The organism is Citrobacter sp. HN-141, from assembly GCF_033341895.1.
In the GTDB taxonomy this organism is placed as follows: Bacteria; Pseudomonadota; Gammaproteobacteria; order Enterobacterales; family Enterobacteriaceae; genus Citrobacter.
Window position 1 is genome coordinate 1 of record NZ_JAWPBF010000002.1, and the last position, 56,491, is coordinate 56,491.

A 56,491-nucleotide genomic window follows, 5' to 3' on the forward strand; every position below is an offset into this window, starting at 1 on the left:
CGGTAGCTAAATGCGGAAGAGATAAGTGCTGAAAGCATCTAAGCACGAAACTTGCCCCGAGATGAGTTCTCCCTGAGGCTATAAGTCTCCTGAAGGAACGTTGAAGACGACGACGTTGATAGGTCGGGTGTGTAAGTGTAGCGATACATTGAGCTAACCGATACTAATGAACCGTGAGGCTTAACCTTACAACGCCGAAGATGTTTTGGCGAAGAGACGCAAAATTCAGCTTGATAACAGATTAAATTAACCGGCGAAAAGCGGGTTAATAACAGAATTTGCCTGGCGGCTGTAGCGCGGTGGTCCCACCTGACCCCATGCCGAACTCAGAAGTGAAACGCCGTAGCGCCGATGGTAGTGTGGGGTCTCCCCATGCGAGAGTAGGGAACTGCCAGGCATCAAATTAGAAGTATGGCACTGACTTTCGAGGCAGTTCACTACTCGATAGAGAGTAGGACAAAAGCGAAAGCTTTTGAACGTTGCGCAGCAACGGCCCGAAGGGTGAATCACGAAGTGATTCATAAACTGCCAGGCATCAAATTGCAGTAAACCGGGATGAATAATCCGGGTGGTGACAAAGAAATTCGGTGGAGCGGTAGTTCAGTTGGTTAGAATACCTGCCTGTCACGCAGGGGGTCGCGGGTTCGAGTCCCGTCCGTTCCGCCACTTATTAAGAGCCCTGAGCGTTTGCTCAGGGCTTTTTCTTTGCCTGTAATTTTATTATTGCTAAATTCGCAAAAATCCTCTGCATTTTTCGCTCTTTTTCTATAAAGAGCAGAAGGTCATAATCCCCTCAGTTAACGAACATTGTGATTAAAAAGAGGAATTCTATGACTATCCCTGCATTTGGTTTAGGTACTTTCCGTCTGAAAGACGACGTGGTTATCGCTTCTGTTAAAACAGCTCTTGAGCTGGGTTACCGCGCAGTCGACACTGCACAAATCTATGATAATGAAGCGGCTGTTGGCCAGGCGATTGCCGAAAGCGGCGTACCGCGTAATGAGTTGTACATCACAACCAAGATCTGGATTGAAAATCTTGGCAAAGACAAGCTGATCCCAAGCCTGAAAGAGAGCCTGAAAAAACTGCGCACAGATTATGTTGATCTGACGCTGATCCACTGGCCATCACCAAATGATGCCGTCTCTGTTGAAGAGTTTATGCAGGCATTGCTCGAAGCTAAAGCGCAAGGGCTGACTCGTGAAATTGGTATCTCTAACTTCACTATCCCATTGATGGAAAAAGCTATTGCTGCTGTGGGTGCAGAGAATATTGCGACTAACCAGATTGAGTTATCTCCGTATCTGCAAAGCCGTAAGGTTGTTGATTGGGCGAAAGCGCACGGTATCCACATCACCTCATACATGACGCTGGCTTACGGTAAGGCGCTGAAAGATGAAGTGATTGCTCGCATTGCCGCTAAACATAACGCGACGCCGGCCCAGGTGATTCTGGCATGGGCGATGGGAGAAGGTTACTCTGTGATCCCTTCTTCTACCAAGCGTGAAAACCTGGCAAGCAACCTGCTGGCACTGGAACTGCATCTTGATGCGGAAGACAAAGCGGCAATCGCTGCTCTGGATTGCAACGACCGCCTGGTTAGCCCGGAAGGTCTGGCGCCTGAGTGGGATTAATTGCCTGACCCTCTGTGCCTTTAACCCTCTTTTACAGCTCCTTCGGGAGCTGTTCTTATATATTCACTTAAAAAATCGATAAATGCCCGAATACGGGTACTGACGGCGCGATCGCTGTAATACACCGCGCTAAAAGGCATCTCGACTGGCAGCCGTTTATCCGCCATCAATTCGACCAGCTTACCCTGAGCGATCTCCTTATCAATCATATAATCTGAAAGACAAGCAATACCGTTGCCGCTCAGGCAAAGCTGCTTCAGCGTTTCGCCACTGTTCGAAGATAGACCGCACTCAACCTCATGTAATTGTCCGTCACTACAGGCAATGGGCCAGGTATTGAGCGAAATGGGTTCAGAAAACCCCAGACACAGGTGCTGCTTTAACTCTTCAACAGTCTCTGGCTTGCCGAAGCGGGCAATATAGTCAGGTGAAGCAATAATCTTGCGGTAGCTGGTAAAGAGTGGACGTGCGCGCAGACTTGAGTCAGTTAAGGCACCGGCACGTATCGCAACATCCACTTTTCGTTCAATAAGATTGATAAATGTCTCTGAGGAAACCAGCGACAACGTCATCTCGGGATAGCGCTCACGGAAAGGTTTGATCAGTGGCATCAGGAAATGCAACATCACCGGTGTTGCGGCATCGATACGCAGCAAACCGCGCGGCGTATTCCGCGACTCCATGATTTCTGTTTCCGCCGCAGCCATATCCTGCAGTATCTGTTGTACACGCCTGAAGTAGCGTTCACCTTCTTCTGTCAGACTGAGCTGCCGGGTTGTTCGATTGAGCAAACTAACGCCCAGCTTCATCTCCAGCTTCTTTACTGCCCGACTGACCGCGGAATTGGCCTGCCCAAGCTGCTCTGCGGCCCGGCTAAAGCTACCACTTTCCACGACCGCGACAAAAATTGCCAGTTCTTCGGAGGTTGCTTTCATTTTTGCACCTGAAGCAAAATTATATTGAGATTTTGAATATTTTTGTTATTAAAACATCCCGGCATACTGCCTGTCATCCGATTACTGATGATATGGAGCTATTTATGCCTCTCGCTTTATTTGCACTGACAATAAGTGCCTTCGCTATTGGCACGACTGAATTTGTGATTGTTGGCCTGGTGCCGACCATTGCTGAACAACTGGCGATCTCTTTACCTTCTGCCGGGATGCTGGTTTCAATCTATGCGCTGGGTGTCGCGATCGGGGCGCCAGTATTGACTGCCCTGACCGGACGCCTGCCACGTAAGCAACTGTTGGTTGCGCTGATGGTGCTGTTTACGGCCGGTAACTTGCTGGCATGGCAGGCACCTGGTTATACGACATTAATTGTCGCCCGCCTGCTGACTGGCCTGGCACACGGCGTCTTCTTCTCAATTGGTTCTACGATTGCGACAAGCCTGGTGCCAAAAGAGAAAGCCGCTTCTGCCATCGCTATCATGTTTGGTGGTTTAACGGTTGCACTGGTGACGGGAGTACCGCTGGGGACATTTATCGGACAACACTTTGGCTGGCGCGAAACTTTCCTTGCTGTATCACTATTGGGTGTGATTGCACTGATTAGCAGCCAACTGCTGATCCCTGCGAATATTCCGGGTCGGGCGGCCGCCAGCATTCGTGATCAGGTAAAAGTGTTAACCCATCCACGCCTGTTGCTTATCTACGCGGTTACGGCATTAGGTTACGGTGGTGTCTTCACTGCGTTCACCTTCCTGGCTCCTATGATGCAGGACCTGGCTGGCTTCTCGCCGGCAGCGGTAAGCTGGATCTTACTGGGCTATGGCGTATCGGTCGCTATTGGCAATATCTGGGGTGGTAAGCTGGCGGATAAACATGGTGCTGTCCCGGCGTTGAAATTTATCTTCGCGGCGCTGTTTGTCCTGCTGATGGTCTTTCAACTGACGGCCTCTACGCAATACGCTGCGTTAGTGACGATTCTGGTGATGGGGATCTTCGCCTTCGGCAATGTTCCAGGTTTGCAGGTTTACGTGGTACAGAAAGCAGAACAATTTACCCCCAATGCGGTGGATGTGGCATCCGGTCTGAATATTGCTGCGTTTAATATTGGCATTGCGCTTGGCTCTGTGATTGGCGGACAAACGGTAGAGCATTATGGTTTAGCACAGACTCCGTGGATTGGCGCGCTGATTGTTCTGGTCGCTTTTTTACTGATGGGTATCAGCGGTCGTCTGGATAAACCGGCGCGGGTAGTATTGGGATAAATCATTGATGTAAGTACCCACTTACAAAACAAACTGCAATTGTTCGTTGAAAGTGAGTGCTAAAGTCCCTATAACTGAAGAACCAGTCCGGCTGCGGGCTGGTTGACGTTATAGAGGTTTGAAAGTCTAAAGTGCGAAAAAACACCTATGCCATGCGCTATGTTGCCGGACAGCCCGTTGAGCGGATTTTACCGCCAGGGTCATTTGCGCATATCGGCCAGGCATTACCTGCAGGCGTGCCGTTAAGCAGTGAAGATCGCATTCGCGTGCTGGTGTGGAACATTTTTAAGCAACAACGGGCAGAATGGTTGTCGGTGCTGAAAAATTTTGGCAAAGATGCCCATCTGGTTTTATTGCAGGAGGCGCAAACGACGCCCGAGCTGGTGCAGTTCGCAACCGCTAACTATCTTGCCGCCGATCAGGTTCCCGCTTTTGTGCTGCCTCAGCATCCCTCTGGCGTCATGACGCTTTCTGCTGCGCATCCGGTCTACTGCTGTCCATTGCGCGAGCGTGAGCCGATTTTACGCCTGGCAAAATCGGCTCTGGTCACAGTGTACCCGCTGCCTGATACGCGTTTATTGATGGTGGTAAACATCCACGCGGTAAACTTCAGCCTCGGCGTCGATGTCTATAGTAAGCAGTTACTTCCTATTGGGGATCAAATCGCCCATCACAGCGGTCCGGTGATTATGGCCGGTGATTTCAATGCCTGGAGTCGTCGACGGATGAATGCGCTGTACCGCTTTGCGCGTGAAATGTCGCTGCGCCAGGTTCGCTTTACCGACGATCAACGCCGGCGTGCGTTTGGTCGCCCACTCGACTTTGTGTTTTATCGTGGTTTGAACGTGAGTGAGGCCTCTGTGCTGGTCACTCGCGCCTCCGATCACAATCCACTACTCGTTGAATTCAGTCCCGGCAAGCCTGAGCAATAACGGTGTGTCAGGTCTGCCGTAGGGCAGGCCTGTGATGGTTGCCCTTCCTATTTCACAACAACCGAAGGACAACACAATGACAACACGCTCCCACCATGACAACGTCGAAAAGCAGTTTGGCTCTCAGGCTAATGCCTATTTAACCAGCTCCGTACATGCTAAGGGTCGTGATTTACAACGACTGGCGGAAAGGCTGTCTGCTTTTCCACAGGCACGGGTACTGGATATGGGATGCGGAGCAGGGCACGCCAGCTTCGTGGCTGCGCAAAACGTACAACAGGTTGTGGCTTATGATTTATCGTCTCAGATGCTTGAGGTGGTCGCAGAGGCTGCAAAAGAGAAGGGCCTGGGCAATATTACCACGCAGCAGGGATACGCAGAGAGCCTGCCGTTCGGCGATTGTGCTTTTGATGTGGTGATTAGCCGCTATTCAGCGCATCACTGGCATGATGTCGGACGTGCGCTGCGTGAAGTCAATCGTGTACTGAAACCCGGCGGCGTGGCGATCGTAATGGATGTGATGTCGCCAGGGCACCCGGTCCGTGATATCTGGTTGCAAACTGTCGAAGCGTTACGCGACACCTCGCATGTCCGCAATTTTTCCAGCGGTGAATGGCTGTCTTTAATCAACGACGCCGGTTTGATTACCGATACCGTGTTGACCGATCGCCTGCCGCTGGCGTTCAGTTCGTGGGTGGCGCGGATGCGTACACCTGCCGCGTTGACAGAAGCGATTCGTTTATACCAGGAGAGTGCATCTGCTGAAGTGAAAGCCTACTTCGCGTTACAGGAGGATGGTTCATTCACCAGTGATACGATAATGGTTGAAGCACATAAAGCGGGATAAATAAAAAAGGCACTGGGGGGAAACCAGTGCCTTCATTTTTACAATGCTATCAGGAGTCAGGCATGCCGTTGTTTTTGACAAACAACGTGAGCTGATCGCCCGGCTGCAGATTGTCCGTATCGCTGTTCCAGCGCATTACATCCTTGATGTTAACCCCGTGGCGTTTGGCAATGCTCGACAGAGAGTCACCTTTACGCACACGATAGGTGATGCTATCGCTGTTGTTAGCCAGTCGCTGTGCGCTGGTGCCAGCACCTACGGTCAGGCTTTGGCCCACTTTCAGGGATGATCCACGCAGATTATTCCACTGCTTAAGGTCATTGATGCTCACGCCAAGACGTGCAGCGACGCCAGAAAGCGTATCGCCAGAGCGAACTTTGTAGCTACGGCTATTCAGCGGCGTGTTATCAGCCACCAATGTTGACTGTACGGCTGCAATTTCGCCGGAAGCCAAAGACTCACGCAGCTTCTCTGCATGCTTCTTTGGTACCATCACGTATTGCGGACCGCTGGCACCCAACGTGGAGCCTTTCACACCTGCATTGAAGGTCTTCAGTTTGCTGACGGAAATACCCGCCATATCGGCAACCTGAGCCATCTCAACCGGGCTGCTCAGGCGAACACGTGCCAACGCACGGCTTTCGTCTGTGGTAGGCAGACGCACGCCATAGCGTTTGCTGTTTTTGAGAATATCACTCAACGCCAGCATTTTGGGCACATACTGCTTCGTTTCCTGAGGCAAAGGGAGCGACCAGAAATCGGTGGATTTACCCCGAGATTTGTTCGCTTTGATTGCCTTCATCACGCGACCTTCACCGCTATTATACGCGGCAACGGTCAGCAGCCAGTCGCCATCAAACATCTTGTTCAGACGCTGCATCATGTCCAGCGCGGCAGTGGTGGAAGCCACAATGTCGCGACGAGCATCATAATTGCGGGTCTGTTTTAAACCATAATTGCGCCCCGTGCTCGGAATGATCTGCCAAATACCTGCGGCATTGGCGCCAGACGTTGCGTGAGGATCAAAAGCGCTCTCCACTATGGGTAGTAGTACCAGTTCCATCGGCATGTTACGTTTCTTAACCTGCCCGGCTATCCAGTACATATACGGCTCTGCCCGTAAAGTTACATCGTGGAGATAGCTCTTATTGCGTAAATACTTCTGTTTTTGTTCGCGAATCCGGTTGTTTTCCGGAATTCCCATCTTTAGCTCGTCACCAATGAAAGCCCACAAATCCTGATCAGCAGCGATAGATGTTCCATCGTCCATCCATCGCGCCTGACTTGTAAACTTTCCTGCTTCCCCTTGACCAGCTGCAGAAAGGCTCTGTGCGTGCTGTTGGACGTTACCAGTATTCTGGCACCCAACAAGCAGGACAGAGGCGAGTAATATCGCTTTTGCCTTCATGTGTGTGTCAATAGTTGCTTAAAAGACGACCGATCATAACGGCGAAGTTTTCAAAAGGCAACCCGGAATTGTCAGAACGTATCTTTCTTTGACCTTAACCAGGCAAAACGCTCTTCAGGTTGTTGCAATATTGTTTCTTTGTTTATTTCATTAATTAAATCAATATCTTCCGTTCTTAAAAAAAGATTATTTCGCCGCTCATTTTTCAGAATTACGGGGAGTGTCATTTGTTTTTTTACGCGTAACTCATTAACTTTACGATAATATTCATTTATGCACGAATCGTGCGGCAGAATGCTTAAGGAAAACTTCATGTTTGCTAATGTGTACTCATGGGCGCAGCAGATCAATGTATCATCAGGAAGCGCGTTTAATTTATTAAGTGATTGATACATTTGAGATGCAGTGCCTTCAAAGAGTCTGCCACAGCCGCCAGAAAAGAGCGTATCCCCACAAAATAGATAAGGTTGGCTAAAGTAACAGATATGTCCTAAAGTGTGACCCGGCGTGGCAATTACCGTAAATTCATGCCCTAAAACGAGTGCAATATCGCCATCTTTGACTATGTGGGTCGTTCCCTTATCTTGCGTTTCAGCCGGTCCGTAAACCACTAACTGTGGGAAATGTTGCAAAAGTTCTTTCACACCGCCAACGTGATCCTGATGGTGATGGGTCAGGAGAATGGCCTCCGGCACCCACTGATGTTCTGCAATCGCTTTCAGGACGGGAGCGGCTTCGCCCGGATCAACAATCAGGCAACGGTTTTCATTATTTGTCAGGACCCAGATGTAATTGTCCTGAAATGCGGGAATACTGTTAAGATTCATAAATTACCTCTCAATGCGTAACGGAAGGTTGTGATGAAACCGGCAAGGATCCCTCAAACTGTCGTAGCGCCCATTAGCTGGGATGATTTACCCTGGGGTGAGCACTATCGTGAGGCGCTGGAGCATCAGCTTAACCCGTGGTTCGCAAAAATGTACGGTTTTCATCTGCTTAAGATTGGTAATTTAAGCGCAGAAATCGATTCTGAAGCGTGCGCGGTTTCTCATCAGGTAAATGTTTCTTCGCAAGGCTCGCCCATGCAGGTTATGGCCGATCCTTTACATCTTCCTTTTGCCGATAAATCCGTGGATGTCTGTCTGCTGGCTCATACACTACCGTGGTGCGCCGATCCGCATCGCTTGTTGCGTGAAGCCGACCGGGTACTGATTGATGATGGCTGGTTAATACTGAGCGGGTTTAACCCGGTTAGCCTGATGGGATTGCGTAAGCTGGTGCCAGTGCTACGTAAAACACCGCCCTATAACAGTCGGATGTTTACCCTGATGCGCCAGTTGGATTGGCTCTCTTTGCTGAATTTTGAGGTGCTGCACTATAGCCGGTTCCACGTGCTGCCCTGGGCGAAGCAGGGCGGTAAAATGTTAAGTGCGCATATTCCTGCGCTGGGCTGTTTGCAGTTGGTTGTCGCGCGCAAGCGAACCATTCCGCTTACGCTCAATCCGATGAAACAAAGTAAAAGTAAGGCACGCATCCGCCAGGCTGTTGGGGCCACCCGACAATACCGCAAGCCAGACGCTTAAGACTCTGCCTGATACCCAACATCATCCTGGGTGGGACTCATTGCCGCAGCACGTGCAAGCTCATCACAGCGTTCGTTTTCCGGATGGCCCGCATGCCCTTTAACCCATTCCCATTTGATTTGGTGCGGGCCCAGCGCGGCATCCAGACGTTTCCACAGATCGACGTTCTTCACCGGTTTTTTATCCGCGGTTTTCCAGCCGCGTTTTTTCCAGTTGTGGATCCACTGTGTAATGCCCTGGCGCACGTACTGACTGTCGGTGCTGAGTACCACTTCACATGGCTCTTTAAGTGCTTCCAGCGCGACGATTGCCGCCATCAACTCCATACGGTTATTGGTGGTGAGGTTGTACCCTTCGGCAAAGGTTTTTTCGCGCCCGCGATAGCGTAAAATAGCCCCATAACCGCCAGGACCTGGGTTTCCCAGGCAAGAACCATCGGTGAAAATTTCTACCTGTTTAAGCATCTCTGGTAGACTTCCTGTTTTAGCAAATCGAAATCAAACGATAAGTCTGACATAAATGACCGCTATGAGCACTGGAATTACACGACAGATAGTCCTCGATACCGAAACCACCGGTATGAACCAGATTGGTGCCCACTACGAAGGCCATAAGATTATTGAGATCGGTGCGGTTGAAGTGGTGAACCGCCGTTTGACCGGAAATAACTTCCACGTCTACCTGAAACCGGATCGGCTGGTGGACCCGGAAGCGTTTGGCGTACACGGAATCGCCGATGAGTTCCTGCTTGATAAACCCACGTTCGCCGATGTCGCTGATGAGTTTCTCGACTATATCCGTGGCGCGGAGCTGGTCATCCATAACGCATCGTTTGATATCGGCTTTATGGACTACGAGTTCGCGAAACTCAATCGCGATATCCCGAAGACGAACACCTTCTGTAAAGTGACCGACAGCCTGGCGTTGGCGAGGAAAATGTTTCCTGGCAAGCGTAACAGCCTTGATGCGTTATGCTCGCGCTATGAGATAGACAACAGCAAACGTACTCTGCACGGCGCATTGCTCGATGCCCAGATTCTGGCCGACGTTTATCTGATGATGACCGGCGGGCAGACCACCATGGCGTTCTCTATGGAAGGTGATAGCCAGCAGCAGAATGATACGGGGATCCAGCGCATTGTGCGTCAGTCCAGTAAATTACGCGTTGTTTTCGCTACTGATGAAGAGCTGGCAGCCCATGAGTCGCGCCTTGACCTGGTACAGAAGAAGGGCGGAAGTTGCCTCTGGCGGGCCTAGTTCTGGTATTTACAGTACAGAAATGGTCATTCGGGTGATTTTTGCAGCAAACGATTAAAAAACGTGAGAAAAAGCGTTGACGAGGCGCGAGGCAATCCGTAATATTCGCTTCGTTCCCAAGCGGAACACAACGCGGAGTGGTAGTTCAGTTGGTTAGAATACCTGCCTGTCACGCAGGGGGTCGCGGGTTCGAGTCCCGTCCATTCCGCCACTATTCAGAAAGCCTGAATCAGAAATGATTCAGGCTTTCGTCGTTTTAACCCACCCAAAATAAAAGCCTGCAATAATGTTTTATTGCAGGCCGCAGTCGTTACTCGCTCAGCGTCTGGGCGATATCTTTTTGCACCTGCTGGCGCTGTTCTGGGGTCAGCACTTTGTTCAGGTCAAAATAGTATTTCACGCGATAATAACGCGCCTGCTGTTCGATATTGCTGAACGCGGAAAGCTGTTTTTTGACGGCAGCTTCATCCCATTTCCCTGACTTGATGACGTCAATCAACGCGCCGTCTTTTACATCTTTCACTGAAATCTGGCCGACGTTAGTTTCAAGCTGTTGGTGCAGTTTTTTAATCTGCGCAACCTGGTCAGTGCTCAACTTAAGATGTTGTACTATCGGATCCTGGGCTGGAGTCGGAACATTAGATGTCGTTGCTGCAAGCGTACTAAAAGAAGCGCCAGCCACGGTAACTGCCAGCAAAGTCATGCGTACGAAGTTCTTCATTATTGAAATCCTGATAAGGAAATTATCGACATTGTCTGCTACTCGTTGGTTACGAGTGATTATCCTTTGCAGAATACGATGACCATCGCATGTCGCCACGCGAATTTGTTTTGCGGTTGGTTACGGAGTGAAACAATCCCGCCACGGAAAACGTTGTGCAGCGGGAGGGAAGGCGATAGTTATAGCGTGAACGGGTCAGCGTCCTGCCAGGCGGGAAACTTCTCGCGATACTCGCGCAGCGCTGAGAGAGACAGCTCGGCGTCAATGCGTGTGGCCTGATGCGGCTCGGCGGTGGCAATAATCTCACCCTGCGGATTAATCACCCGGCTGTCACCGCGATAATGATGCCCGTTACCGTCAGTGCCCACGCGGTTACATCCTGCTACATAAGCCTGGTTTTCAATTGCCCGTGCGGCAAGCAGAAGCTGCCAGTGCAGCGAACGCGGCGCAGGCCAGTTGGCAACATACAAGGCGAGGTCGTAGTCGTTGCGGTTACGCGACCACACTGGAAAACGCAGGTCATAACAGACCAGCGGCAGAATACGCCAGCCACGCCATTCAAAGATGATGCGCTCTTCACCTGCCTGATAGTGCTGATGTTCGTCTGCCATGCGGAACAGATGACGTTTGTCATAGAGATGCACGGTGCCTTCGGGTTCAACCAGCAAAAAACGATTCACTGGCCCCCGTTCAGACTGAATCGCCGCGCTACCAGCTATCAGGGCATTCGTCTGCTGCGCTTTGCTACGCATCCAGCTTACAACTTCCTCTTGCGGCAACGATTGGTTTGCCGCTTCCATCGCAAATCCACTGGTAAACATCTCGGGCAACACAATAACGTCACGCCCGGTGACGGTTTCCAGTTGTCTGTCGAAATGGCGCAGGTTGGCTGGGCCATCCATCCAGATCAGCGGTTGTTGCAGCAGAGTAATTTTTAAACCTGGCACGATCGAGGCTCCTCGTTGAACAGCATTTTGACACTGTAGCATGAGCCTTAACGAAAATGTGGCAATAAAAAGCCCCGCATTTAGCGGGGCTGAACATTGTGCGTTAGCGTTATGCTGCTTCGACCTTACGCACTTTCTCTGGTAGCTTTACCGGCTGAGTCGCCAGCTCCTCGGGTTCAAAGTCATCCACGTTGATACTGCGCAGGCGGCTCGCTTCGGCTTTCACCAGAATTGCGGCTTCATCTTTATCAATCAGCCCTTTCGCCAGCGCATTGTGCGCCAGTTCGTCGAGACGGGTAAATGGCAGGTTTTTACCCAACTCTTTACAGATCCGCTGGTGGATAGGGTCGGCTGCAATCACGTCCAGCAGCGCCTCTTCCAGCAAACCAACCGGGTTATGCTCGCTTGGCGTCAGATATTGACCGCGACCAATACGAGAACGAGTCGCGCTCGGAACCTGCAAAATCTTCGCGACTTTATGGTCCAGCTTGTCAGACGGAGCGTCATAGTGGCGACCGGTCGGGAAGATAACTACGTTCAGCAAGCCCGCGACCAGACGGTTCGGGAAGTTTTTCAGCAGATCGTCCATCGCCTGTTCCGCTTTGTACAACGCATCCTGAACGCCCCAGTGAACCAGCGGCAGGTCGGCTTCATTGCGGCCTTCATCGTCATAACGCTTCAGTACCGCGGAAGCCAGATACAGCTGACTTAACACATCACCCAATCGAGCAGAGATACGTTCACGACGCTTCAGACTGCCACCCAGTACGGCCATGGACACATCTGAAAGCAGTGCCAGGTTGGCGCTCAAACGGTTCAGATGCTGGTAGTAACGCTTGGTGGCATCACCGGTTGGCGTGCTGCTGGTTAAGCCGCGAGTCAAACCAAGCCAGAAGCTGCGCACTTTGTTACTGCCAACGTGACCGATGTGTTTGAACAGCAGCTTGTCGAACGCATTCACATCGTTACTCTGTGCTGCAGCCATCTCTTCCAGAACATACGGGTGGCAGCGAATCGCACCCTGACCGAAGATCATCATGCTACGGGTCAGAATGTTGGCACCTTCAACGGTAATGGCGATTGGCGCACCTTGATAAGCGCGGGCGAGGAAGTTGCTTTCGCCAAGCATAATGCCTTTACCGCCAGTGATATCCATCGCATCAATGATTGACTGCTGCCCGCGGTGGGTACAGTGATATTTCACGATAGCCGACAGCACCGCCGGTTTTTCACCCAGCATAATGCCGTAGGTAATCAGTGATGCCGCAGCATCCATCACGTAGGCGTTACCGGCAATACGTGCCAACGGCTCTTCAATACCTTCCATCTTGCCGATGGAAATTTTGAACTGGCGACGAATGTGCGCATACGCGCCGGTGGCCATCGCGACCGATTTCACGCCGCCCGTCGAGTTAGAAGGCAGGGTAATACCGCGTCCTACAGACAGGCATTCCACCAGCATGCGCCAGCCCTGACCGGCCATTTTCGGACCACCGATGATGTAATCAATCGGTACAAACACATCTTTGCCCAGCGTCGGACCGTTCTGGAACGGCACGTTCAGCGGGAAGTGACGACGACCAATTTGTACACCCGGCGTTGAGGTTGGGATCAGTGCACAGGTAATGCCGAGATCTTCTTCACCACCCAGCAATTTTTCCGGATCGGAGAGTTTAAATGCCAGACCCAGTACCGTCGCGATAGGGGCCAGCGTGATATAGCGTTTGTTCCAGGTCAGGCGCATACCCAGCACCTGCTGGCCCTGCCAGTCGCCCATACAAACCACGCCGGTATCAGGGATAGCACCTGCGTCGGAGCCTGCTTCTGGGCTGGTCAGAGCAAAGCATGGGATCTCCTGACCACGTGCCAGACGCGGCAGATAGTTGTTTTTCTGCTCTTCGGTGCCGTAATGCTGCAGCAGTTCGCCTGGACCTAATGAGTTAGGTACGCCAACGGTGATCGCCAGGATCCCGGAAACGCCGGAGAGTTTCTGCAGAACACGAGCCTGAGCATATGCTGAGAATTCCAGCCCGCCGTACTCTTTCTTAATGATCATCGCGAAGAAGCGGTGTTCTTTCAGATATGCCCACAGTTCCGGCGGCAGATCCGCGAGTTCGTGAGTGATCTGGAAGTCGTTCGCCATGCGGCACGCTTCTTCCACTGGACCATCAATAAACGCTTGTTCTTCAGCGGTCAGATGCGGTTGAGGATAGTTATGCAGTTTTTTCCAGTCAGGCTTGCCCTGGAACAGGTCACCTTCCCACCAGGTCGTACCGGCATCAATCGCTTCTTTCTCGGTGCGCGACATCGGTGGCATGACTTTACGAAAACCGCGGAACACCGGCGCAGAGATCATGGATTTGCGCATCGGCGTAAAGTTAAACGGTACGAGAATAATGGCCAGAGGAACCAGCAGCCAGACTGACCACAGGCCAGCCACGCCGAGCGCAGCCGTCCAGGCGAGCAAAATTAAGCTGCTGAGGAATAAGCTCACGCGGTGATAAAACAGAACGCTGAGCAGAACAACCGTAGCGATAATACTCAAAATCATCATAACGAAAAGCTCCCTTGCTTGTAGGAGGTCTGACCACTTGTGATGATATGGTTGTAGTGTATGTAAATTCTTTTAGCAATGTGTTTACAAAATAATTACAACAAAGCTCACATTGTTGCCGTTTTAACCGGCACAAAAAATCAAAAGCCGTAGCCATTCCTGTGGCTTGTACTTCTCGCTGGTAGCGCTATCCGGTACACTGCGTCTTGTCATTTACATTCATGCTGAAGGATATCCTCATGTACCAGGATCTTATTCGTAACGAACTGAGCGAAGCGGCGGAAACGCTGGCTAATTTTCTTAAAGATGACGCCAATATTCACGCCATTCAGCGCGCGGCGGTCCTGTTGGCAGACAGCTTTAAAGCCGGCGGTAAGGTACTTTCTTGCGGTAACGGCGGTTCCCATTGCGATGCAATGCACTTTGCCGAAGAGCTGACCGGACGCTATCGTGAAAACCGCCCTGGCTACCCGGCGATCGCTATCTCTGACGTCAGCCATATCTCCTGCGTCAGCAACGATTTCGGTTACGATTATGTGTTCTCTCGCTACGTAGAAGCCGTGGGTCGTGAAGGTGATGTTCTGTTAGGCATCTCGACTTCGGGTAATTCCGGTAACGTAATTAAAGCGATTGCCGCAGCGCGTGAGAAAGGGATGAAAGTGATCACCCTGACCGGTAAAGATGGTGGCAAAATGGCGGGCAGCGCAGATATCGAAATTCGCGTGCCGCACTTTGGCTACGCTGACCGTATTCAGGAAATTCATATCAAAGTGATCCATATTCTGATTCAACTGATCGAAAAAGAGATGGTTAAATAACTATACCCGTCATACTTCAAGCTGCAGGTGCGTTGGTTGCGCTCAGAAACCCCAGTCACATAGTTATCTATGCTCCTGGGGATTTCTTCCCTTACCGCCTTCCTGCAACTCGAATTATTTAGGGTATAGCATATTGTTTTCTCTGATATTTTGAGTTTTGATTGGCTGTAACAATTACGCCTTCCCGCTTAAGGCGTTTGTGGAGGTGATGTATGTGCGAACTGCTCGGGATGAGCGCCAATGTGCCAACCGATATCTGCTTTAGCTTCACCGGGCTGGTTCAGCGCGGGGGAGGTACCGGGCCGCACAAAGACGGCTGGGGTATTACGTTTTATGAAGGTAAGGGCTGCCGTACGTTTAAAGATCCGCAACCCAGCTTTAATTCGCCTATCGCCAAACTGGTACAAGACTATCCCATCAAATCCTGTTCCGTGATTGCCCATATTCGTCAGGCGAATCGGGGGGAAGTGGCGCTGGAAAACACCCATCCGTTTACGCGTGAACTATGGGGACGCAACTGGACCTATGCTCATAACGGGCAGCTGAGCGGCTATAAATCGCTGGAAACCGGTAATTTCCGCCCGGTCGGGGAAACCGACAGCGAAAAAGCCTTCTGCTGGCTGCTGCATAAGCTGACCGAGCGTTATCCGCGCACGCCTGGCAATATGACGGCGGTGTTCAAATATATCGCGGCGCTGGCAGGAGAACTACGGGAGAAGGGCGTCTTCAACATGCTGTTGTCTGACGGGCGTTATGTGATGGCCTTCTGCTCGACCAATTTGTTCTGGATCACGCGACGTGCGCCGTTTGGCGTGGCGACATTGTTGGATCAGGATGTGGAAATTGATTTTAGCTCAGAGACCACACCCAATGATGTGGTCACCGTGATTGCCACTCAGCCGCTAACCGGCAATGAAACCTGGCAAAAGATTATGCCAGGCGAGTGGGCGCTATTTTGTCTCGGGGAGCGTGTAGTTTGATGCCAGCTGCGGCTGAACCACTTCGTGACTCAACGGCTTGCTGACGATATAACGGCCATCGACAACGGAAACGGTCGGTGGCTTACGCGTTTGTTCAAAGTAATCGTATCCCGGTTTTAGCTGCGACCAGAAATCTTTGTAATACGAAAACTTATGGCGCTGCATGTTCGCGTCAGTCATGCGGAATGGGTAAATGCTCACCTGAACGCTGGACTGGCCGAATACCAGAGCGCCGGTCACAAACTGGAAAATCTCATCAATACCGTTGTCGGTCATCGCATAGCAACCGACAGAAACGCAGGCACCGTGGATCATCAGGTATTTACCTTCATAACCGTGGGCGCGGTCGTAGGCGTTAGGGAAACCAATGTTAATCGCTTTATAGAAGCGGCTATCTGGTTTGAGCTGTCCGCGCTGAACGCTGTAAAACCCTTCCGGGCTTTTGAAATCACCCTGACGCTGTTTCGGCCCTAAGCCGCCGGAATAATTGCAGATCTTATAGCTGTCGAGCAATTGATACTGTTCCCCCATCTTGACGTACAGATCCAGCGTGCGCTCTTCTTTGAAGATCTGGATATAGACGGGGGAGCCCATTAATTGCTGCTTATATTCTTTGCTGATTGGCGTTGTTGGGCTGCTACTGCTCAGCAAACCGGCAAATGAAACGCACGGCAATAAAAGCATCGCAAGAAAAAATGCGATTTTACGCATACTGCTTATTCCTTGATAAAACGATTACACACGCCAGGATGGCAAAAAGAGTCCCCAAATCGGATAAATCTGGATCTGGAGCGCTCACATTATCACCCAGAGAGTTTTTCGCAAGTCTCTCGTGCGGCGTTTACACTTTAGATTTTCTTTATACGGAAAATTGTACTTAAAGGCAGTCAGACACTGGCGTATTTTGCGCGTGAGCGCATTTCATTTAGTCTTATGAGTGCAGAATTCCTAATGTATTGAATTTAAAAAATTAATAATTTAATAATCGAATATTAAAATGGAATACCCGGCAATAGCGGTAGACTGCGCCGAACGTATTTGATTAGGTATTCTTGTTTTCATGTCTTTTGTCTCTGCGCCCCGACGTTTTTTGCCGGGCCTGCTGTCTTTGTGTGTTGTGTTATCCTCACCGTCAGTCGCCAAAGTTCAGCCTCTCTTATCGGACGCCCATTTAAGCTATGCGGCGCAAATGCGCATGCGTAACCGTGCCCGGCTGCTAAAGCAGTACCACGCGCAGGTAAAAAAGCAGGCAAGTTATGTGGTGGAAGGCAATGCGCAAAGTAAAAGCGCGCTGCGCCAGCAAAACAGGACGCTGATTAAACAGCACCCGGAGTGGTTCCCGGGGCCGCTGAAAGCGAGCGATCATCGCTGGCAGGAGCTGGCCGAGAATGACCATTTTCTCAGTAGCGATCATCTGCATAACATGACCGAAGTGGCAATCCACCGTCTCGAGCAGCAGCTGGGTAAACCTTATTTGTGGGGCGGGACCCGCCCGGAGCAAGGTTTTGACTGCAGCGGGCTGATTTTTTATGCCTACAACAAAATCCTGGCGGCAAAATTGCCGCGTACGGCGAATGAAATGTATCACTATCGGCGGGCGACCATCGTCGCCAATCGCGATCTTCGTCGTGGGGATTTATTGTTCTTCCATATTCACAGCCGGGATATTGCCGATCATATGGGCGTCTATTTGGGGCAGGGGCAATTTATTGAATCGCCGCGTACCGGAGAAACTATTCGGGTGAGTAATTTATCCGATGACTTCTGGCAGGATCATTACCTCGGCGCCCGTCGTATTCTGACGGAAAATACCATTCTGTAATCAACAGGGCGGTGTAAATGACACCGCCTCGTCAGGGGTTAACTCAACGCCCCCATGATCTTTAATTCCAGCTCATCAGGAACTTCGTTATAAGACAACACCTGCAAACCCGGTGCGAACAGGCGCGCATAGCGCGCGAGCAGAGGACGTAGCTGCGGGGCGACCAGCAGGACCGGCTCTTTACCCGCGGCTTTCATCTGTTCTTTAATCTGCGGCATATTGGTCTGGAATTGATTGAGCATATTCGGATCGACCGGTACGCTATCGAGCACCACTTTGCCGCTTTGCTGAGCCTGATTCACCACATTTGCCAGCAGATTCTCCAGCTCATTATTCAGGGTGTACACCGCCAACTCATCTTTGCGCACAAACGGATGGGTAATGCTGCGACGCAGCGCCAGGCGCACATCTGCCGTTAACAGAATATGATCTTTGGTGACGGCGCTACTGGCGACCAGAACGGTAGCTATCGTGACGATATCGCGCAACGGCACGCCTTCGATCAGCAACGCCCGGTAAACCTTCAGGAGCTGGCTGTAATTCAGCGCCGCGCTCAGATCTTCCGCCAGACGAGGGGCCATCGAAGAGAGGCGGTTATGCAGTTGGGTAATATCGTCGTAGTTAAACAGGTCGGGAATATAGTTGCGAATGATTTTATTCACATGCGTCGCGATGACGCTGGCGCTATCAATCACCTGATACCCCATATTTAGCGCTTTGGCTTTTTGCGCCGGGACAATCCACGTGACCGGCATGCCGTAGGCCGGATCGTGGCCCAAAACACCATCGATCTCGCCGTAGGTTTCACTGGAAGGCAGCGCCATCAGCTTATCTGAGGGAATATCGGCCTCATCAGCCTTGATCCCATTGATAAAAATGGCGTACTGGGTCGGTTTTAGACGGAAGTTTTCGCGAATGCGAATTTCCGGCAGCAACACGCCGTTTGTGTCTGAAATAACCTGCCGCACACCGCGAATACGTTGGGTGAGCGGATTCCCTTTGGATTTGTCCACCAGCGACACTAGCTTGTACCCCAGGCTCAGGCTGATTGGCTCAATTAAGGGGATCGTTTCCCAACTGACCTGTTGCTCGGTGGTTTCAACGATGGTTTTGGTCAGCGTTTCAAGATTTTTCTCTTCAGTTTCTGCTACCTTCGGGCGCTTGCTCATACGCCAGGCGGTGAACCCTAGCAGGGCGCTGAACACCAGGAATGGGAAATGCGGCATTCCCGGCACCACTGCCAGCACAAACATAATGCTGGTGGCGGTGTAGAGCACGGAAGGGCTGGCCAGCAGCTGGCTACGTACGTCTGTGGCGATATCGCCGCTGTCGCTCACGCGAGTAACGATAATCGCCGCCGCCGTCGACAGCAGCAGAGACGGGATCTGGGCGACCAGACCGTCACCGATGGTCATCAGTACGTATTGCTGGAATGCGGCTTCGGCGCTTAAATCGTATTTGAAAATACCGATACACACGCCGCCGATCAGGTTGATGGCCAGGATCATCATCCCGGCGATGGCATCACCGCGCACGAACTTCGACGCACCGTCCATTGCGCCATAGAAATCCGCTTCACCCGCCACGTCTTTACGTCGCGCCTGTGCCTGGGCCTGATTAATCAGGCCCGCGTTCAGATCGGCGTCGATCGCCATCTGCTTCCCGGGCATGGCGTCGAGCGTAAAGCGGGCCGAAACTTCGGAGATACGCTCGGCACCCTTGGTAACCACGATAAAGTTGATGATCATCAGAATGATGAACACCACAAAACCGACGACAAAGTTACCGCCGATCACCACTTGACCGAAGGATTCAATCACCTTGCCGGCAGCACCTGCGCCCATATGACCGTGTAGCAATACCACGCGTGTTGACGCCACGTTCAGCGTCAAGCGCATTAAGGTGGTGATCAGCAAAATGGTTGGGAACAGGCTGAATTCGAGCGGACGTTTCGCGGAAACGGCCACCAACAGCACCATCACCGCCAGCACGATGTTAAAGGTGAACAGAATATCCAGCAGGGCTGGTGGTAATGGCAGGATCACCATCGCCAGGATACACAGTATTACCAGCGGAATACCGATGTTACCGTTACGCAGCAGCGCGAGGAGTTGTTTAGTTGTTTTCGGCATCCAGCTTAAGAACCTCTTTGGGAATGGAAATATGTCTGTTCAGCGAAGGGCGAGCTTGCGAACCGTCACGCCAGTGTTTCATTTGCAGTACATAGGTCAGGACGTGTGCAATCGCCCGATAAAGTTGAAATGGGATCTGTTGATTGACCTGGGTGGTGTAATAAACGGAGCGTGCCAGCTTAGGAAATTCAACTATCTCAATGTTGCTCTCCGCCGCAACCTGACGGATGTACAGCGCGATTTCATCGGTACCTTTAGCGACAACAAAAGGTGCGGCGGCGCGCGATTGGTCATACTGCAGCGCCACGGCATAATGGGTTGGGTTGGTGATCACCACATCGGCTTTTGGCACAACTTTGCGAATTTGCCCCATTGCCATTTGCCGTTGCAGACGACGGATTCTGGCCTTAACTTCTGGCTTACCTTCCTGATTTTTATACTCTTCTTTGATCTCCTGTTTGGTCATTTTAAGCCCTTTTATAAACATTTTTTTTGCCAGAGGGACATCGACCAACGCAAAGAAAATAAACAGGATGATAAAGTTGCGCATAATACCGCTGTACAGCGCCAGGCCATCGCTGACGGCCTGTTTGAAATACAGCTCCTGCAATCCCAGAAAAGCAGCAACGTTATTGCGTACGCTAATCCACAGCATCACCAGCAGGACAATCGCTTTGATCGCCATCTTGCCGGTGTCCACCAGGTGGTCGGTAGAAAATAAGCGGCCAATCCCTTTGAGCGGGCTTAATTTGCTAAAGTCCGGCAAAATTTTCTTCGGCAGGAACAGCCAGCCTCCGGGAATTAGCGAGGCAAACAGCGCGGCGACCGGCATGGGTAACAGCGTCAGAATGAACTTGGCTAAAATCAGCAAATGGTGCTCGAGGAACTGGCCGATGATGTCCGGGTCATTAATGTTCTGCGCATACTGATGCACGCTAATGAAGCTTTCGCGGACAAAATCCTCATACCAGGGGAAGCTGCTGGAAATCACCATAAACGCGGCAAACAGACTGGCGGCAAGCCCCATATCTTTTGAGCGCGGAATTTGCCCCTCTTGCCTGGCTTTGCGAAGTTTTTGCGCCGAGGGTTTTTCTGTTTTTTCTTCGCTGCTGCTATCCGCCATAGTGCCCCTTGAGCGCGTCAAGCTGCTGCAAGACGAAGTTTGCCAGGTGCAGATAGTGGTCGGGCAGGTTGTAAAGCAGCGTCGCAAAGCAGATAAGACCTGCCAGCATGTTGATCGGAAAACCTAAAGAGTACAGGTTGAGCGGAGGCGCAATGCGGTTAAGCAGGCCAAAGCAACCCTGGACAATCAACATGATAAAGGTTGTCGGCAGCGCCAGCAGCGTGGCTGCGGCAAACACCCAGCCCAGTGCCAGGGAAATGGTGCGCAGAGATTGCGGATGCAGCGCATTGCCAATCGGCCAGTAGGTAAAACCTTTGAATAAAATGCTCACCAGCAGCAAATGTCCATCCATCGCAAAGAACAATATCACCGCGTAGATGTTGATCATCTCCGCCAGTACCGTCGTGGACGCGCCGCTGCTGGGATCGTTCATCACCGCCATGCTCATCCCCATATTAAATGAGAGGATCTGGCCCGCCAGCTGCAGCGCTAAAAATAAAAACTGCAGCATCAGGCCAAAAAGCATGCCCCACAGAAACTGCTCTGCGGTCAAAATAATGCTGTTGATCGACAGTAGGCTGTCAGGAACGGGATGGGGGATAAGCGGTGTAATGATAAAGGCCAGCGCCAGGGACAAAATAATGCGTATCCGCACCGTGAGCGCCGCGTTATCCAGCACCGGCGCGTAGTGAATAAACGCCATAACGCGCACGAACGGAAACCACATGCCCAGTATCAGGTTACTTAACTGTGTAACGTCTGTTTCGCGCATGTCAGTGCACCAGAATGGCGGCCTGAGTGAACAGATGCACGCAGAGATCGCTCAACTGGACGATCATCCATTTTCCGCAAATTCCCAATACGGCGAGGGTGACGATAAGCCTGGGCAAAAAACTGAGCGTTTGTTCGTTAATCTGCGTCACGGCCTGAAAAATGCTGACCAGCATCCCCACCAGCAGGCTGGGAACGACCAACACGCAGACTAAAATAATCACGACTTTTATGCCGCTGGCGACGATATCGGCCGCTACATCAATGGTTAACATATCCGAACTCCGTTAGCCTAATCCCAGACCGCGAATACTGGAGGTCAGCGTACCGACGGTCAGCGCCCAGCCATCAATAAGTACAAACAGCATCAGCTTAAAGGGCAGCGACACGATCAGCGGCGACAGCATCATCATCCCCATCGCCATCAGCACGCTGGCGACGATCAGGTCGATTACCAGGAACGGGATGTAAATCATGAAGCCTATCTGGAAGGCAGTTTTAAGTTCGCTCAGCACATACGCCGGTACGATAATGGAGAGATCCTGATCGGCTGCATTACCTTTGGCGTTGGCGATCGTCATTATCTGCGCAATCGCTTTTTTGTTGGTCTGCGCCAGCATAAAGCGCTTCAACGGTGAGGCGGCGGTGCTCAGGGCGTCAGGGAGCGTGATTTGATCGTTTTCGAAAGGCACAACCGCGTGGTCGTAAATGTTGATCCAGATTGGACGCATCACCAGCATGGTTAACGACAGCGCAATGCCAATCAGTATGCGGTTGGGCGGCGTTTGCTGCAGCCCCAACGCCTGACGCAGCAGGGAAAGAACAATAATAAATCGGGTAAAACAGGTCATCATCAGCACCAGAGTAGGCAGAATACCCACCAGGGTCATCAGGAGCAGAACCTGAATTTTTACGCTGTATTCCTGGCTATTGCCGTGCGAAATCACATTCAGCAACGGGATATCTCCCCCTTGCGCACAGGCAAAGGGAGAAAGGATGAGTAATGAGATACCCAGGATGAGCGTGAGTGTTGGTGCGCGTTTCATGGTGCCAGGTCGTTGATTTCATGTGTGTTGAATTCAAGGACGCGCAGGCCATACTTTTCATTGACCACCACCACTTCAGCCTTACCTAACAGGATATTGTTGACCTTAATATCCAGCGGTTCACCGGCGAGCTTGTCCATCTCAATGACGGTGTCGTCATCAATGTTCAGCAGATCGGCCAGCATCACTTCCACGGAGGATACTTCCAGTGTGAGCGTGACTGGAATTCGTTTGAGTAGCGACATCGACTCGGAAAAGCGATCTTCTAAACGTGATACCAGCGATTCTGCTACGGACGGCGCGGGCGGCGTGGTTGTTTCGGGCGCTAACTCGAAACCTTGCTCTAAAATATCTTCTGGCTTACTCATAGGATTTCTCCGTCTTGCTCGTTAATTCGGACAAAAACAGTTTGTCTTTGTCCTCTACGATCAGGGCATTAAATAATTCGGATTTCCCGATATAAACAGGGAAAGTATCAGGCATGGCGATAGGTAAAATATCCCCGGGCTTGATTGTTGTCAGGTCGGCGACATTGAGGGGGATTTCTGCAATTTTGACGTTCATGGTCAGCGGCAGCGTATGAACAATTTCTTTGATCAGCGTTTTTTTACGCGTCTCAATGCTGGCTTTATCAACCTGCTTTTTCTTCTCGCCGTGCTCGCTACGACGGATTAAATTCAGAATGTAATCAGTATGGGAATCGTCCAATAAGATGCGGAAACTGCAATTTTCCTCATCACCTAAAACAAATGTAAGCTGATACGCCCAATGTGTTTGTACGGTACTGCTGTCCGGTTTTAGCGTCAGCGGAATACCCGATATATTTTTATTAAAAATAATATTGCTAATATCCAGAGCCAGTCTGCTTCGCAGCCGGATTTCTGTTTTGGTCGGTAAATCATCTTCTGATTTTTCGTCTGCAAGCGATGACGTCAGACCATAAAAGTTGCCTAGCAACATTAACAATAGCGCGCGGTCGATATCAAAGGCCAAATGCCCAACCTGCGAGACTAATAGCTCTGCACTTTTATTGATAACATCCATCTCGCATTGTATTTTTCTGAGTGTTATATTTGTGCGGTGTTTTTTGAGGAAATAGTTTCCAAGATGTGATTCAATTGTATCAAAATTACCCGTGAACATAGTCGGCAGACGATGATAAGGACGCCCAAGCCGGTTTCCTTCAAGTTTAAAGATTCCGGGCGTTTGACTATATTTCAGCATGGTACGCTTTCTCAGCTGTAATTTCTGGGACGGATGAATTGATATCAAATCCCGCGGTTATCAAAGAAAAAATAAATCCATTTAATTTATGGTTCATCCTTGACGCTATTCTCATATTATTGAAGTCCATTAGATATGAAATGCAGTACCTACTCTCGTCTCTGATGTAGGGCTGGACATTAGATAATTTACCCATTTTCTCTGCAAGTTATTAATGGCATTAGGCTATAATTAAAAAATAATTAATTACGTCTGCGTGATACTCCCCACTAATAAGCTTACCTTCTTAGGGCATGTCTTGTGTTGCTGGTTTTTATGTTTAAATCAATCTAAGTTATTGTTTTTGTTAAAATAATATTTTTATTATCTTTTAATTTAGGATTGTTAATGGCTCCGGTGTTAGTATTTTTTTAGGAAAAACCCTATTTGAAAATAGTCTTCGATAGGGCAGCCCTTTGATGGGGCGGTAAAACATGAGCAAGGATGGGATTAAGACATGGCACGGGCGATATCTATTATTCGATGATTGTGCTTTGGAATGATGTGTATATTTCTCGTAACGGATGTTAACTTTACTTCTAAGTGTAAAATAATCATGTTTGAACTTATTGCCGAAGCAGCCTCCAGTATCAATGTTTTTTCAATGGCAAGGCGTATTGCTGCGTTTAATGTTCCAGTCCTTATCCATGGTGAAACAGGTACTGGTAAAGAATGTGTCGCCAAATTTATCCATTCAATTGCGTTTGCGCAGAATCCTCAGGCACCTTATATCGGGGTGAACTGTGCCGCTATCCCTGAAAATATGCTGGAAGCCACGCTGTTTGGCTATGATAAAGGTGCATTCACCGGGGCAGTGGCTACCGTGCCGGGGAAAATGGAATTAGCCAATAACGGCACATTACTGCTGGATGAGATTGGCGATATGCCTTTAGCGCTACAGGCTAAAATATTGCGTGTATTGCAGGAACAACAGGTTGAGCGCTTAGGCAGTAACCGTTTAATCAAACTGAACTTCCGTTTAATTGCCTGTACCAATAAAAATATTGAAAAAGAGGTGGCCGCAGGACGCTTCAGAGAAGATCTCTATTATCGGTTATCAGTTATTCCGTTGACCATGCCGCCGCTGCGTGAACGTATGGAAGACATTTTTCCGCTGGCAGAGTCCTTTATCAAAAAATACTCCACGGTGCTGGTTAAAAATATCAAGCTTTCTGAGTCGTCACGCCGGGCGTTACTCAGCTACGAATGGCCGGGTAACGTGCGTCAACTAGAGAACGCTATTCAACGAGGGATGATCCTTAATCGTGATGGCGTTATTTATCCCGATACCTTAGGTCTGCCATCCATTGAGTCAGATTCCTGGAGCGAGCCGCAATGGCAGACAAAGCCCAGTCTGCCAATAACGACCAGCGATAATCTGGGCCAGCATGGCCGTAGCGCGCAGTATCAATATATCGCTGACCTGATGCGTAAATATCAGGGCAATAAAACCAAAATTGCTGATTTGTTAGGCATTACCCCACGCGCGCTTCGTTATCGTCTGGCGTCAATGCGAAAGCAGGGAATTGAGATCTTTTCCTGAATCAGTCTGTGGTACCGAGAACGCTTTTTACATTTTAAGAGTAGGTCATGAGCATAAATACGATAGCCCCAGCCAGTACGATGCAGACGCAAATGATGCAGGACATGCAGCAGATGAAAGCGGTCGCGCAGGCACCCGTCCTTTCGCCGATGCAGATTAACGCCGTGGGCACCCAACTGGCATCTTCTCCGGTTTCGTTCGACCGCGTCATGCAAGGTGCGCTGAATCATGTTGATCAATTCCAGCAGGTCGCGGAGCAAAAGCAAACGGCCATTGAAATGGGGAAAAGTGATGACCTGGCGGGGGCCATGATTGCCAGTCAGCAGGCATCGTTATCGTTTTCTGCGCTGGTACAGGTCCGAAATAAAGTGGCTTCCGGATTCAATGACCTGATGAGCATGTCAGTCTAACGCTATGAATGAATTAATAAAAAAAATCACTCAGTTTTTACCCTCGTTCTCTTTCAGACTGGATGGTAATAAACGCCTGATACTGGTGGCGGCTGCGGCTCTGGCGGCTACCGCCATAATTGTCAGCGTGCTATGGAACGGTAACCACGGCTATGTTTCGCTGTACGGTAGCCAGGAAAATCTCCCGGTATCTCAGATAGTCACCGTGCTGGACGGCGAAAAGCTGGAATACCGTATCGACCCGCAAAGCGGGCAAATTCTGGTTCCGGAAGACGCGCTGTCTAAAACGCGGATGACGCTGGCGGCGAAGGGCGTGCAGGCCATGCTGCCCAGCGGCTACGAGCTGATGGATAAAGACGAAGTGCTGGGCGCCAGTCAGTTTGTGCAGAATGTCCGCTATAAGCGAAGTCTGGAAGGCGAACTGGCGCAGAGCATCATGACGCTGGACGCCGTCGAGAGCGCCCGCGTGCACCTGGCACTGAATGAAGAGAGTTCCTTTGTCGTCAGCGACGAGCCGCAAAACAGCGCCTCGGTCGTGGTGCGTCTGCATTACGGCAGCAAGCTGGGTATGGATCAGGTCAATGCCATTGTGCATTTGGTGTCCGGCAGCGTACCTAATTTGAATGCGTCGAAGGTTAGCGTCGTCGACCAGGCGGGGAATTTACTGTCCGACGGCATTGGCGCGGGAGAAGCCGTTTCTGCGGCGACGCGTAAGCACGACCAGATCCTCAAGGATATTCAGGATAAGACCCGCGCCAGTCTCGCAAATGTCCTCGACTCGCTGGTCGGCACCGGCAACTATCGGGTGAGCGTGATGCCAGATCTCGATCTGAGCAATATCGACGAAACCCAGGAGCATTACGGCGATACGCCGAAGGTGAATCGTGAAGAAACGGTGCTCGATAGCGATACCAACCAAATTGCCATGGGGATCCCCGGCTCGCTGAGCAATCGTCCTCCGTTGGCGACGAACCAGGTAGGAAACGGCGCCGCCGGGACAACGCCAGAAGAGTCTCGCCAGCCAGCAGCGTTGTCAAAACATAGCGAGAACAAACGCGATTATTCGTGGGACCGTAGCGTTGAGCATATCCAGCATCCAGGATTCGATATCAAACGGTTAAATGTGGCCGTCGTGCTCAACCAGAGTGCGCCTGCATTGAAGAACTGGAAACCGGAACAAACCACCCAGTTGACGGCGCTGTTGAATAACGCTGCCGGAATTGATGCCAGACGTGGCGACAATCTGTCTTTATCGCTGCTCAACTTTGTGCCGCAGTCGATCCCCGTCGAGCCGGTGCTGCCTTTCTGGAAGGATGACAGCATTCTGGCCTGGGTTCGCTTAATTGGCTGCGGCCTGCTGGCTTTACTGCTGCTGCTGTTTGTCGTGCGCCCGGTGATGAAACGTTTGACCGCCGAGCGCCGCCGGACCTCACCGCCTGAACTGGCGCTGGACGCCGTACCTATCGCGATTCCTGCGGACAAACCCCATTTTGCGGCTGCTGAAGATGAACGTAAAAATATCGAACTGCCTTCTTTCCCTGGTGACGATAGCCTGCCTTCGCAGAGTTCTGGTCTGGAAGTGAAGCTGGAGTTCCTGCAAAAACTGGCGATGAGCGACACCGATCGCGTAGCTGAAGTTCTCAGACAATGGATTACCAGCAATGAGCGAATTGACAATAAATAACGGTAGTAACAACAGCTACCTGGAACAGGCAGCAATTTTATTGCTGTGTCTGGGCGAGGAGGCGGCAGCCACAGTGATGCAAAAGCTCAGCCGCGAAGAGGTGGTTCGTCTGAGTGAAAACATGGCGCGTCTGTCAGGCGTAAAAACCAGCATGGCGAAAAAAGTGATCAATAACTTTTTTGATGAGTTCCGCGAGCAGAGCGGCATTAACGGCGCCTCGCGTTCCATGCTGCAAGGGATCCTCAATAAAGCGCTGGGAACGGAAATCGCCAGCAGCGTGATCAACGGCATTTACGGTGATGAGATCCGCTCACGAATGGCGCGTTTGCAATGGGTGGAACCGCGCCAACTGGCGATACTGATCTCAGAAGAACATTTGCAATTGCAGGCCGTCTTCCTTGCCTTCCTGACGCCGGAGATCTCAGCGACGGTACTGTCTTACATGAATGAGTCGGTGCAAAACGAGATCCTCTATCGGGTTGCCAAGCTTAACGATGTGAACCGCGACGTGGTGGATGAGCTGGATCGGTTGATCGAACGTGGGCTGTCAGTGCTGTCTGAACACGGTTCGAAAGTGAAGGGGATCAAGCAGGCTGCGGATATCGTGAACCGCTTCCAGGGTAATCAACAGGTGATCCTCGATCAGCTGCGCGAACGCGATGAAGATGTCCTCGAACAGTTGCAGGACGAAATGTACGACTTCTTCATTCTGAGCCGCCAAAGTGATGAAGTGCGTCGTCGCCTGCTCGACGAAGTGCCGATGGAAGACTGGGCGGTGGCGCTGAAAGGGACCGAAGCGCTGTTGCGCCGCTCGATTTATGCCGTGATGCCTAAGCGTCAGGTCCAACAGCTGGAGGCGATAACGTCGCGCCTGGGTCCGGTTCCGGTGAGCCGTATTGAGCAGATCCGCCGTGAAATTATGGGGATTGCCCGCGAGCTTGAGGAAGCGGGTGAAATTCAGCTACAGCTGTTTGCTGAACAGACGGCGGAGTAACACATGGCGATTGAAACCATTCGTGGTCGTTACCGACTGCACCGTTTTCCCCCTCGCCAGCGCCATTTGCAGGCTGAACAGCTCACGCCGGGGATCACGCCGGCGGATTATCAGCGCCAGTTGATGGATGGCTTCCAGGAAGGACTGCAAAAAGGATTTGAACAAGGGATGACCGAAGGCCAGGAGCAGGGCTTTCAGGAAGGCCATCAGAAGGGCCACGATGAAGGCCGTCGTCAGGGATACACTGAAGGCAGCCTGGCCGGACAGCAGGAAGGGCGCAAGCAGTTTGAGCGGGCAGCGCAGCCGCTGGCAGTTATCTCCGACAAAGTGAACGACTACCTGGCGCACATTCAGCGTAAACAGCGGGAGGACCTGCTGCAGCTGGTGGAAAAGGTTACGCGTCAGGTGATTCGTTGCGAGCTGGCGCTGCAACCGACGCAGTTGCTATCGCTGGTTGAAGAGGCGATTTCGGCCTTTCCGGCGATGCCTGAGTCGCTACAGGTCCTACTGAGTAATGAAGAGTTTAACCGTATCAAAGACGCTGCGCCGGAGAAAGTCGCTGAATGGGGGTTGACCCCATCTCCCGATCTGCAGGCAGGCGAGTGTCGGGTAATTACCGATAAATCCGAGCTGGATATTGGCTGCGAGCATCGTCTCGACCAATGCATGTCGGCGCTGAAAGAGTCGCTGCTGCCGGAGCCGACGGGTGAGTGACCTATCCTGCTTTGACAACGCGCTGCGCTCCATTGAGTCGATCCCTTTAGCCCGGGTTGCCGGGCGACTGGTGCGCGTGAACGGCATTTTGCTGGAGAGCGTGGGCTGTCCGCTGGTGACCGGCCAGCTGTGCCGCGTCGAAAGCGCCAACCATACGTTGATCGATGCGCAGGCGGTGGGGTTTAACCGCGATATCACCTACCTGATGCCCTTCAAGCACCCCGTCGGGCTGATGGCGGGTGCGCGCGTTTTCCCCGAAGAAAAAGCGCAGGAGATCCTGATAAGCGAAAGCTGGCTGGGGCGGGTAGTCAATGGTCTGGGCGAACCGCTGGATGCCAAAGGGCGTCTGACGGGCAATGACGTGCTGCCGCCTCAGGCACCTTCCATCAACCCCCTCACGCGCCGGTCGGTGAATCAACCGCTGGATGTCGGCGTGAAAGCAATCAACGGCCTGCTCACTATCGGCAAAGGCCAGCGCGTGGGTCTGATGGCCGGTAGCGGTGTGGGTAAAAGCGTGCTGCTGGGGATGATCACCCGCCAGACGAAGGCCGACATCGTGGTGGTGGGGTTGATTGGCGAGCGTGGCCGCGAGGTGAAGGAGTTTATCGATCACTCGCTGGGCGCGGAAGGGTTGGCAAAATCTATTATCGTGGCGGCACCGGCGGATGAGTCGCCGTTAATGCGTTTGAAAGCCACCGAGCTGTGCCACTCTATCGCCGCCTGGTTTCGCGATCGCGGACATCACGTTTTACTGCTGGTGGATTCGTTAACCCGTTATGCCATGGCGCAGCGTGAAATCGCGCTGTCCCTGGGCGAACCTCCGGCGACGAAAGGCTATCCGCCGTCGGCGTTCGGCATGATCCCTAAGCTTGTGGAAAGCGCGGGTAACAGTGAAAGCGAAGGGTCGATGACCGCCATTTACACGGTACTGGCGGAAGGGGACGATCAGCAGGATCCGATCGTCGACTGCGCGCGTGCGGTGCTGGACGGGCATATCGTACTAACCCGTAAGCTGGCGGAGGCCGGACACTATCCAGCCATTGATATTGGGCAGTCGATCAGTCGATGCATGACCCAGGTCACGCCCAAGGAACACCAACAGTCGGCCCGTCTGCTGAAACAAAACTATGCCGCCTATATGGAAATTAAGCCACTGATCCCATTGGGTGGATATGTTGCAGGAGCTGATCCCAGCGTGGATAAGGCCGTCAAAGTGTTCCCCGCCATCGAGCGTTTTCTGCGCCAGGAAGTCAGTGAACCGGCCTCTCTGGAACTGGTGCAAAGCCGCTTACAGACCTTGTTTCCGCTGGCGAAGAAAACGGAAGGTAAATAATTATGCGGCAAATTATCGATACCCTGGCGCAACTGCAGCGCCTGCGGGATAAATCGGTCAAAGACATGACGGTACAGCTGGCTAAACAGCAGCAGGTTTGTACTGGTTTTGACAATAACATCAAAGCGCTGGGCTACCTGATCCAAAAAACCGGCACCGGCGTTGACGCGCCTTCGGTTGAATCACTCAAAAACGTGACCGGATACAAAGGCACGCTGCGCACGGTTATTGCCTGGCAAGAACAGGAAAAAACGCTGGCTAAAATCAAAGAGCAGCGTATTCAGAAAAACCTCGTCGCGGCGGCCTGCGAAGAGAAAATCGTCGCCATGACGCTCGATGATAAGCGCTACGAGTTGAGCAATGAGGCGCAGGTAAAAGAGCAAAAAGCCATAGATGAAATTGCCGCGCAATGCTGGCTACGACAGAAGACGCTGGGGCTGGTATGAAAACGATCATTACTTTTGGCACGTTTGATGTTTTTCATATCGGGCATCTGCATATTCTGCAACGCGCCGGGCAGTTGGGGGAGCGACTGATCGTCGGTATCTCTTCCGATGCGCTAAATATGCAGAAAAAAGGCCGGATGCCGGTTTACAGCCAAAACGATCGCATGGAGATTGTTGCCGGCTTGAAATGTGTGGACAGCGTGTTTCTCGAAGAGTCGCTGGAGAAAAAAGCGGATTATATTCGCCAGTTTAACGCCGATACGCTGGTGATGGGTGATGACTGGGCAGGGCGCTTTGATAGTTTGTCGTACCTGTGCGAAGTGGTCTATTTTCCCAGAACGCCATCGATTTCGACCACCTCGATTATTGAGGTGGTGAAAATGCTTACAACCTGAAAATAAGAAATCACTATCAGTAGGTGCTTATATTTTATGAATACTATTGAAAATCTTCTTTTTAATGAGCATCTGAAATCATTTTCAGAAATTTCAAACAAAAAAAAGAAAAAGAATTTGGTTGTTTTTATAGGGCATGATTCATTTTCTGAAAATTCTAAATATTTATTTTTATCAATGGTTAGAAATGGTTCTGTCGATTGTATATGGTGTACAGAAAATAAAAGCATTGTTGACGAGTTAACAGCTGCGAACTTACCTGTTCATCATTTGGGTTTGAATGATACTGCGACAATAAACCTGCTACTTGAAGCTAGAATAGCTATATTTAGCATCACGCCATATGTAGCAATTAAAAAAAATATATATTATTACGCCTGCCTTGCGGGGGCGATAAAGATACAGTTATGGCATGGAATATCAGTTAAAAAATTAATGTTGCAACTAACGCCATATATCTCATTAAGGAATGTAAATCATGCTTTGGCAACAAGCTGGGCATGCAATGTTGATTACTTTTTAAGCCCATCTACTTTGCTGGATGATTATTGGAAAGAAGCCTTTGGATGTGATAACATCATTCATGCAGGTTATCCTAGGAATGAAGTCATTGTTCGGGATGCCTATCCATCTGAAATGATTGGAGCGAAATTTTCACCTGCTGTAGATCTGGCGATAAAAAGCAACAGGAAGAAAATAATTATTATGCCAACATGGCAGAGAGATAAAGTTTCGCCAGTATTAACATCAGAATTTCTTACCAATGTAATGAGGTTTGCAATAAAAAATAGTGTTGATGTATATCTAAAAGTTCATAAGCATTATTATGATTTTGGCTCAAATCAGGCTGACTTTTCCCTTCTGAAGGTAAAAGGGTTTTACTATATAGATAATGATATTGATATCTATCCTCATTTAAATAAATTCGATCTATTACTTACTGATTACTCTTCCGTAATGTTCGATTTCTTATTAACAGGCAAGCCTATTGTTGCTTATGATTTTTCTGAAAAATCACATCAAAACTACGAACCAGATTATTCACTATTGCCAGTTAATGATGATTTCATATATAAAATAGCGGATGATAATGTAGAGCAGATCTTGAATAAAGCTATCCGTGCGGATGGAAAAAAAGGTTTAAGGATGAAGGCTATTGAATCTTTATTTCATGGAGAAGCACATCTTGCCTGTGAAAATATATTTCATAAAATAAAAAATATACTTATTAATACTTGGTAAGTCATTAAGCCGCCATTGAATTCCATCAATGGCGGTTTTGTTTAACTATCTATAAGCATCTCAATTTGATTGATATCAAATGTAGGTATTTGTGTGTGACTAAACACATCAAGCCTTTCGCGGAAACTATCATCAATGAAAATAGCGTTACGTTCTGTAATATAGATACTTTTTTTATCCTTCTGCCCCAAATGCGTAATGGTATCAAAAACATTGTCAAGACGCATTTCCCTCAAGGAGGAATGTATGTTTCCAGCATGACGCGTGATTAAGTGTAGCTTTATTCCATTATTTATGCATTGATACAAAAATGTGATTACCAGCAAGCATAATTTTCCGTTATTAACAATAGTGTCATCGTAATCTATATAGACGTGTTTGAACTTAATTCTGTGCTGATATCTGTTTGATAAACTTCTGGTTATTTGGATATCATTTATTGTTGGGAGTATATTAATATTAACCCGCATGCTTTCATAAAGAGTCAGCATTGCAAAGTTAATACCGGCAACTCTATTAAGCGCCATTGTGCCAGCAATACGCGGCGCAACTTCCAGTAATGTCAAAGTACCCGAAGCTGAACGCTTCAACTGAAAAAACCATGCACCGTAGAGCTGTAATTTCTGCGAAATAGCGCGAGCATAAGCATCCACTTCCGGCAGACTCACTAACGTTGAGGTCATTGCAATACCGGCACGTATACGTGAGCGTATGCGAGGTTGGCAAAACAATAACCCCTGCGCGCGATCGGAAAAACAGTCCACGGTGAACTCTTCACCGTTTAAATATTCACATATGATCAGGTCATTTCTCTCTGCGAGAATCGATGCCAGCCTCTCTGGGGAATCAACCCGCAAAGCTCCCTGCGCACCTTGCCCGCGGTCGGGTTTGACAAATACGGGCCACTGCGCGATCGCGCTGGGATCATTGAATACGGCTGGCAGAGGGACCGCACCTTTAAGCGCCTGGTAGGTTTTACTTTTAAACCGCGTGATGCGGCATGTTTCCTGTGACGGGCAGAGTACCGTAGCGGAAAGCGCCTTCCGGTTTTCAGACAGAAAAAGAAGAGCGTCATCATGAGCCGGAAAAATATAATCAATACTTTCTTGCACAAGTAATGCCTGTAAGACAGGTAACCCATCATGATGCGTAACATCTGGCACGACATGGTATTCGCAAGCGTAATGTCGGGCATGGCTGTCGTAGTCGGCACCAGCAAGAACCAGATTAATGTTTTTTTCGTTGCGCAGAGACAGGTAAATCTCACGCCCAATCTCAGTTCCCGCCGGGAAGATAAGGACATTGATCATGCGGTTATCAGCTCGATAATGGTGCTGAGTTCAGCGGATGTCATATCTGGATAAATCGGCAGGCACAGCACCTGTTCGGCGATTTGGTTTGCCACAGGCAGCGTCTCTTTATTGGCGCCAGGCATGTTTTTGTACATGTTAAGATTCGACAGCAATGGGTAAAAATAACGACGCGTTAAAATGTTATATTTTTTGAGATAATCGTATAACGCATCTCGCGACATTTTATAGTCGGGACGCACCAGGATCGGGAAGTAACTGTAGTTACTCTTGTGATTCGCGTTGCCTGCCGGAATGAAAATGCCTTGCGTATTGGCTAACTGCTCACGGTAACATTTATCGATTTGTTGGCGCTTAGCTATCGCTTCATCAATATACTTTAACTGCAAGAGGCCAAAAGCAGCTTGAACTTCATTCATTTTTCCATTGATACCAGGGGCAACAACGGTTAACTCGTCAGCAATACCAAAGTTTTTCAGGTAATCGATTCGTTGTTTTGTTTTTTTATCGTAGCTAACAATGGCACCTCCCTCAAAAGTATTGAACACTTTAGTTGCATGGAAGCTCAGTACCGAAAGATCGCCATGGCGAAGGATGCTCCCGACACAATCTTCTACGGCAAAAGCATGTGCTGCATCATAAATGACGGGAATGCCGTAATTATTGGATATTTCTTCTATTTCATCGGTATTGCAATTTTGGCCGTAGACATGTACCGGCATGATTAACCCTGTTTTTGGAGTAATAGCAGATTCAATCAGATGCGGGTTGATGTTGAAACTGTGTGGATCAATATCAACAAATACTGGCGTTAATTGATTCCACAGGATGCTATGCGTAGTGGCAACAAAAGAGTAAGGAGTAGTAATGACCTCACCCTTAATGCGTAGCGTTTGCATTGCGGCAATTAACGCGATAGTCGCATTACAAAACAGCGAGATATAAGGTACGTTTAAATAAGACGCTAACCTCTCCTCTAGCAGTTGATGCATGGTGCCGTTATTTGTTAACTGCTTACTTGACCAGATCTCTTGCAGATATGGCATAAACTCCTCGAGTGGAGGCAAGAAAGGTTTGGTAACCGTGATAAGGTTTGGTTCTGCTTGTTTCATTGCTGAAGATCCTGAGAGAATTTTGCGCTGATTTGTTGGTATTGGTCGGGCAGTCTGCTTTTGAGGCTGGAGAGGATCGTGTTTTTTATTTTATTATCAGTAATGCTCTTTAAGGCCGCGAAATATAATTTCGGTAAAATCTCCAGACGAACGTCACAATAAATGATGGCTTGCACAATATGATATTGCGCTTTGGTAACATCTTTATTGTGGATGGCCGCGATAAATCCCTGGAAATGCAACAAAGGGTCCGTTGGTCGCTCAATCAACAGTTCGTCAATCTCTTCCTTGACCAGCATATGATCGGGGTGAGCATATTGTTTCCAGCGACTGTTCATCGCTTCTACCCAGGCGTCTTCATGTTTCCACTGATTAAGGATCATCATCCGGTTTCGGTACATTAATTTGCTGTTATCTTTTCTGTACCAGGTGTTGTTGTTATGGCGGCGGTAGTAAGCGACTAAACGTCGGGATGAAATAAAATCCCCCTGGCGGGAAAGTTTCAGAAACATATCCCAGTCTTCCTGTACCAGTTCAGGATCGGAGCGTTCTATCTTCAGATACGCCTCGCGGTGGATTAACGATCCGATATAAAGACTGAAATTTCCAGACACCAGCAGATAATGAAAAACATCGCCATCAAGAAATATATCGCTGTAGGGAAAATGCGAGCCATCAGGCATGATGACCTCAATGGCGCTATAGCACATTACACAGTGCGGGTTTTTCTCTAACACATTAACCTGGTGAGAGATTTTAGTGGGAACAATAAGATCGTCTGAGTCGACCACGGCAATATATTTTCCCGTGGCCATGTTCATGGCTTCGATGATCGGTTTATCGCCGATTTTATCCTTCTGCGAATAATAGTTGGTCTCCCGCAGTATCGTTTTGCAATTATATTTCTGCTGGTATTTTTTTATGATCCCGACGGACCGATCAGTAGAGGCATCATCGACGATAATGACTTCGGTGTTTTTCCATGTCTGGTTAAAGACGCTATCCAGCGCCTCTTCAAGGAAAGCGTCGTGGTTATAACTGGTAACGATAATACTCACTAAAGGCGTTGGCATAGCGTAATCTCTGGCGAAAATTATTGTGTTATCAACTAAATAGCTTCTGCTGCAAACTAAGCAGTAACGTATTGCTCTGCTGCCTGGACGAGGCATCGATGAGCTCTACGATCTCCTGCGCCGCCCGTTTCCCCGCCTGACCATCCATAAACGCATCGCAATAGTGATGGCGAATCTCAGCCAATGGCGCTTCCAGCGCAGCCCAGTCAAATCCGGCAGAGATTGCGTGGCGCAGGCTCTGTATATCCTGTGCCACCGGAAGGATGTTACGGATACGCTGATCCGCGCTGTCGGGGGTCGAGAAACTTTGTTGGCCATCCAGCAGAGAGCTCATCTCCGGCCAGCTCAGTAAAATGACGCGTTTATTCATATGAAGGGCGTCAAAAATAAAGCCGCTGCTGTCCGTCAGCACATAATCCGCCTGCGCAATAAGCGCCAGCAGATGCTGCGGATCGTCCAGTCTGTTTTTTAAGTAGCGTTGCGCGAGTGCCAGAGAGGCGGCTTCTTCCGGCCTGTGCTGGGTGCCATGATGCAGTTTGGTAACGACATTATATTCATGGCTTAACCGGCTGAGCTGCTCCGCCCAATGGGGGAGCGAGCTTAGCGCGCCATAGGTTGGGGCATACAGAATGGTTTGTTTTTTCGCATTGAGCTTCAGGCTGTTTGGCAACGTGTTATCAAAAGTGTGGTTGTGCCACTCATCGAAGCGGGGATTGCCGACCACTTTTGCACTGCCGCCAATATCAAGTGCGTGCTGGCTGTAGTGGCTGTAGCACAGGATACGATGATACAAAGCGTTCCACCAGGCATGGTTCCACTCTTCTTTTGCCAGCCCATACATGGCACGCACATGGGTATCCGCCAGTCCGTTTAGCAACGGCGTTTAGTAAGGGCTGACCAGGCATTTGAAACGCTGGCGTTGCTCAATGACTGTAGAAAGGCGTGTTCCGCCCAGCGTGGGGTCATTAATGGTTTTAATCGTCGCTGTCATTTCATCCAGAAACGACTTGTGTATTTTGTCACTCACCAACAACGAGCAAGTATGGCCCATCGCCTGAAGCGCGGTTATGATGGGGCGGTACACTGTGTAATGCAGCGACGTTTCCATATAGAAACCAATCCTATCGCTATTTGACAAAACAGGGAGAGCTTGTGAACTAACTGGATTTGATTGGCGTATAGGTTTTTTATTAATTTTATTGAAGTAAAAAACTATATTATCGGTCTCTTTCTTCTCTATATCACTGTAACCAGGACGTTGATAGCAAATGCTTGGATAGCAGGCGAGCCATTTACCTTTATGTATTAATGCCTGCCATTGTTCTTCGACCACATGTGAAAGGTCGCTTTCCATTTGTTTGGACAATGTTGAATAATAATGACTATTTACCAGATATGCGCATACTTTATTACAGTCACGCGCATGAATCATGCCGTTAAGGCTTTTGAGTACATTCCCCCGCTTAATTTCTCCACCGAAAATAATAACTTCCCATGGAAAGGTAGGCAGAGCATTGAGTAGAGAATTCAGTACCCGGATATGCTTTTCTTGTTTCAGAATAACGCTATCGTCTTCCAGTAGCAGATAGTTTTTCCAGCCCTGCCGTTGAGCCAGTTTGAGTGCCTTCAGATGAGACTGACGTCGGCCTAACTGGCCATTTTCGGCTTCACATGCTGCCAGACGGGTTATTTTTTCTGCAGGAATATTGAGTTGCGTGAGTTCTTGCTGAATGAGTGTCAAGCGGTCTGTACGTGAATTCATATTCACGACTACGACTTGATCAATGTTGTCCCAGCGGATCGGTTGATTATGGGTTGCATTATGCAGACTTTGGTACCAGTTTTTCAGCATAGGGTCTGCGATAGACTGGGCCAGGGGCGTTTTCAGTGGTTCACTTGCCCCCAGTACAAAATCTTTATCAAATGTATTTTGGCTGTGCGAGATACAGATGATGGTGCGCTCGCCCGGCAATTGCAGTGGATTCACGGTGAATTGGTTGGTGAATCCCTCTTCTTCGCCTAAGTTACATTCATCATTATAACGATGCTTTTTCAAATAATTGCGATGGTAGCAAAAAGTGCCGTTGAGAATGTTTTGCGGGCCAAAGCTACGGCTTTTAAATAAGCGGTTGATATGGCTGTACCAGATGGGGATCTGATCGGAGCCCGAAATCAGCGCCCGGTGGCGCTGCATCATCTCAATGGTGTAAGAGATTTTATCTGATGGGTAATAGTCGTCATCATCCATACAAATAATGTACTCGCCGCACGCCAGCTCATTGAGCATATTGCGTTTTCTGCCCAGATCGAGCTTTTCCGGGTGATAGATATAGCGAATATTAAATTTCTCAGGGTGGTTTTGCGTCAGTCTGTCGATGATCGATTGATGGCTCTGTGGTGAATCATCAAGGATCACCAGTTCCCGGCGGTCGGCGGGATAATCCTGATACCGGTACATGTACAGTAAGTAGGGTAAGAAGGCGCCGCGATTCCACGTGGGGGTGACGACGCTGACAAACGGCTTTTCACGACCCGTATCCAGTGTTTTAACAATGCCGGTCAGGGCGGAACGTGCTTTGGAGGATTCAGACATGGTGATGTGTATTCGCGCTTCGAAAGGGCCGGATGTTCACCCGGCCAACAGGGGCTAACGGGTAAGCAGAGAGAATGCTGAGAGCAAAGTCTCTCCCGGCATAATGCTCAGAATGTGTTCACGCATTGATGTGGCATCATCGCTGCTGCGCCACTCTTCAAACATGGCAAACAGCGCATAGATATCCTCAGGGTTCAGCATGGAATCATCCATCGTCCACAGGCAAAGCATGGTTCGGATCATAAAGAAATCGCAGACAAGCTCGAAGTAGCGCTGGATGACACCTTCGCTGTCATGTTGCGGGAACATGTCATGATAGAGCCGGTAGATCAGATAGTTACTGAAGATCCATGCGTCCTGCGAGAAGTACGCTGCGTGTGTATTAAGCCACTGATCCTGCAATTGCTGTTGGAGTAAGGCTTCACTGTTCGCATCCTGTAGCATCAGCAGGCTGACCTGGAGAGGTAATGTGAGTTTACGCGTACTTTCCGGCAGCAGATCCCAACTGAATTCACAACTGCCCATACGGGTAATTAATTCACGCTGTAGCTGGGGCAGGCTTGGTAATTGTGTAAACTGATCCTGCAGTTTTCCTTCCTGTACATGGCCTGCGAGGATTTGCGGCAACGACGCCAGTTTTTCCAGCACCGCTTCGCTATCGCCAAGGCACTTCTCGGAAAAAGAGAGCATGATGCCCAGGGCATATAAGCGCAGTTCTGGCGACAAACCGGGCAGCGTGACGGTATTCAGGGCTGCTTGATTCAAAACCTGCTCGCGTTGAGACAGAGCACGGCTTTGCGCCCCAGATTCACATTGTGTGGCGTGTAAAACGAAGGCATTGGGATCGCCTAATGCCGCCTGGCAGCTGGCCGGGTCGGTTAAGCTCAGACTTTGACGAATTTCTGTTGTCCAACACTGGCTGATATGCAGCGCAGAGTCCGGATGGTGGGATAAAAACACCCGGACAAAGTCGGGTTCGTAGCAATCAATCATACTCATAACGTGTTCTCAGCAATCCCAATATTCAAATCTGACTGATATCTTGCAATATCCATGCCTGAATTTTATTTTTAATCATATCAGTGGGTTGGGTGTTGCGCGGAAAGCGAGTTTCCGCAGCAAGGAAGGAAGTTTTAGCGCTGATAAATGAAATCTGGCTCTGTACCTAAAAAAGCCTGAATAAATTCATACTGGCGGATCAGCAGATCGCCATTTTTTTCGTTGTACGCCTTGCAGCGTTTCGCTTTTTGCTCAAGACTTTGCCACCAGCCCTCTGCGGCATTTTTCTGTACGCCAGGCAACCAGCTAAATACCTGCTCCATCCCTGCACGATCGATGCTCACGCCCAGCAGTTGTAGGATCGTTCGGCGCTGCTGGCTGCTGTTTTGCAACTGCTCATAATGCTGTTGGATCGTGTCATTGACCAACAGCAGCTCTTCACTGGCGCGACGGATCATGCACAGACGTTGTTGTTCCAATTGGTGTCTGAGCGCGTCATATCGCATCCCGTCTTCCCGGATGCCCTGAAGCAGAGTTTTCACCTGCTGTAGCCTGGTACTCACTGTTGTAGCCTCTTATTTCTGGAAAAAGCTGAGCATGTCGCCAGCCAACTGCTGGGTATCAACCTGCATGTCGCCTGCGGCCAGCATGGCCTGCATTTGCGCTACTTTGTCGTAATCAACGTCGCTTTGCGGATCGCTGTTCAGCGTTTGCTGCGCTGTTTGCAATCCCGCCTGAGTAATATCATCGGCGGAAAGCGTCGCGGCGTTGGAGGTTGTGGTCTGCGCGCTGCTCTTATCTGAACGCGTTTGTCCGGTTGTTGATGCAGGGCGATTGCCAGGCAGCGTTGGGGTAATTTTCATAGCAACCTCGTACATATTTCGTTGGGTTGGTTATCTGTTATTGGCTAAAAGCGACGGCAATAGAGGAAAACTTTAATCCCATCACAAAAAATCCCTTCACTGCTCAGCAGTGAGCGTAGTGACCACGCCGACATCGTCCACCACACCGCTGACAATCCGCTGGCTGCTGCTGTTACGAATTTTTATCACATCCCCTTTACGACCGTTTTTCAACGCCACGCCCGGCATCGAGGCGGTAATCCCGGCCATACGGGAGACGATCGTCACCGGCTGGTCGCGTTTAACCATTACGGGCTGAACCAACTCGCTACGGGTAATCGGTTTACCCGGCTGCAGGGCGCGTTTGCTGGTGAGACCAATCGCCTCATCCATATTTGTCATCAACCCTTCCCGCTGGTTGCTGATGTTGAATTTTTTAAGCTGCAGGTCATCGGCCGTAATCACCGTATCCCGGGCAATCAACGACTTTGGCATCACTACCGGCACCGACACGTCGGGGCGTACTGCAACGTTATATTGCCAGCCCGCGCTGCCTGGGCAGCTCACCGAAAAGTTCATTCGCGTCAGGGCCATCAACGGGGAGGTACTGGAGGTGATCTGAGGCGCCGACGAGCATAGCGCGCTGGTGCTGACGGCGGAGGGAATATAGATATTGAACGTGTAGCGATAGTCCTGCCACTGCTGCTTTTGTGCCAGCGTATCAATTTCATGGCTAGCGGCAGTCAGGACCAGCGCATTGATCTGTTCCCGGGCGCTGTGCTGGATGGGATGTACGGCGGCATGTGCGGGTAAGACGCAGCATAAGGCCAGCAATATTTCCGCGACAAAGGGGAAAGAAAGCTTCCTTACGTAGGAGAGTAGTTTCATAAAGTCATTTCTCATCAATCACTTAAAGGTTGGCATATATATTGCTAATAACAGCGATATCTACGCAGGAGTGATGCAAGAAATGGGAATCAGTTTTCAGCAGGCATTAGGTGTACATCCGCAGGCAGTGAAGTTACGTCTTGAGAGGACCGAGCTACTGACCGCGAATCTGGCAAACGTCGATACACCAAATTTCAAAGCTAAAGATATTGATTTTGCCGCTGAGATGCAACGGGCAAGTCGTACAAATGTGCTGCCCGAGGCTGACGTGAAATACCGTGTACCGATGCAGCCCTCAGAGGATGGCAATACCGTAGAGCTGAATACCGAGCAGGCCCGGTTTTCACAAAATAGTATGGATTATCAAAGCAGTCTGACCTTTTTGAACCTGCAACTTAGCGGTATCAAAGAGGCCATTGAAGGGAAATAACCATGTCGTTTACTGATATTTACCAGATTTCCGGCTCGGCGATGACGGCGCAAACCATCCGTCTGAATACCGTCGCCAGCAACATGGCGAATGCGGAATCTCCCGCCAGCAGCGAGGCGCAGGCCTATAAGGCGCGTAGCCCGGTTTTTGCCGCGGTTTACAACAATAGCCTGATAGGTGGGCATAACCGCCATGCCATTGATGGCGCCAGCGTACAGGTACAGGACGTCATGCAAAGCGGCGGGGCGGTGAAGCGTTATGAGCCGCACCACCCGATGGCGGACCAGAATGGTTTCGTCTGGTATCCGGACGTCAACGTAGTCGAGCAAATGGCTGACATGATGTCCGCCTCACGTGATTTTGAAACCGACGTTGATGTGCTGAATAACGTCAAAAGTATGCAGCAAAGCTTACTCAAACTGGGAGAAGTGTAATGAATACCCTGGCTCTGTATGCCCAATCTCAGGCGCTGGCCTCTTCTTCCGAGAAGACGGCGGTGGCTGAAAATAACGTCGGCGCCACGGCGCAAAGCACCAATCTGGGAGACAGCAGTTCTTCTGCCACGTCGTCAACCACGGATACCAGTGACAGCAGCAGTACCCCGACAACCACAACATCCACCGAAACGTCGGCGGTCGACACGTTTCTGACGCTGTTTGTGGCTGAAATTGAAAACCAGGACCCGACCGATCCCACCGATCCTACGGCCTATATCGATCAGCTCTCCTCAATGGCGCAGGTTGCCATGATGGAAGAGATGAGCGTCCAGGCCAACACCAACGCGGTGCTGATGAGCAACATTCAGGTGATGGCGCTGGGGAATATGGTCGGCGACGACATTATGGTGCAAACCACTTCGCTGGATATCGAGGACAACAGCCAGGCGATCCAGGGGCGCGTCACGCTGGATGACAGCTGTACCGATGTGGATCTGCACTTTACCGATGAAGCCGGTGATGACTACACCGTATCGCTGATCCCGGAAGGTGAAACCTCCGTTGGACCAGGCCAGGTGGATTTCGACATCAATCCTGCCGATTACGGCATCCCGCCGGGCGATTACAGCGTGTCCGTGGTGACCAATACCGGAGAAGAGGAAGTGCCGATTGAGGTGACGGGCAAGGTGGAAGATGTGCGTATTCCGCTCGATGGCAGCACGCCAGTGCTCAACGTTGACGGCGTTGGCGAAGTGCCATTCACCATGATCACCCAGTTTGGCGTACCGGACAGCACTGATGACACCACGCCGCCTGATACTGACGACGGCAGCGATAACGCCGACAGCAATACGGTGATCTGATTTAGTTTACATTACAGGAAGAAACAATGAGTTATGAAATTGCAGCGACGGGCCTGAACGCCGTCAACGAACAGCTTGATGGCATCAGTAACAACATCGCGAACTCCGGTACGGTCGGGTATAAATCGATGACCACCCAGTTCTCCGCCATGTACGCCGGAACGCAGGCAATGGGCGTGAGCGTGGCGGGTTCGGCACAAAGCATCTCTACCGGCGGCTCAATGGTTTCAACCGGCAATGCGCTGGATCTGGCCATTAATGATGATGGTTTCTTTGTGATGTGCGACAGCGCCGGGAACATCTCCTATACCCGCGCCGGTTCCTTCGTGACGGATAAAAACGGCTATATCGTCAATGCCTCCGGCGATTACCTGCAGGGTTATCCGGTTGATGACAGCGGCACGCTGCAAACCGGTACCGTTACCGATATTCAGATTAAAACCGGCAACATCCCGGCGCAGGCCACGGACAGCATGACCTTCACGGCCAACTTTGACGCCAGTGATGAAACGATCGATCGCGCAACCGTACCGTTTGATCCTGACAACAGCGACACCTACACCGACAGCTATACCACCACCGTGTATGACTCGCTCGGTAATGAGCACTCGGTTAGCCAGTACTTTACTAAAACGGCGGATAACACTTGGGAAGTGCAGTACACCTTTGATGGCGAAGCGCAGAGCGGCGTACCGCCGACTTCGCTGACCTTCGATGCGAATACCGGCAAGCTGGTCACCCCATCAACCCCGCAAACTATCACCTTCACCACCGATGAAGCCGCACCGATTTCGATGACCATTGACTACTCCGATTGTACTCAGTACGGCTCTGATTTCTCGGTTACTACCAACTCCGCCACCGGTTATGCCTCCGCGACGCAAAACGGCGTGCAGGTTGGTGACGACGGTAAAGTTTACGCCACCTACAGCAACGGCGAGCGCATGTTGCAGGGGCAGGTGGTGCTGGCCACTTTCCCGGATGAGAACGGACTGGAAGCGGTGAGCGGGACTGCCTGGGTACAAACGGGCGAATCCGGTACACCGCTGATTGGCACGCCAGGCTCCGGCTCCTGCGGCACGCTCTCCTCCGGCATGCTCGAAAGCTCCAACGTGGATATTACCAACGAGCTGGTTAATCTCATGACCGCCCAGCGTAACTACCAGGCGAACACCAAGGTGATTTCCACCAGTACGCAGCTGGATCAGGCTCTCTTCCAGGCGATGTAAGGCTAAGAAATGGATCGGTTGATTTATACCGCGCTGAGCGGCGCCACCCAGACGCTACTGGAGCAGCAGATTAGCGCCAATAACCTTGCCAACGTCAACACCAATGGTTTTCGTGCGGATATGGCGATGGCGAGCAATGACAAAGTGAAGGGCGGCGGCTTCGACACGCGTTTTATGGCGAAGGAAAGTCCCAGCGGCGTTAATGACAGCACCGGCGTGGCGGAAAAAACCGAGCGCCCACTGGACGTCGCCATTCAGGGAACCGGCTATATCGCCGTACAGGATAAAGCCGGAAACGAGGTCTACACCCGCAACGGCAATATTCAGCAGGACGATCAGGGGCAACTGACCATCGACGGTAACGTGGTGCTCGGGGATAACGGTCCGATTATTTTGCCGCCAAACGCGATTGCCTCTTTCGGCAGCGACGGCCCGCTGTCGGTTACGCCCGACGACGGCGATGTTACCGCCACCATGGATATCGATCGTCTGAAGCTGGTGGATATTCCGGTTGCTAATCTGGCGAAAAATAACGAAGGGATGCTGGTGACGGCGGATGGCGTACCGGCGCAGCGCGACGAAAACATCAAAGTGAGCGGCGGCTTTCTGGAAGGCAGTAACGTGTCTGCGGTGAGCGAAATGATGTCGTCGATTGCGATGAACCGCCAGTTCGAAGCGCAAATCAAGATGATGAAAACGGCTGAAGATCTCAGCGACTCCGGCAACAGGCTGCTACGCGGCTCCTGAGTCGTGGCCTTTAATCAGGGATAAAGTGTTATGAACGCAGCGTTATGGATCAGTAAAACCGGCCTGTCGGCGCAGGATGCTGAGATGAGTGCGATTGCCAACAACATCGCCAACGTTAACACCACGGGCTTTAAGCGTGACCGCGTGATGTTCCAGGATCTGTTTTATCAGACTCAGGAAGCGCCGGGCGCCATGCTCGATCAAAACAACATCATGCCGACCGGAATGCAGTTCGGTAGCGGTGTGCGCATCGTTGGAACGCAAAAAACCTTCACCGAAGGGAATGTGGAAACCACCGATGACACGATGAACGTCGCCATCATGGGGCAGGGGTTCTGGCAGGTGCAAAAGGCCAACGGGGATATTGCTTATACCCGTGACGGCAACATGCAGATTAACGCCGACGGCGTGCTAACCAATTCCGAAGGCTTACCTCTGCAACCGGAAATTGACGTACCGTCCGGCGCAACTAACGTGGCATTTGGCGATGACGGTACCGTGACGGCGATCCTGCCCGGCGACAGCGACCCGACCGAACTGGGGCAACTGACGCTGGTGAACTTCGCCAATCCGGCAGGGCTTTCAGCCGAAGGCGACAACCTGTATCTGGAAACGGCAGCCAGTGGTCAACCAACGGAAGGCATTCCGGGGGAGGATGGCCTGGGGACGTTACAGGACAAAGCCCTGGAGGGGTCGAACGTGGATATCGTCAACGAAATGGTGGCGATGATCACGGTGCAACGTGCCTATGAGATGAACGCCAAAATGGTCTCTGCGGCAGATGACATGCTGCAGTTTATTAGTCAGACGCTGTAACTTTAGAATGTGAAATGCCGGATGGTACAGCGCCATCCGGCAGAAATAGGCAGAACGTGAAAAATTATCTCTGGCTGATGGTCCTGCTGCCCCTGTTAAGCGGGTGCGAATCGCAGGCCCTCCTGGTCAAAAAAAATGACGAATTCTTTGCTCCTCCCAAAACTGAGGCGCCGCCAACGGCGGATGGTCGTGCGGGGGGGTATTTGAAACGGGCTATAAGTGGTCGCTGACGGCGGATCGCCGCGCTTATCGGGTGGGCGACATCCTGACCGTGATGCTGGAAGAGTCCACCCAGTCGAGCAAACAGGCGAAAACCAATTTCGGTAAGAACAATACCGTCGATATCGGCGCACCGACTGTATTTGGGCATACGAAAGATAACCTTTCCGCTTCCGTCGACGCCAATCGCGATTTCAACGGGACGGCGACCTCGCAGCAGCAAAACAGTTTGCGCGGCGAAATTACGGTGTCGGTACACTCGGTGCAGTCGAACGGCATTCTGGAAATTCGCGGCGAAAAATGGCTCACACTCAATCAGGGGGATGAGTGCATCCGTCTGAGCGGTCTGGTGCGTGCCGATGACATTCAAAACGACAACTCCGTTTCATCGCAGCGTATTGCCGATGCGCGTATCTCTTATGCGGGCCGCGGCGCCTTGAGCGATGCCAATGCGGCGGGCTGGCTGACGCGTCTGTTTAACCATCCTCTCTTCCCGATCTAATGCAGGATTTTGATATGCAACACTTAAGCGGGCGCTGGATGAAGGCGTTAAACGGCATCGTTATCGCCCTGAGCCTGGTGCTGCCCGGCACCACGCAGGCGCAATCTCTGGAATCGCTGGTTAACGTCCAGGGCATCAGGGAAAACCAACTCGTCGGCTACAGCCTGGTAGTGGGTCTGGACGGAACCGGGGATAAAAACCAGGTCAAATTCACCAACCAAACCATTACCAACATGCTGCGCCAGTTTGGCGTACAGCTGCCGAGTAAAATCGATCCGAAGGTGAAAAACGTCGCGGCGGTGGCGGTCAGCGCGATGCTGCCGCCAATGTATTCGCGTGGGCAGACCATTGATGTCACGGTCTCGTCGATTGGTGATGCCAAAAGCCTGCGCGGTGGCACGTTATTGCTCACCCAGCTACACGGCGCGGATGGGGAGGTTTATGCCCTCGCACAAGGGAGCGTGGTGGTCGGCGGGATGAACGCGACCGGGGCAAGCGGCTCCAGCGTGACCGTGAATACGCCGACCGCCGGGCTGATACCGAACGGCGCGTCGGTCGAACGTGAAATTCCCAGCGACTTCCAGATGGGCGACACCATTACGCTTAATCTGAAACGCCCCTCATTTAAAGATGCCAATAACATTGCGGCGGCGATTAACGCTTCATTTGGCGGTATTGCGACGGCACAAAGCTCAACCAACGTCAGCGTCCGTGCGCCAACCAGCCCCGGGGCGCGCGTCGCCTTTATGTCCCAGCTAGATGATGTCCAGGTTCAGGCCGAAAAAGTACGCGCCCGCGTGGTGTTTAACTCGCGTACCGGCACGGTGGTGATGGGCGATGGCATCGCCCTGCATGCGGCGGCGGTATCGCATGGTAGCCTGACGGTTTCCATCAATGAAAGTAGCAATGTCAGCCAGCCGAATGCTTTTGCCGGCGGTCGTACGGCGGTAACGCCGCAGAGCAATATTTCGGTGAATCATGCTCGACCTGGCACGATTACCTTGCCTGAATCCAGCAGCCTGAAAACGTTGGTTAATGCGCTCAATAGCCTGGGGGCCACGCCGGACGACATTATGTCCATTTTACAAGCTTTGCATGAAGCCGGGGCGCTGGATGCCGATCTGGAGGTGATTTAATGGCCGACATCAAAGTAAATCATAGCGGGGGCATTGACGGTAGTGATGCGTTAATGGGCCCGAAAATCAAAGACAACGATTTGCAGAAAGCCGCTCAGCAGTTTGAAGCCATTTTCTTACGCAACATGCTGAAAGAAATGCGTAAAACCAATGAGATCTTCGACTCCAAAGATAACCCGTTTAACAGCGACTCGGTGCGCATGATGCAGGGGTTTTACGACGATCAGCTATGCAACAGCCTGGCCCAGCAGCACGGCATTGGGATTGCGGCGATGATCGTCAAACAGCTCTCCCCGCATCACAAAGGATAAAGGTTGCGCAGCGGCTTAAGAACTGTGGTTTTTTCGCCGCTTTTAATCGGCAAGGTTGTTAACGACAGACCGGAGACTGACCGGCGAGGACTCTTTGATGGACATGATTAACATTGGCTACAGCGGCGCATCGACGGCGCAGGTGGAGCTTAACGTAACCGCACAAAACACGGCTAACGCCATGACCGACGGTTACACCCGCCAGGTGGCCATCACCAGCACCATTGGCGCCAGCTCAGGTTCGGCGAACAGTGCGGGTAACGGTGTGCAGGTGGACAGTATTCGCCGGGTATCCAACCAGTATCAGGTGAACCAGGTTTGGTATGCCGCCAGCGATTACGGCTATTACAACACTCAGCAGGAGTATTTAACTCAACTGGAAACCGTGCTCAGCGACGATAACAGTAGCCTGAGCGGTGGCTTTGACAACTTTTTTGCTGCCCTCAACGAAGCCACCACCAGCCCGGATGATTCTGCTCTGCGTGAGCAGGTGATCAGCGAGTCCGGCGCGCTGGCGTTGCGCGTGGATAACACCCTCGATTACATCGACTCGCAAAGCAGTGAGATAGTCAGCCAGGAGCAGGCGATGGTGGCGCAGGTGAACACCCTGACCAGCGGCATTGCCAGCTATAACCAGCAAATTGCCGAAGCTGAAGCCAACGGCGATAACGCCTCTGCGCTGTACGACGCCCGTGACCAGATGGTGGAAGAACTGAGCGGCATCATGGACGTTCAGGTCAATATTGATGATGAGGGCAACTATAACGTCACGCTGCAAAACGGTCAGCCGTTGGTCAGCGGGCAGGAGAGTTCCACCATCGAACTGGATACCAATGCCGACGGCACGCAGAGCATGTCGCTGACGTTCGCCGGAACCACGTCATCCATGAACACCGATACCGGCGGCTCACTGGGCGCGTTGTTTGATTATCAGAATGAAATTCTGACGCCGCTGATGGGAACGATTAACAGCATGGCGGAGCAGTTTGCCGATGCGGTGAACACCCAACTGGCGCAGGGTTACGACCTGAACGGGAATCCTGGTGAACCGCTGTTTATCTATGATGAAAACTCCTCGGATGGCCCGCTGGAGGTGAATCCTGATATCACCGCCGATGAACTGGCGTTTTCCAGCTCGCCGGACGAAAGCGGTAACAGCGATAACCTGCAGGCGCTGATCAACATCTCTACCGAACCGTTGGATATAGAGGGTCTTGGTAGCGTAACCGTGGGTGAAGCCTGTTCGTCGATCATCAGTAATATCGGTATTTACAGCCAGCAAAACCAGACGGAAGCGGAAGCGGCGGCGAACGTGTACTCCGAAGCACAGAATCAGCAGAGTAGCGTCAGCGGCGTCAGCATGGATGAAGAAGCGGTGAACCTCATTACCTACCAGCAAATTTACGAGGCCAACCTCAAAGTTATCTCAACGGGCGCAGACATTTTCGACTCTGTGCTGGAAATGTGTAGTTAACCGGGAGAAGAATGAATATGCGAGTCACTACACAACAGTCTTATGTGTCCATGACGCAGAGTTTTAACGACCTTTCCAGCGATCTTTCCCACGTCGTCACGCAGATGGCAACGGGGAAAAGTATTCTGCTGCCGTCAGACGATCCTATTGCTGCGACACGCATCACTCAGCTTAACCGCCAGCAATCGGCACTCGATCAATATCAAACCAATATTGATTCCGCCTCGGCGGGGATGAGCCAGCAGGAGTCTATTCTGGATGGCGTCAATAACGATTTGTTAGCGATTCGCGACGATCTGCTGGAGGCCGCCAACGGCACCAATACCGCCGAGTCGTTATCCAGCCTGGGGCAGGATATTCAGTCGATGACCGAAGCGATGGTCTCAGCGCTGAATTATCAGGATGAAGACGGTCACTATGTATTTGGCGGGACGGTGAACGATCAAGCACCAATTGTCGCGGTAGATGAAGACGGCGACGGGGTGACCGACAGCTATACCTACCAGGGTAACGACGATCATCGCCAGACCACGGTGTCTAATGGCGTTGAGGTTGATACCAATGTCGCGGTCAGCGATTTCTTCGGTGACAGCCTGGATGTGCTGAACAACTTAACGTCATTGTCGAAAGAGCTGCAGGATCCGTCGGTTGATCCTGCCGATCCGCAGGTGCAAAGCGATATTCAAAATGCCATCGATACGGTGGATGTAGCCTCTGACGCGCTCAACGCCTCAATCGCCACCATTGGTGAAACGCAGAATACGATGACCATGCTGAGCGGCGCTCAGACGGATATCACCACCTCCAACGATCAGCTTATCAGTCAGTTGAGCGATCTGGATTATGGCCCGGCCTCCATTACCTTTACCGGTCTGGAAATGGCGATGGAAGCCACCTTAAAAACCTACTCCAAAGTGAGTGAGTTGAACCTTTTCAGTGTGATTTAACAGTTAGCAGTAGCTCAGGAATAGTATGCAGGTCGGTTTAAATACAACATCACTCTCCGGTAGCGGAGCGCTTAATCCTTCTGTGCAACAGCATACCGTTGCGCAGAATGCCCCTGTCCGTCAAAAGTTACCCGCCACGGCGAGTGATTACCCGGCCTCACCCCTTATTACCACCCGGCCCCAGCGCTACAGCGTGCAGCTTAACGATCAGCTCACCACGCTGCAGCAGGCCGATCACTACCTGGGTCAACTGGAGCAGCATTTGCTGGACTATCGTCACGCATCACGCCGCGGTGGACAGGCGCAGCAGCAAAAAGGGGCTGAGCTTTCACAGTGGCTGGAAAAACGACCAACATTGTCCGGAGATGCAGTCGACAGGCAACTGCGTCCGGTTTTACAGGGTGAGGCGCGAGTGACTTTTCACTCACCTGAACTGGCGCAAATGTTGCAAAAAAACGCTATAAGTTCACGTATGTTTAGCGTCTCTGACGGGCGACAAACGCAGCACTCTGCGGTGGTGGTCGGTGAGGATCTGGATCTCAGCCAGTATAAAATGATGATGAGCAACGCGCTGCGTCGTGTTGGCGTGCAGGTACACGATCAGCAGGGTGCGTTGAGCTTTTCCACCACGGAAAAGCAGTGGCAGCAGATCCAGCAAACCCTGAGCGTACGCGATGTTGATGCGAAGACTTCGGCGTTTACTCCACTCAAAACGTTTGCCGATCCGTCCCGTTCAGAAGACCTTCTGCAACATATCGTGCAGGGCAGTTCTCGCTCTCAGGATGGCTTGCAGCAGGCGCTGGATATCATTGGCGATCAGCGTGCGCAAATGGCCGCGCAGCAGGAGAAAGCCCGGCAGCTGATTGACGGTATGGCGCGTTTTCCGCAGGCAGAAAGTGCGGTGAAAGCCTCGGAATCACTGGGTGGGGTATTGGATCATGCTAATCACAATTACCAGGTATTAGCACAGGCGGTAAACGGACAGGCCCGGCTTTCCAGCCAGACGGTCCGTAGTTTATTAAGCTAACCCTGATGGCATGCTTTTGTTGAGAAAGTAAAAGCAGAGGGGTCTGTAATTAACAGACCTCCAATATCCTGTGTAAAAAGCAAATTTTGCTGCGCGTCTAAATGAATCCACCACGTATGCAGGTTGTGTTCTGTCACAAATGACCCGAAATTTGCCAGCCGAGAGTCGTTTTGATCGGTTTTGGTTGTACGAAAATGAAACTCCCCCTGTTTAGACGTGCCAGCATAATGGTTAATACAGGCGGCAATCTTAAACGTGGATGGCGTTTTGTTACTTTGCTCCAATGGGACGAGAGTAACAGTCGTGTTTTTTATCAATGGGCTCGTAATGAGTTCATAATGTACGTTTTTCCCAGAATTAAGATCGTAATTAACAATAACCGTACTTTCAATGTGGGCTTGGGCTATGAAGGTACAAAATAACGTTAAAACAGACAGGCAAGGGAAAAAGTGATTATTTGCATTTTGGCATTTCATTTAACATTTTCTCCACTTCTTTAATTAAAATACCATTCATTTCGTTATCTTTATTTAGCCAGTTATCAAAGCTCAGCGCTAACTGCCAGTTGTCATTGCATTGATTGCTTAGCACAATATCAAGGGCAAGTTTGTTGAGAGAGACCCGGTAATATAGCGTCATCGAAGCGTTATGCGTAACCAATAGTTGATTGATCAGCTCTACACCAGGAACAATATGTTGTGAAACCAGTGATAACGATTTCTTATTCTCACCTGGATCATAAAGTTGATAAGCCGTAATACGGTCGGCGTTTGCCAGCGTCTCTTTAACCAGTTGCGGGGCTTCTGGCGTTTTAGTGGCCGACGGTGTTTTAAAATAAGAGATTAAGATAAACAATAACAGCGCGGTAACAATAACGGGTAAGGTTATCAGAACTGCCCGGTAAGGATGACGACTGATGATCGGTTTTTTCTTGTTTTTTTCATGCAATTGACTGTTGTTTAAATATATTTGTTTTTTTTCTGTTGATGGTAGTAGCGCTTCAGACACAAGGATTTCAGCAACCTTAGCATTCTCTTCGGTGACATCGTCGGCGCTGTCATCAGCTTTATTTTCATTAGGTTCAATGAGTTCAGTCAGATAGTTTTTATTAAACAAATACCCTTTTTTAGGTATGGTTTTAATAATTTCCTGTTGTTTACCATCATCATCGATAGCAACGCGCAGGGCATGAACAGCTGTCGGCAGACTATTTCCACCAACGATGCGATTCTTCCATACTGCGGTCATTAAAAATGAACGAGATAAAACAACATCGGCATTTTTAGCTAATGTTTCTAACAGAATAAAATGGTATTCGCCCAGACGACGTATCTCGCCTGTTTCACAATGGATTAACGCATTAAGCGAGGAATCCATCCGCCAGTTGTTGACTACAATACTCATGGTTTTATATACCCGCGCAAGATTTTTATATCCCTGGTGCCACACCGTTAAAAATCAGTGCATTAAAATTCTGGAGACATTGGAATGTCTTTTGGCTGTGAAACGGCAGCCGAATCACTATTGAGTGTTTTTTATGCTGTCTGAAAGAGAGTTTGAAATGTAGCGAAAGAGCCTGAGACTCACAATATAAAAATATAGGCCATTTGCAACTAAATGTAAAATAAGGTCAAGAAATGGGTGAACAATGAGATTTTGATTAAGTATAAACTCATTTGTATCATGAAGTTAGCCCTGTTGATGTGTAAGAGAACAACCCGTTATTAGATATTTCTAATAATCTTTTAATTAAATATGAATTGAGATCTTACTTATGTGATGGATATTGGTGGTGATAAGCACGGAAAGCTAAAATAGAGTAGAGGATTATCTCTCTGGTTAATGAGGTGGTGAGGAGCGTGAAAATTTTTTTTGCAGCGCTTTAAGTTTTCCAAACGGATGGTCGTTTTTACTGGGTATCGAAACGAAAACGATTATTCCCAAGGAGCAGTACCATGTTATCGATTAATACTAATACCGCCTCAATGGCAGCTGTAAATGCTATCAACAAAAGCAGCGCATCCCTGTCTACTTCCATGGAACGTCTGGCGACAGGTAACCGTATTAACTCTTCTGCGGATGATGCTGCGGGCAAACAGATAGCTAATCGCCTGACTGCGCAGTCCAGCGGTATGGGCGTTGCGCTGAGCAATATCCAGGACGCAACGGCGATGCTGCAGACTGCGGACAGCATGTTCGACGAAATGACCGACGTACTGGGTCGCATGAAAGATCTGGCAACACAGGCAGCGAACGGAACGTACAGCGACGAAGACCTGCAATCCATGCAGGATGAGTATGACGAACTGGGTCAGCAGATGTCCGATATGCTGCAGAATACCACCTACGGTGGCACTAACCTGTTCGGTGTTTCCAGCACCAGCAATACCAAAACAGACGGTTTGTTCCAGCATTCTGTTACCTTCCAGGTCGGGGCTGAATCCTCCGATACCATGACGGTGAATATTTCTGATCAGCTAGATACGCTTGTTGGTCATTTATCAGATATCAGCACATCTTTCCGTTATGATCAAAATGATCCTACAGGTAAAGCAGGTATGACGGGCGGTACCGAACTAACAGCCTCCGGTTCTGCAAACAATATGATCACTAAGATTTCAACTGCAATGGATGACGTGTCTCAGATCCAGTCCAAACTGGGGGCATCCATCAACCGTCTGAACGACACCGCGGCTAACCTGACCAGCATGCAGGACAACACTGAAGTGGCGATCGGTAACATTATGGATACCGACTACGCGACGGAAGCGTCCAACATGACCCAGCAACAGGTACTGATGCAAACGGGTATCACCATGCTGAAGCAATCCAACAGCATGTCCAGCATGGTTTCCAGCCTGCTGCAGTAATTCCTGACGTGATGTCATGCACAACACCGCCACCCGGCGGTGTTGTGCTTTCAGCGACCGGGCCTTTGCCTGGAAACCTTCCTGAAGAAGGGAAAATTCATTTCCGCTAATAAGTTAACCTACTGAATATAAATAATAAAAATTATTGGCATGCGTTTTGCTATTACATAAATAACGTTGCACGGAGTCATCGATTATGAGCTTTACGAGTCCGATCCAAAAATTAGCACAAGAGTTTGCCTACGCCGATATTGCCACCCAGGCGGCGAATTTGCAGAACGAACAGGCTGAGCTGGATGCAGAGAGTAACGGCCTGGGCTCGTTAAGTTCGGCGCTCACCGACTTTCAGTCAGCAATAGACGCACTTAACAGCGACACCGACGGTCCGCTGACGTTTTCTGCCACCTCGAATAATGACGCGAATACGGTGTCAGCGAACTCGCAGGCGCAGGCGGGGACCTATTCATTCTATGTCACAAAACTGGCGCAGGCGCAGCAGACAACCTTCAGCATGGGTGACGATACCTACGCCGCGACTGGTACATTTGAGCTCACCATGAATGATGGCACAACCATGGATATCGATCTGTCCACAGTCGATGAGGATGGCGATAACTGCGTTGATGCCAGCGAACTGGTTGACGCGATCAATGACTTGGACGACAACCCCGGCGTGTCAGCGGCATTGGTCAAGACCGACGGCACCACCACCATCATGCTGACCTCTGATACCACCGGTGAGCAAAGCGGTTTTTCGGTGAGCGTTTCGGGTAACCCCGATCTTGCTACGGCGGAATCCACCAGTGAGCAACCGCTAACGGATGCACAGGACGCCGAAATCCATTTGGGTAACGCGAATGGCCCCGTCATTATCAGCAGCACTAATACTTTTGATGATGTTATTCCCGGCGTGACGATGACTTTTTCTGAGGCCAGCGACCCTACCGATCCCAACGATGTGACCACCTTTACCGTCGCGGAAGACTCCAGCGGATCGCAGGCTAAAGTGCAGACCTTTGTGGATGCCTATAACACGTTAATTGACACCATTGATTCGTTGACCAGCTATGGCGATGACGACACGGCTGCCGGAGTTTTTGCTGGTGATGCCGGGATGAATTCGTTGGCAAATCAGATGGATGATATCGCTCACGCCTCCTACGGTGGTGTTTCGATTGTCGACTATGGCATCACGCTGGATTCCGACGGCCACTTACAAATTGACTCCACCCAGTTCAGTAACGAAATGGAAGAAAACCCGGACGGTTTGACCTCCATTTTTGTCGGCGACGACAGCATGGTCGCGCAGATGGACGACCTGATGGAAAGCTATCTGGATTCCAGCAACGGCATCATCGCCATGCGCCAGGAAAACATTGATGACCAGCAGAGCAAAATTCAGGACGAAAGCGATCAGCTGACTGAAACCTATAACACCAACTACGAACGCTACGTAGAAGAGTACACCAATACGCTGGTTCAAACGTACACCATGAAAGTGAGTATGGCCGCGTTTATGTAACCGGCTGATTTAAGAGAAGGATTGAGAATCAACATGTACGACACGCAGGATGGTTATTCACAATATAAAGAGATGGATCTTGCAGCGCGTACCGCAGCAGCATCGCCGTTAGAGCTGGTGCTGGTGCTGTTTTCGGGACTGATGGATGAGCTGGAACGTGCCAAAAGCCACATTGAGAACAAACGCTACGAGCGTAAGGCGCAAAGCATCAACAAATGCATCGATATTCTCAACGCCTTAACCAGCTCGCTGGAGTTTGAAACGGGCGGCGAGCTGGTGGTGAATCTGTCCCGGCTTTATGACCACTGCGTCTACCGACTGTATGAAGCC

At 50.5% G+C, this 56,491-nt stretch carries 54 protein-coding genes, 2 tRNA genes, 2 rRNA genes and 3 pseudogenes (1 of these 61 cut by a window edge); 37 read left to right on the forward strand and 24 right to left on the reverse strand.

Annotation, left to right across the window (positions count from 1 at the left end):
- From RYZ59_RS02875 to dkgB, 4 genes are all read left to right on the forward strand, one after another.
- Positions 1-188 (forward strand): 23S ribosomal RNA (locus RYZ59_RS02875); the annotation flags it as partial.
- 93 nt (positions 189-281) lie between these two features.
- Positions 282-397, forward strand: a 5S ribosomal RNA gene (gene rrf, locus RYZ59_RS02880).
- Between the two features lie 192 nt (positions 398-589).
- Positions 590-666 (forward strand) — tRNA-Asp (locus tag RYZ59_RS02885).
- A 164-nt stretch (positions 667-830) separates the two neighbouring features.
- Positions 831-1,634: a 2,5-didehydrogluconate reductase DkgB gene (gene dkgB, locus RYZ59_RS02890; RefSeq protein WP_318045157.1), complete on the forward strand. Its 804-nt coding sequence runs from the start codon at positions 831-833 to the stop codon at positions 1,632-1,634.
- 20 nt (positions 1,635-1,654) lie between these two features.
- Here the strand turns inward: dkgB and yafC are convergent, their stop codons facing one another.
- On the reverse strand, positions 1,655-2,569 hold the full coding sequence (gene yafC, locus RYZ59_RS02895) for a DNA-binding transcriptional regulator YafC (RefSeq protein WP_137384383.1): 915 nt from the start codon (positions 2,567-2,569) through the stop codon (positions 1,655-1,657).
- A gap of 104 nt (positions 2,570-2,673) precedes the next feature.
- On the opposite strand from yafC, the gene RYZ59_RS02900 reads away from it, so the two are divergent.
- The 3 genes from RYZ59_RS02900 (at position 2,674) to RYZ59_RS02910 (ending at position 5,628) form a co-directional block, all read left to right on the forward strand.
- Complete coding sequence (locus tag RYZ59_RS02900; RefSeq protein ID WP_137384384.1) at positions 2,674-3,849, forward strand: MFS transporter; 1,176 nt, start codon at positions 2,674-2,676, stop codon at positions 3,847-3,849.
- Positions 3,850-3,980: 131 nt separating this feature from the next.
- Positions 3,981-4,781 (forward strand): endonuclease/exonuclease/phosphatase family protein, encoded by an 801-nt coding sequence (locus tag RYZ59_RS02905; RefSeq protein ID WP_202039437.1) that lies wholly within the window; start codon positions 3,981-3,983, stop codon positions 4,779-4,781.
- A 76-nt stretch (positions 4,782-4,857) separates the two neighbouring features.
- Positions 4,858-5,628 (forward strand): class I SAM-dependent methyltransferase, encoded by a 771-nt coding sequence (locus RYZ59_RS02910; RefSeq protein ID WP_318045151.1) that lies wholly within the window; start codon positions 4,858-4,860, stop codon positions 5,626-5,628.
- Between the two features lie 49 nt (positions 5,629-5,677).
- Here the strand turns inward: RYZ59_RS02910 and mltD are convergent, their stop codons facing one another.
- Together mltD and gloB are read right to left on the reverse strand one after the other, a co-directional pair.
- Positions 5,678-7,036: a murein transglycosylase D gene (gene mltD, locus RYZ59_RS02915; protein ID WP_318045149.1), complete on the reverse strand. Its 1,359-nt coding sequence runs from the start codon at positions 7,034-7,036 to the stop codon at positions 5,678-5,680.
- Between the two features lie 71 nt (positions 7,037-7,107).
- Entirely contained in the window at positions 7,108-7,863 is a 756-nt protein-coding gene (gloB, locus tag RYZ59_RS02920; RefSeq protein ID WP_318045147.1) for a hydroxyacylglutathione hydrolase, read from the reverse strand.
- A gap of 33 nt (positions 7,864-7,896) precedes the next feature.
- On the opposite strand from gloB, the gene RYZ59_RS02925 reads away from it, so the two are divergent.
- The gene (locus RYZ59_RS02925) at positions 7,897-8,619 is read left to right on the forward strand and encodes a class I SAM-dependent methyltransferase (RefSeq protein ID WP_202039434.1); all 723 of its coding nucleotides are present in this window, start codon (positions 7,897-7,899) and stop codon (positions 8,617-8,619) included.
- On the opposite strand, the pseudogene rnhA reads toward RYZ59_RS02925, so the two are convergent.
- Positions 8,616-9,194, reverse strand: a pseudogene (gene rnhA, locus RYZ59_RS02930) (ribonuclease HI). The gene RYZ59_RS02925 and the pseudogene rnhA overlap by 4 nt on opposite strands.
- On the opposite strand from rnhA, the gene dnaQ reads away from it, so the two are divergent.
- Entirely contained in the window at positions 9,148-9,876 is a 729-nt protein-coding gene (gene dnaQ, locus RYZ59_RS02935) for a DNA polymerase III subunit epsilon (RefSeq protein ID WP_170974423.1), read from the forward strand. The pseudogene rnhA and the gene dnaQ sit on opposite strands and share 47 nt — an antisense overlap.
- 134 nt (positions 9,877-10,010) lie before the next feature.
- Positions 10,011-10,087, forward strand: a tRNA-Asp gene (locus RYZ59_RS02940).
- 99 nt (positions 10,088-10,186) lie between these two features.
- Here the strand turns inward: RYZ59_RS02940 and RYZ59_RS02945 are convergent.
- From RYZ59_RS02945 to fadE, 3 genes are all read right to left on the reverse strand, one after another.
- On the reverse strand, positions 10,187-10,597 hold the full coding sequence (locus RYZ59_RS02945; protein ID WP_318045142.1) for a Spy/CpxP family protein refolding chaperone: 411 nt from the start codon (positions 10,595-10,597) through the stop codon (positions 10,187-10,189).
- Positions 10,598-10,776: 179 nt separating this feature from the next.
- Positions 10,777-11,544 carry an amidohydrolase gene (locus tag RYZ59_RS02950; protein WP_318045139.1) on the reverse strand — a complete coding sequence of 256 codons (768 nt, stop codon included), beginning with the start codon at positions 11,542-11,544 and terminating at the stop codon, positions 10,777-10,779.
- A 109-nt stretch (positions 11,545-11,653) separates the two neighbouring features.
- Entirely contained in the window at positions 11,654-14,098 is a 2,445-nt protein-coding gene (gene fadE, locus RYZ59_RS02955; protein ID WP_318045136.1) for an acyl-CoA dehydrogenase FadE, read from the reverse strand.
- 239 nt (positions 14,099-14,337) lie between these two features.
- Here fadE and lpcA point away from each other — a divergent pair, with 239 nt between their 5' ends.
- Together lpcA and RYZ59_RS02965 are read left to right on the forward strand one after the other, a co-directional pair.
- On the forward strand, positions 14,338-14,916 hold the full coding sequence (gene lpcA, locus RYZ59_RS02960) for a D-sedoheptulose 7-phosphate isomerase (protein ID WP_016151815.1): 579 nt from the start codon (positions 14,338-14,340) through the stop codon (positions 14,914-14,916).
- A gap of 212 nt (positions 14,917-15,128) precedes the next feature.
- The gene (locus tag RYZ59_RS02965) at positions 15,129-15,896 is read left to right on the forward strand and encodes a class II glutamine amidotransferase (RefSeq protein WP_069323846.1); all 768 of its coding nucleotides are present in this window, start codon (positions 15,129-15,131) and stop codon (positions 15,894-15,896) included.
- On the opposite strand, the gene dpaA is transcribed toward RYZ59_RS02965, so the two are convergent.
- The gene (gene dpaA, locus RYZ59_RS02970) at positions 15,867-16,607 is read right to left on the reverse strand and encodes a peptidoglycan meso-diaminopimelic acid protein amidase (RefSeq protein ID WP_318045132.1); all 741 of its coding nucleotides are present in this window, start codon (positions 16,605-16,607) and stop codon (positions 15,867-15,869) included. The genes RYZ59_RS02965 and dpaA overlap by 30 nt on opposite strands.
- A gap of 349 nt (positions 16,608-16,956) precedes the next feature.
- Here dpaA and RYZ59_RS02975 point away from each other — a divergent pair, with 349 nt between their 5' ends.
- Positions 16,957-17,718: a C40 family peptidase gene (locus RYZ59_RS02975; RefSeq protein WP_318045130.1), complete on the forward strand. Its 762-nt coding sequence runs from the start codon at positions 16,957-16,959 to the stop codon at positions 17,716-17,718.
- Positions 17,719-17,756: 38 nt separating this feature from the next.
- Here RYZ59_RS02975 and RYZ59_RS02980 read toward each other — a convergent pair whose 3' ends face one another.
- From RYZ59_RS02980 to RYZ59_RS03010, 7 genes are read right to left on the reverse strand one after another with little or no spacing between them, the layout of a single operon-like run.
- The gene (locus RYZ59_RS02980) at positions 17,757-19,850 is read right to left on the reverse strand and encodes a flagellar biosynthesis protein FlhA (protein WP_318045127.1); all 2,094 of its coding nucleotides are present in this window, start codon (positions 19,848-19,850) and stop codon (positions 17,757-17,759) included.
- Positions 19,834-20,973 carry a flagellar type III secretion system protein FlhB gene (locus RYZ59_RS02985; RefSeq protein ID WP_318045125.1) on the reverse strand — a complete coding sequence of 380 codons (1,140 nt, stop codon included), beginning with the start codon at positions 20,971-20,973 and terminating at the stop codon, positions 19,834-19,836. The genes RYZ59_RS02980 and RYZ59_RS02985 overlap by 17 nt, the downstream gene beginning before the upstream one ends.
- On the reverse strand, positions 20,963-21,745 hold the full coding sequence (fliR, locus tag RYZ59_RS02990) for a flagellar biosynthetic protein FliR (protein ID WP_318045122.1): 783 nt from the start codon (positions 21,743-21,745) through the stop codon (positions 20,963-20,965). The genes RYZ59_RS02985 and fliR overlap by 11 nt, the downstream gene beginning before the upstream one ends.
- Before the next feature lies 1 nt (position 21,746).
- Positions 21,747-22,019 carry a flagellar biosynthetic protein FliQ gene (locus RYZ59_RS02995; RefSeq protein WP_003838859.1) on the reverse strand — a complete coding sequence of 91 codons (273 nt, stop codon included), beginning with the start codon at positions 22,017-22,019 and terminating at the stop codon, positions 21,747-21,749.
- A 12-nt stretch (positions 22,020-22,031) separates the two neighbouring features.
- Positions 22,032-22,790: a flagellar type III secretion system pore protein FliP gene (gene fliP / locus RYZ59_RS03000; RefSeq protein WP_079940079.1), complete on the reverse strand. Its 759-nt coding sequence runs from the start codon at positions 22,788-22,790 to the stop codon at positions 22,032-22,034.
- Positions 22,787-23,158 carry a FliM/FliN family flagellar motor switch protein gene (locus tag RYZ59_RS03005; protein WP_079940078.1) on the reverse strand — a complete coding sequence of 124 codons (372 nt, stop codon included), beginning with the start codon at positions 23,156-23,158 and terminating at the stop codon, positions 22,787-22,789. The genes fliP and RYZ59_RS03005 overlap by 4 nt, the downstream gene beginning before the upstream one ends.
- Positions 23,151-24,014, reverse strand: coding sequence for a FliM/FliN family flagellar motor switch protein (locus RYZ59_RS03010; RefSeq protein WP_318045117.1), 864 nt, complete (start codon positions 24,012-24,014; stop codon positions 23,151-23,153). The genes RYZ59_RS03005 and RYZ59_RS03010 overlap by 8 nt, the downstream gene beginning before the upstream one ends.
- A 595-nt stretch (positions 24,015-24,609) precedes the next feature.
- Between RYZ59_RS03010 and RYZ59_RS03015 the strand changes: the two genes are divergently transcribed.
- Genes RYZ59_RS03015 through RYZ59_RS03055 form a run of 9 tightly spaced genes read left to right on the forward strand, consistent with a single transcriptional unit; the run spans position 24,610 to position 32,814 of the window.
- A complete protein-coding gene (locus RYZ59_RS03015; protein ID WP_318045113.1) occupies positions 24,610-25,596 on the forward strand; it encodes a sigma-54 dependent transcriptional regulator in 987 nt (328 codons plus the stop codon).
- A 47-nt stretch (positions 25,597-25,643) separates the two neighbouring features.
- A complete protein-coding gene (locus RYZ59_RS03020; RefSeq protein WP_047406025.1) occupies positions 25,644-26,006 on the forward strand; it encodes a flagellar hook-basal body complex protein FliE in 363 nt (120 codons plus the stop codon).
- 4 nt (positions 26,007-26,010) lie between these two features.
- Complete coding sequence (fliF, locus tag RYZ59_RS03025; protein WP_318045110.1) at positions 26,011-27,690, forward strand: flagellar basal-body MS-ring/collar protein FliF; 1,680 nt, start codon at positions 26,011-26,013, stop codon at positions 27,688-27,690.
- On the forward strand, positions 27,668-28,684 hold the full coding sequence (locus RYZ59_RS03030) for a flagellar motor switch protein FliG (protein WP_003838846.1): 1,017 nt from the start codon (positions 27,668-27,670) through the stop codon (positions 28,682-28,684). The genes fliF and RYZ59_RS03030 overlap by 23 nt, the downstream gene beginning before the upstream one ends.
- A gap of 3 nt (positions 28,685-28,687) precedes the next feature.
- Complete coding sequence (gene fliH / locus RYZ59_RS03035; RefSeq protein WP_137384405.1) at positions 28,688-29,398, forward strand: flagellar assembly protein FliH; 711 nt, start codon at positions 28,688-28,690, stop codon at positions 29,396-29,398.
- Complete coding sequence (gene fliI / locus RYZ59_RS03040) at positions 29,391-30,731, forward strand: flagellar protein export ATPase FliI (RefSeq protein ID WP_318045106.1); 1,341 nt, start codon at positions 29,391-29,393, stop codon at positions 30,729-30,731. The genes fliH and fliI overlap by 8 nt, the downstream gene beginning before the upstream one ends.
- Before the next feature lie 2 nt (positions 30,732-30,733).
- Positions 30,734-31,177 (forward strand): flagellar export protein FliJ, encoded by a 444-nt coding sequence (gene fliJ / locus RYZ59_RS03045; protein ID WP_318045103.1) that lies wholly within the window; start codon positions 30,734-30,736, stop codon positions 31,175-31,177.
- Positions 31,174-31,572 carry an adenylyltransferase/cytidyltransferase family protein gene (locus RYZ59_RS03050; RefSeq protein WP_318045101.1) on the forward strand — a complete coding sequence of 133 codons (399 nt, stop codon included), beginning with the start codon at positions 31,174-31,176 and terminating at the stop codon, positions 31,570-31,572. The genes fliJ and RYZ59_RS03050 overlap by 4 nt, the downstream gene beginning before the upstream one ends.
- Before the next feature lie 36 nt (positions 31,573-31,608).
- Positions 31,609-32,814, forward strand: a complete 1,206-nt coding sequence (locus tag RYZ59_RS03055) for a CDP-glycerol glycerophosphotransferase family protein (RefSeq protein ID WP_318045099.1) — start codon at positions 31,609-31,611, stop codon at positions 32,812-32,814.
- 41 nt (positions 32,815-32,855) lie between these two features.
- On the opposite strand, the gene RYZ59_RS03060 is transcribed toward RYZ59_RS03055, so the two are convergent.
- The 8 genes and pseudogenes from RYZ59_RS03060 to flgA all read right to left on the reverse strand — a co-directional run bounded on the left by RYZ59_RS03060 (position 32,856) and on the right by flgA (position 41,631).
- On the reverse strand, positions 32,856-34,124 hold the full coding sequence (locus RYZ59_RS03060) for an ATP-grasp domain-containing protein (RefSeq protein ID WP_318045097.1): 1,269 nt from the start codon (positions 34,122-34,124) through the stop codon (positions 32,856-32,858).
- Positions 34,121-35,236, reverse strand: a complete 1,116-nt coding sequence (locus tag RYZ59_RS03065; protein WP_318045095.1) for a DegT/DnrJ/EryC1/StrS family aminotransferase — start codon at positions 35,234-35,236, stop codon at positions 34,121-34,123. Before RYZ59_RS03065 ends, RYZ59_RS03060 begins: the two co-directional genes overlap by 4 nt.
- Positions 35,233-36,405 carry a glycosyltransferase family 2 protein gene (locus tag RYZ59_RS03070; protein ID WP_318045094.1) on the reverse strand — a complete coding sequence of 391 codons (1,173 nt, stop codon included), beginning with the start codon at positions 36,403-36,405 and terminating at the stop codon, positions 35,233-35,235. Before RYZ59_RS03070 ends, RYZ59_RS03065 begins: the two co-directional genes overlap by 4 nt.
- Positions 36,341-38,902, reverse strand: a pseudogene (locus tag RYZ59_RS03075) (glycosyltransferase). Before RYZ59_RS03075 ends, RYZ59_RS03070 begins: the two are co-directional and overlap by 65 nt.
- A 54-nt stretch (positions 38,903-38,956) precedes the next feature.
- Positions 38,957-39,901: a lysine-N-methylase gene (locus RYZ59_RS03080; protein WP_318045092.1), complete on the reverse strand. Its 945-nt coding sequence runs from the start codon at positions 39,899-39,901 to the stop codon at positions 38,957-38,959.
- Between the two features lie 134 nt (positions 39,902-40,035).
- The gene (locus RYZ59_RS03085) at positions 40,036-40,464 is read right to left on the reverse strand and encodes a flagellar protein FlgN (protein WP_318045091.1); all 429 of its coding nucleotides are present in this window, start codon (positions 40,462-40,464) and stop codon (positions 40,036-40,038) included.
- Between the two features lie 12 nt (positions 40,465-40,476).
- On the reverse strand, positions 40,477-40,764 hold the full coding sequence (gene flgM, locus RYZ59_RS03090; RefSeq protein WP_318045089.1) for a flagellar biosynthesis anti-sigma factor FlgM: 288 nt from the start codon (positions 40,762-40,764) through the stop codon (positions 40,477-40,479).
- Positions 40,765-40,860: 96 nt separating this feature from the next.
- On the reverse strand, positions 40,861-41,631 hold the full coding sequence (flgA, locus tag RYZ59_RS03095; protein ID WP_318045087.1) for a flagellar basal body P-ring formation chaperone FlgA: 771 nt from the start codon (positions 41,629-41,631) through the stop codon (positions 40,861-40,863).
- 82 nt (positions 41,632-41,713) lie between these two features.
- On the opposite strand from flgA, the gene flgB reads away from it, so the two are divergent.
- The 12 genes and pseudogenes from flgB (at position 41,714) to RYZ59_RS03155 (ending at position 51,769) form a co-directional block, all read left to right on the forward strand.
- A complete protein-coding gene (gene flgB / locus RYZ59_RS03100) occupies positions 41,714-42,061 on the forward strand; it encodes a flagellar basal body rod protein FlgB (protein ID WP_016151840.1) in 348 nt (115 codons plus the stop codon).
- Between the two features lie 2 nt (positions 42,062-42,063).
- The gene (flgC, locus tag RYZ59_RS03105; RefSeq protein WP_006685942.1) at positions 42,064-42,495 is read left to right on the forward strand and encodes a flagellar basal body rod protein FlgC; all 432 of its coding nucleotides are present in this window, start codon (positions 42,064-42,066) and stop codon (positions 42,493-42,495) included.
- Entirely contained in the window at positions 42,495-43,361 is an 867-nt protein-coding gene (locus RYZ59_RS03110; RefSeq protein WP_137384418.1) for a flagellar hook capping FlgD N-terminal domain-containing protein, read from the forward strand. The genes flgC and RYZ59_RS03110 overlap by 1 nt, the downstream gene beginning before the upstream one ends.
- A 26-nt stretch (positions 43,362-43,387) precedes the next feature.
- Positions 43,388-44,590, forward strand: a complete 1,203-nt coding sequence (flgE, locus tag RYZ59_RS03115) for a flagellar hook protein FlgE (protein WP_318045081.1) — start codon at positions 43,388-43,390, stop codon at positions 44,588-44,590.
- A gap of 9 nt (positions 44,591-44,599) precedes the next feature.
- Positions 44,600-45,337, forward strand: coding sequence for a flagellar basal body rod protein FlgF (locus RYZ59_RS03120; RefSeq protein WP_318045079.1), 738 nt, complete (start codon positions 44,600-44,602; stop codon positions 45,335-45,337).
- Between the two features lie 30 nt (positions 45,338-45,367).
- The gene (gene flgG / locus RYZ59_RS03125) at positions 45,368-46,153 is read left to right on the forward strand and encodes a flagellar basal-body rod protein FlgG (protein WP_318045078.1); all 786 of its coding nucleotides are present in this window, start codon (positions 45,368-45,370) and stop codon (positions 46,151-46,153) included.
- Between the two features lie 56 nt (positions 46,154-46,209).
- Positions 46,210-46,874 (forward strand): annotated as a pseudogene (gene flgH, locus RYZ59_RS03130) (flagellar basal body L-ring protein FlgH).
- Between the two features lie 14 nt (positions 46,875-46,888).
- Positions 46,889-48,010 (forward strand): flagellar basal body P-ring protein FlgI, encoded by a 1,122-nt coding sequence (locus RYZ59_RS03135; RefSeq protein ID WP_318045076.1) that lies wholly within the window; start codon positions 46,889-46,891, stop codon positions 48,008-48,010.
- An 8-nt stretch (positions 48,011-48,018) separates the two neighbouring features.
- A complete protein-coding gene (locus tag RYZ59_RS03140) occupies positions 48,019-48,321 on the forward strand; it encodes a rod-binding protein (RefSeq protein WP_029139422.1) in 303 nt (100 codons plus the stop codon).
- Between the two features lie 97 nt (positions 48,322-48,418).
- Complete coding sequence (gene flgK, locus RYZ59_RS03145) at positions 48,419-49,795, forward strand: flagellar hook-associated protein FlgK (protein ID WP_318045074.1); 1,377 nt, start codon at positions 48,419-48,421, stop codon at positions 49,793-49,795.
- Positions 49,796-49,812: 17 nt separating this feature from the next.
- Entirely contained in the window at positions 49,813-50,742 is a 930-nt protein-coding gene (gene flgL / locus RYZ59_RS03150; RefSeq protein WP_318045223.1) for a flagellar hook-associated protein FlgL, read from the forward strand.
- Positions 50,743-50,767: 25 nt separating this feature from the next.
- Complete coding sequence (locus RYZ59_RS03155; RefSeq protein WP_318045073.1) at positions 50,768-51,769, forward strand: flagellar hook-associated protein; 1,002 nt, start codon at positions 50,768-50,770, stop codon at positions 51,767-51,769.
- 453 nt (positions 51,770-52,222) lie between these two features.
- Here the strand turns inward: RYZ59_RS03155 and RYZ59_RS03160 are convergent, their stop codons facing one another.
- Positions 52,223-53,173: a transcriptional regulator gene (locus RYZ59_RS03160; RefSeq protein ID WP_318045071.1), complete on the reverse strand. Its 951-nt coding sequence runs from the start codon at positions 53,171-53,173 to the stop codon at positions 52,223-52,225.
- 551 nt (positions 53,174-53,724) lie between these two features.
- Between RYZ59_RS03160 and lafA the strand changes: the two genes are divergently transcribed.
- From lafA to fliS, 3 genes are all read left to right on the forward strand, one after another.
- Positions 53,725-54,639 (forward strand): lateral flagellin LafA, encoded by a 915-nt coding sequence (gene lafA, locus RYZ59_RS03165; protein ID WP_318045070.1) that lies wholly within the window; start codon positions 53,725-53,727, stop codon positions 54,637-54,639.
- Positions 54,640-54,835: 196 nt separating this feature from the next.
- Positions 54,836-56,161 (forward strand): flagellar filament capping protein FliD, encoded by a 1,326-nt coding sequence (gene fliD, locus RYZ59_RS03170; RefSeq protein ID WP_318045068.1) that lies wholly within the window; start codon positions 54,836-54,838, stop codon positions 56,159-56,161.
- Between the two features lie 33 nt (positions 56,162-56,194).
- On the forward strand, positions 56,195-56,491 hold the 5' portion of the coding sequence (gene fliS / locus RYZ59_RS03175) for a flagellar export chaperone FliS (RefSeq protein ID WP_003843794.1). 96 nt of this gene lie beyond the right edge of the window; the window shows 297 of its 393 coding nt (coding positions 1-297); it begins with the start codon at positions 56,195-56,197; its stop codon lies beyond the right edge, outside the window.

Excerpts from the sequence above, each read along its gene's own strand:
- flgB (WP_016151840.1), top strand. The coding sequence starts at position 41,714 with ATGGGAATCAGTTTTCAGCAGGCATTAGGTGTACATCCGCAGGCAGTG.
- RYZ59_RS03030 (WP_003838846.1), top strand. The coding sequence starts at position 27,668 with ATGAGCGAATTGACAATAAATAACGGTAGTAACAACAGCTACCTGGAA.
- fliD (WP_318045068.1), top strand. The coding sequence starts at position 54,836 with ATGAGCTTTACGAGTCCGATCCAAAAATTAGCACAAGAGTTTGCCTAC.
- RYZ59_RS03050 (WP_318045101.1), top strand. The coding sequence starts at position 31,174 with ATGAAAACGATCATTACTTTTGGCACGTTTGATGTTTTTCATATCGGG.
- gloB (WP_318045147.1), bottom strand. The coding sequence starts at position 7,863 with ATGAATCTTAACAGTATTCCCGCATTTCAGGACAATTACATCTGGGTC.
- flgG (WP_318045078.1), top strand. The coding sequence starts at position 45,368 with ATGAACGCAGCGTTATGGATCAGTAAAACCGGCCTGTCGGCGCAGGAT.
- lpcA (WP_016151815.1), top strand. The coding sequence starts at position 14,338 with ATGTACCAGGATCTTATTCGTAACGAACTGAGCGAAGCGGCGGAAACG.
- RYZ59_RS03080 (WP_318045092.1), bottom strand. The coding sequence starts at position 39,901 with ATGAGTATGATTGATTGCTACGAACCCGACTTTGTCCGGGTGTTTTTA.
- lafA (WP_318045070.1), top strand. The coding sequence starts at position 53,725 with ATGTTATCGATTAATACTAATACCGCCTCAATGGCAGCTGTAAATGCT.
- dkgB (WP_318045157.1), top strand. The coding sequence starts at position 831 with ATGACTATCCCTGCATTTGGTTTAGGTACTTTCCGTCTGAAAGACGAC.
- flgA (WP_318045087.1), bottom strand. The coding sequence starts at position 41,631 with ATGAAACTACTCTCCTACGTAAGGAAGCTTTCTTTCCCCTTTGTCGCG.
- flgM (WP_318045089.1), bottom strand. The coding sequence starts at position 40,764 with ATGAAAATTACCCCAACGCTGCCTGGCAATCGCCCTGCATCAACAACC.
- RYZ59_RS02900 (WP_137384384.1), top strand. The coding sequence starts at position 2,674 with ATGCCTCTCGCTTTATTTGCACTGACAATAAGTGCCTTCGCTATTGGC.
- RYZ59_RS02925 (WP_202039434.1), top strand. The coding sequence starts at position 7,897 with ATGAAACCGGCAAGGATCCCTCAAACTGTCGTAGCGCCCATTAGCTGG.
- RYZ59_RS03060 (WP_318045097.1), bottom strand. The coding sequence starts at position 34,124 with ATGATCAATGTCCTTATCTTCCCGGCGGGAACTGAGATTGGGCGTGAG.
- RYZ59_RS03020 (WP_047406025.1), top strand. The coding sequence starts at position 25,644 with ATGAGCATAAATACGATAGCCCCAGCCAGTACGATGCAGACGCAAATG.
- yafC (WP_137384383.1), bottom strand. The coding sequence starts at position 2,569 with ATGAAAGCAACCTCCGAAGAACTGGCAATTTTTGTCGCGGTCGTGGAA.
- fliR (WP_318045122.1), bottom strand. The coding sequence starts at position 21,745 with ATGCGCGAAACAGACGTTACACAGTTAAGTAACCTGATACTGGGCATG.
- flgC (WP_006685942.1), top strand. The coding sequence starts at position 42,064 with ATGTCGTTTACTGATATTTACCAGATTTCCGGCTCGGCGATGACGGCG.
- RYZ59_RS02945 (WP_318045142.1), bottom strand. The coding sequence starts at position 10,597 with ATGAAGAACTTCGTACGCATGACTTTGCTGGCAGTTACCGTGGCTGGC.
- RYZ59_RS03005 (WP_079940078.1), bottom strand. The coding sequence starts at position 23,158 with ATGAGTAAGCCAGAAGATATTTTAGAGCAAGGTTTCGAGTTAGCGCCC.
- mltD (WP_318045149.1), bottom strand. The coding sequence starts at position 7,036 with ATGAAGGCAAAAGCGATATTACTCGCCTCTGTCCTGCTTGTTGGGTGC.
- RYZ59_RS02980 (WP_318045127.1), bottom strand. The coding sequence starts at position 19,850 with ATGCCGAAAACAACTAAACAACTCCTCGCGCTGCTGCGTAACGGTAAC.
- RYZ59_RS03070 (WP_318045094.1), bottom strand. The coding sequence starts at position 36,405 with ATGCCTCGTCCAGGCAGCAGAGCAATACGTTACTGCTTAGTTTGCAGC.
- RYZ59_RS02985 (WP_318045125.1), bottom strand. The coding sequence starts at position 20,973 with ATGGCGGATAGCAGCAGCGAAGAAAAAACAGAAAAACCCTCGGCGCAA.
- fliH (WP_137384405.1), top strand. The coding sequence starts at position 28,688 with ATGGCGATTGAAACCATTCGTGGTCGTTACCGACTGCACCGTTTTCCC.
- fliP (WP_079940079.1), bottom strand. The coding sequence starts at position 22,790 with ATGAAACGCGCACCAACACTCACGCTCATCCTGGGTATCTCATTACTC.
- flgL (WP_318045223.1), top strand. The coding sequence starts at position 49,813 with ATGCGAGTCACTACACAACAGTCTTATGTGTCCATGACGCAGAGTTTT.
- RYZ59_RS03120 (WP_318045079.1), top strand. The coding sequence starts at position 44,600 with ATGGATCGGTTGATTTATACCGCGCTGAGCGGCGCCACCCAGACGCTA.
- RYZ59_RS02975 (WP_318045130.1), top strand. The coding sequence starts at position 16,957 with ATGTCTTTTGTCTCTGCGCCCCGACGTTTTTTGCCGGGCCTGCTGTCT.
- dpaA (WP_318045132.1), bottom strand. The coding sequence starts at position 16,607 with ATGCGTAAAATCGCATTTTTTCTTGCGATGCTTTTATTGCCGTGCGTT.
- flgE (WP_318045081.1), top strand. The coding sequence starts at position 43,388 with ATGAGTTATGAAATTGCAGCGACGGGCCTGAACGCCGTCAACGAACAG.
- RYZ59_RS03155 (WP_318045073.1), top strand. The coding sequence starts at position 50,768 with ATGCAGGTCGGTTTAAATACAACATCACTCTCCGGTAGCGGAGCGCTT.
- RYZ59_RS02995 (WP_003838859.1), bottom strand. The coding sequence starts at position 22,019 with ATGTTAACCATTGATGTAGCGGCCGATATCGTCGCCAGCGGCATAAAA.
- RYZ59_RS03055 (WP_318045099.1), top strand. The coding sequence starts at position 31,609 with ATGAATACTATTGAAAATCTTCTTTTTAATGAGCATCTGAAATCATTT.
- fadE (WP_318045136.1), bottom strand. The coding sequence starts at position 14,098 with ATGATGATTTTGAGTATTATCGCTACGGTTGTTCTGCTCAGCGTTCTG.
- RYZ59_RS02965 (WP_069323846.1), top strand. The coding sequence starts at position 15,129 with ATGTGCGAACTGCTCGGGATGAGCGCCAATGTGCCAACCGATATCTGC.
- RYZ59_RS03110 (WP_137384418.1), top strand. The coding sequence starts at position 42,495 with ATGAATACCCTGGCTCTGTATGCCCAATCTCAGGCGCTGGCCTCTTCT.
- flgK (WP_318045074.1), top strand. The coding sequence starts at position 48,419 with ATGGACATGATTAACATTGGCTACAGCGGCGCATCGACGGCGCAGGTG.
- fliF (WP_318045110.1), top strand. The coding sequence starts at position 26,011 with ATGAATGAATTAATAAAAAAAATCACTCAGTTTTTACCCTCGTTCTCT.
- RYZ59_RS02910 (WP_318045151.1), top strand. The coding sequence starts at position 4,858 with ATGACAACACGCTCCCACCATGACAACGTCGAAAAGCAGTTTGGCTCT.
- RYZ59_RS03135 (WP_318045076.1), top strand. The coding sequence starts at position 46,889 with ATGCAACACTTAAGCGGGCGCTGGATGAAGGCGTTAAACGGCATCGTT.
- RYZ59_RS03160 (WP_318045071.1), bottom strand. The coding sequence starts at position 53,173 with ATGAGTATTGTAGTCAACAACTGGCGGATGGATTCCTCGCTTAATGCG.
- dnaQ (WP_170974423.1), top strand. The coding sequence starts at position 9,148 with ATGAGCACTGGAATTACACGACAGATAGTCCTCGATACCGAAACCACC.
- RYZ59_RS03010 (WP_318045117.1), bottom strand. The coding sequence starts at position 24,014 with ATGCTGAAATATAGTCAAACGCCCGGAATCTTTAAACTTGAAGGAAAC.
- fliJ (WP_318045103.1), top strand. The coding sequence starts at position 30,734 with ATGCGGCAAATTATCGATACCCTGGCGCAACTGCAGCGCCTGCGGGAT.
- RYZ59_RS03015 (WP_318045113.1), top strand. The coding sequence starts at position 24,610 with ATGTTTGAACTTATTGCCGAAGCAGCCTCCAGTATCAATGTTTTTTCA.
- RYZ59_RS03065 (WP_318045095.1), bottom strand. The coding sequence starts at position 35,236 with ATGAAACAAGCAGAACCAAACCTTATCACGGTTACCAAACCTTTCTTG.